The organism is Phormidium sp. FACHB-1136, from assembly GCF_014697375.1.
Lineage (GTDB): Bacteria > Cyanobacteriota > Cyanobacteriia > Phormidesmidales > Phormidesmidaceae > Nodosilinea.
On sequence record NZ_JACJRS010000009.1, the window covers coordinates 1 to 54,096 of the forward strand.

The 54,096-nt window shown below is 56.7% G+C and carries 64 protein-coding genes (1 of these 64 only partly in view); 25 read left to right on the plus strand and 39 right to left on the minus strand.

Annotation, left to right across the window (positions count from 1 at the left end):
- Positions 1-184 (plus strand): hypothetical protein (locus H6G62_RS04320; protein ID WP_190492888.1); only part of this gene is annotated, 184 nt, incomplete at its 5' end.
- A gap of 7 nt (positions 185-191) precedes the next feature.
- On the opposite strand, the gene H6G62_RS04325 is transcribed toward H6G62_RS04320, so the two are convergent.
- Together H6G62_RS04325 and H6G62_RS04330 are read right to left on the minus strand one after the other, a co-directional pair.
- A complete protein-coding gene (locus tag H6G62_RS04325) occupies positions 192-1,004 on the minus strand; it encodes a trypsin-like peptidase domain-containing protein (RefSeq protein ID WP_190492889.1) in 813 nt (270 codons plus the stop codon).
- A gap of 86 nt (positions 1,005-1,090) precedes the next feature.
- On the minus strand, positions 1,091-2,236 hold the full coding sequence (locus H6G62_RS04330; RefSeq protein ID WP_190492890.1) for a GTPase: 1,146 nt from the start codon (positions 2,234-2,236) through the stop codon (positions 1,091-1,093).
- 613 nt (positions 2,237-2,849) lie between these two features.
- On the opposite strand from H6G62_RS04330, the gene H6G62_RS04335 reads away from it, so the two are divergent.
- The gene (locus tag H6G62_RS04335) at positions 2,850-3,821 is read left to right on the plus strand and encodes an integron integrase (RefSeq protein WP_190492891.1); all 972 of its coding nucleotides are present in this window, start codon (positions 2,850-2,852) and stop codon (positions 3,819-3,821) included.
- Positions 3,822-3,841: 20 nt separating this feature from the next.
- Here the strand turns inward: H6G62_RS04335 and H6G62_RS04340 are convergent, their stop codons facing one another.
- The 5 genes from H6G62_RS04340 to H6G62_RS04360 all read right to left on the minus strand — a co-directional run bounded on the left by H6G62_RS04340 (position 3,842) and on the right by H6G62_RS04360 (position 7,875).
- Positions 3,842-4,924 (minus strand): plasmid pRiA4b ORF-3 family protein, encoded by a 1,083-nt coding sequence (locus tag H6G62_RS04340; protein WP_199324739.1) that lies wholly within the window; start codon positions 4,922-4,924, stop codon positions 3,842-3,844.
- A 440-nt stretch (positions 4,925-5,364) separates the two neighbouring features.
- Complete coding sequence (locus tag H6G62_RS27300) at positions 5,365-5,562, minus strand: hypothetical protein (RefSeq protein ID WP_199324740.1); 198 nt, start codon at positions 5,560-5,562, stop codon at positions 5,365-5,367.
- A gap of 28 nt (positions 5,563-5,590) precedes the next feature.
- Positions 5,591-5,749, minus strand: coding sequence for a hypothetical protein (locus H6G62_RS04350; protein WP_199324741.1), 159 nt, complete (start codon positions 5,747-5,749; stop codon positions 5,591-5,593).
- A 285-nt stretch (positions 5,750-6,034) separates the two neighbouring features.
- On the minus strand, positions 6,035-6,280 hold the full coding sequence (locus H6G62_RS04355; RefSeq protein ID WP_242051820.1) for a DUF1902 domain-containing protein: 246 nt from the start codon (positions 6,278-6,280) through the stop codon (positions 6,035-6,037).
- A 188-nt stretch (positions 6,281-6,468) separates the two neighbouring features.
- Positions 6,469-7,875, minus strand: a complete 1,407-nt coding sequence (locus H6G62_RS04360; protein WP_242051821.1) for a pentapeptide repeat-containing protein — start codon at positions 7,873-7,875, stop codon at positions 6,469-6,471.
- Positions 7,876-8,367: 492 nt separating this feature from the next.
- Between H6G62_RS04360 and H6G62_RS27675 the strand changes: the two genes are divergently transcribed.
- The 3 genes from H6G62_RS27675 to H6G62_RS04370 all read left to right on the plus strand — a co-directional run bounded on the left by H6G62_RS27675 (position 8,368) and on the right by H6G62_RS04370 (position 9,509).
- Positions 8,368-8,604, plus strand: a complete 237-nt coding sequence (locus tag H6G62_RS27675; RefSeq protein ID WP_242051822.1) for a hypothetical protein — start codon at positions 8,368-8,370, stop codon at positions 8,602-8,604.
- 171 nt (positions 8,605-8,775) lie between these two features.
- A complete protein-coding gene (locus H6G62_RS04365; RefSeq protein WP_190492893.1) occupies positions 8,776-9,057 on the plus strand; it encodes a hypothetical protein in 282 nt (93 codons plus the stop codon).
- Positions 9,057-9,509, plus strand: coding sequence for an HNH endonuclease signature motif containing protein (locus tag H6G62_RS04370; RefSeq protein ID WP_190492894.1), 453 nt, complete (start codon positions 9,057-9,059; stop codon positions 9,507-9,509). Before H6G62_RS04365 ends, H6G62_RS04370 begins: the two co-directional genes overlap by 1 nt.
- 157 nt (positions 9,510-9,666) lie before the next feature.
- Here H6G62_RS04370 and H6G62_RS04375 read toward each other — a convergent pair whose 3' ends face one another.
- The 8 genes from H6G62_RS04375 to H6G62_RS04410 form a co-directional block, all read right to left on the minus strand.
- Positions 9,667-10,248, minus strand: a complete 582-nt coding sequence (locus H6G62_RS04375) for a Uma2 family endonuclease (RefSeq protein ID WP_190492895.1) — start codon at positions 10,246-10,248, stop codon at positions 9,667-9,669.
- A 22-nt stretch (positions 10,249-10,270) separates the two neighbouring features.
- The gene (locus tag H6G62_RS04380) at positions 10,271-10,411 is read right to left on the minus strand and encodes a hypothetical protein (RefSeq protein ID WP_199324742.1); all 141 of its coding nucleotides are present in this window, start codon (positions 10,409-10,411) and stop codon (positions 10,271-10,273) included.
- Between the two features lie 133 nt (positions 10,412-10,544).
- Positions 10,545-10,952, minus strand: a complete 408-nt coding sequence (locus tag H6G62_RS04385; protein WP_190492896.1) for a HEPN domain-containing protein — start codon at positions 10,950-10,952, stop codon at positions 10,545-10,547.
- Positions 10,897-11,256, minus strand: a complete 360-nt coding sequence (locus H6G62_RS04390; protein ID WP_199324743.1) for a nucleotidyltransferase domain-containing protein — start codon at positions 11,254-11,256, stop codon at positions 10,897-10,899. The genes H6G62_RS04385 and H6G62_RS04390 overlap by 56 nt, the downstream gene beginning before the upstream one ends.
- Positions 11,257-11,510: 254 nt before the next feature.
- Positions 11,511-12,854, minus strand: a complete 1,344-nt coding sequence (locus H6G62_RS04395) for a TldD/PmbA family protein (protein ID WP_190492898.1) — start codon at positions 12,852-12,854, stop codon at positions 11,511-11,513.
- A 303-nt stretch (positions 12,855-13,157) separates the two neighbouring features.
- Entirely contained in the window at positions 13,158-14,642 is a 1,485-nt protein-coding gene (locus H6G62_RS04400; RefSeq protein WP_190492899.1) for a TldD/PmbA family protein, read from the minus strand.
- 186 nt (positions 14,643-14,828) lie between these two features.
- Positions 14,829-16,118 (minus strand): pitrilysin family protein, encoded by a 1,290-nt coding sequence (locus tag H6G62_RS04405; protein WP_347239291.1) that lies wholly within the window; start codon positions 16,116-16,118, stop codon positions 14,829-14,831.
- A gap of 52 nt (positions 16,119-16,170) precedes the next feature.
- Positions 16,171-17,424, minus strand: coding sequence for a pitrilysin family protein (locus H6G62_RS04410; protein ID WP_190492900.1), 1,254 nt, complete (start codon positions 17,422-17,424; stop codon positions 16,171-16,173).
- A 411-nt stretch (positions 17,425-17,835) separates the two neighbouring features.
- Between H6G62_RS04410 and msrB the strand changes: the two genes are divergently transcribed.
- Complete coding sequence (gene msrB / locus H6G62_RS04415) at positions 17,836-18,237, plus strand: peptide-methionine (R)-S-oxide reductase MsrB (RefSeq protein ID WP_190492901.1); 402 nt, start codon at positions 17,836-17,838, stop codon at positions 18,235-18,237.
- Positions 18,238-18,368: 131 nt separating this feature from the next.
- Positions 18,369-19,199, plus strand: coding sequence for an alpha/beta hydrolase (locus H6G62_RS04420; protein ID WP_347239292.1), 831 nt, complete (start codon positions 18,369-18,371; stop codon positions 19,197-19,199).
- 29 nt (positions 19,200-19,228) lie between these two features.
- On the opposite strand, the gene H6G62_RS04425 is transcribed toward H6G62_RS04420, so the two are convergent.
- The 5 genes from H6G62_RS04425 to carA all read right to left on the minus strand — a co-directional run bounded on the left by H6G62_RS04425 (position 19,229) and on the right by carA (position 23,599).
- Positions 19,229-19,522 carry a DUF1816 domain-containing protein gene (locus H6G62_RS04425; protein WP_190492902.1) on the minus strand — a complete coding sequence of 98 codons (294 nt, stop codon included), beginning with the start codon at positions 19,520-19,522 and terminating at the stop codon, positions 19,229-19,231.
- A gap of 69 nt (positions 19,523-19,591) precedes the next feature.
- Positions 19,592-21,064, minus strand: a complete 1,473-nt coding sequence (gene rlmB / locus H6G62_RS04430) for a 23S rRNA (guanosine(2251)-2'-O)-methyltransferase RlmB (protein ID WP_190492903.1) — start codon at positions 21,062-21,064, stop codon at positions 19,592-19,594.
- A gap of 213 nt (positions 21,065-21,277) precedes the next feature.
- The gene (locus tag H6G62_RS04435) at positions 21,278-21,877 is read right to left on the minus strand and encodes a ribonuclease III domain-containing protein (RefSeq protein ID WP_347239293.1); all 600 of its coding nucleotides are present in this window, start codon (positions 21,875-21,877) and stop codon (positions 21,278-21,280) included.
- A 23-nt stretch (positions 21,878-21,900) separates the two neighbouring features.
- Entirely contained in the window at positions 21,901-22,386 is a 486-nt protein-coding gene (locus H6G62_RS04440; protein ID WP_347239296.1) for an STAS domain-containing protein, read from the minus strand.
- A 52-nt stretch (positions 22,387-22,438) separates the two neighbouring features.
- On the minus strand, positions 22,439-23,599 hold the full coding sequence (gene carA, locus H6G62_RS04445; protein WP_190492904.1) for a glutamine-hydrolyzing carbamoyl-phosphate synthase small subunit: 1,161 nt from the start codon (positions 23,597-23,599) through the stop codon (positions 22,439-22,441).
- 150 nt (positions 23,600-23,749) lie between these two features.
- Here carA and H6G62_RS04450 point away from each other — a divergent pair, with 150 nt between their 5' ends.
- Positions 23,750-24,562 (plus strand): retropepsin-like aspartic protease, encoded by an 813-nt coding sequence (locus H6G62_RS04450; protein ID WP_190492905.1) that lies wholly within the window; start codon positions 23,750-23,752, stop codon positions 24,560-24,562.
- A 46-nt stretch (positions 24,563-24,608) separates the two neighbouring features.
- Positions 24,609-25,412 (plus strand): Uma2 family endonuclease, encoded by an 804-nt coding sequence (locus H6G62_RS04455; protein ID WP_190492906.1) that lies wholly within the window; start codon positions 24,609-24,611, stop codon positions 25,410-25,412.
- Between the two features lie 260 nt (positions 25,413-25,672).
- Here H6G62_RS04455 and H6G62_RS04460 read toward each other — a convergent pair whose 3' ends face one another.
- A complete protein-coding gene (locus H6G62_RS04460; protein ID WP_199324744.1) occupies positions 25,673-26,299 on the minus strand; it encodes a hypothetical protein in 627 nt (208 codons plus the stop codon).
- A 200-nt stretch (positions 26,300-26,499) separates the two neighbouring features.
- On the opposite strand from H6G62_RS04460, the gene H6G62_RS04465 reads away from it, so the two are divergent.
- The gene (locus H6G62_RS04465; RefSeq protein ID WP_190492908.1) at positions 26,500-27,435 is read left to right on the plus strand and encodes a glycosyltransferase family 2 protein; all 936 of its coding nucleotides are present in this window, start codon (positions 26,500-26,502) and stop codon (positions 27,433-27,435) included.
- Positions 27,436-27,481: 46 nt separating this feature from the next.
- The gene (locus H6G62_RS04470) at positions 27,482-28,402 is read left to right on the plus strand and encodes a glycosyltransferase family 2 protein (RefSeq protein ID WP_190492909.1); all 921 of its coding nucleotides are present in this window, start codon (positions 27,482-27,484) and stop codon (positions 28,400-28,402) included.
- A gap of 40 nt (positions 28,403-28,442) precedes the next feature.
- On the opposite strand, the gene H6G62_RS04475 is transcribed toward H6G62_RS04470, so the two are convergent.
- On the minus strand, positions 28,443-29,381 hold the full coding sequence (locus tag H6G62_RS04475; protein ID WP_190492910.1) for a nucleoside hydrolase: 939 nt from the start codon (positions 29,379-29,381) through the stop codon (positions 28,443-28,445).
- A 116-nt stretch (positions 29,382-29,497) separates the two neighbouring features.
- On the opposite strand from H6G62_RS04475, the gene H6G62_RS04480 reads away from it, so the two are divergent.
- The gene (locus H6G62_RS04480) at positions 29,498-30,586 is read left to right on the plus strand and encodes an S-layer homology domain-containing protein (protein ID WP_199324745.1); all 1,089 of its coding nucleotides are present in this window, start codon (positions 29,498-29,500) and stop codon (positions 30,584-30,586) included.
- 295 nt (positions 30,587-30,881) lie between these two features.
- Here the strand turns inward: H6G62_RS04480 and psaK are convergent, their stop codons facing one another.
- The gene (gene psaK / locus H6G62_RS04485; RefSeq protein WP_347239294.1) at positions 30,882-31,142 is read right to left on the minus strand and encodes a photosystem I reaction center subunit PsaK; all 261 of its coding nucleotides are present in this window, start codon (positions 31,140-31,142) and stop codon (positions 30,882-30,884) included.
- Between the two features lie 219 nt (positions 31,143-31,361).
- On the opposite strand from psaK, the gene H6G62_RS04490 reads away from it, so the two are divergent.
- The 4 genes from H6G62_RS04490 (at position 31,362) to thiD (ending at position 35,210) form a co-directional block, all read left to right on the plus strand.
- Complete coding sequence (locus H6G62_RS04490; RefSeq protein WP_190492912.1) at positions 31,362-31,790, plus strand: hypothetical protein; 429 nt, start codon at positions 31,362-31,364, stop codon at positions 31,788-31,790.
- Positions 31,791-31,817: 27 nt separating this feature from the next.
- Positions 31,818-32,678 (plus strand): FtsQ-type POTRA domain-containing protein, encoded by an 861-nt coding sequence (locus H6G62_RS04495; RefSeq protein WP_190492913.1) that lies wholly within the window; start codon positions 31,818-31,820, stop codon positions 32,676-32,678.
- Between the two features lie 527 nt (positions 32,679-33,205).
- On the plus strand, positions 33,206-34,333 hold the full coding sequence (gene ftsZ / locus H6G62_RS04500; protein ID WP_190492914.1) for a cell division protein FtsZ: 1,128 nt from the start codon (positions 33,206-33,208) through the stop codon (positions 34,331-34,333).
- A 52-nt stretch (positions 34,334-34,385) separates the two neighbouring features.
- Positions 34,386-35,210, plus strand: a complete 825-nt coding sequence (gene thiD, locus H6G62_RS04505) for a bifunctional hydroxymethylpyrimidine kinase/phosphomethylpyrimidine kinase (protein WP_190492915.1) — start codon at positions 34,386-34,388, stop codon at positions 35,208-35,210.
- A gap of 244 nt (positions 35,211-35,454) precedes the next feature.
- Here the strand turns inward: thiD and H6G62_RS04510 are convergent, their stop codons facing one another.
- Both H6G62_RS04510 and H6G62_RS04515 read right to left on the minus strand, forming a co-directional pair.
- Positions 35,455-36,105, minus strand: a complete 651-nt coding sequence (locus H6G62_RS04510) for a DUF3386 domain-containing protein (RefSeq protein ID WP_190492916.1) — start codon at positions 36,103-36,105, stop codon at positions 35,455-35,457.
- Between the two features lie 238 nt (positions 36,106-36,343).
- Positions 36,344-37,084 carry a WecB/TagA/CpsF family glycosyltransferase gene (locus tag H6G62_RS04515; RefSeq protein ID WP_190492917.1) on the minus strand — a complete coding sequence of 247 codons (741 nt, stop codon included), beginning with the start codon at positions 37,082-37,084 and terminating at the stop codon, positions 36,344-36,346.
- Positions 37,085-37,311: 227 nt separating this feature from the next.
- Here H6G62_RS04515 and H6G62_RS04520 point away from each other — a divergent pair, with 227 nt between their 5' ends.
- Positions 37,312-37,668, plus strand: coding sequence for a hypothetical protein (locus tag H6G62_RS04520; protein WP_190492918.1), 357 nt, complete (start codon positions 37,312-37,314; stop codon positions 37,666-37,668).
- Positions 37,669-37,832: 164 nt separating this feature from the next.
- Here the strand turns inward: H6G62_RS04520 and rpsN are convergent, their stop codons facing one another.
- Both rpsN and H6G62_RS04530 read right to left on the minus strand, forming a co-directional pair.
- Positions 37,833-38,135 (minus strand): 30S ribosomal protein S14, encoded by a 303-nt coding sequence (gene rpsN / locus H6G62_RS04525; RefSeq protein ID WP_190492919.1) that lies wholly within the window; start codon positions 38,133-38,135, stop codon positions 37,833-37,835.
- Between the two features lie 197 nt (positions 38,136-38,332).
- Complete coding sequence (locus H6G62_RS04530; RefSeq protein ID WP_190492920.1) at positions 38,333-39,817, minus strand: GAF domain-containing sensor histidine kinase; 1,485 nt, start codon at positions 39,815-39,817, stop codon at positions 38,333-38,335.
- 366 nt (positions 39,818-40,183) lie between these two features.
- On the opposite strand from H6G62_RS04530, the gene H6G62_RS04535 reads away from it, so the two are divergent.
- On the plus strand, positions 40,184-40,729 hold the full coding sequence (locus H6G62_RS04535; protein WP_242051823.1) for a M23 family metallopeptidase: 546 nt from the start codon (positions 40,184-40,186) through the stop codon (positions 40,727-40,729).
- Between the two features lie 145 nt (positions 40,730-40,874).
- A complete protein-coding gene (locus tag H6G62_RS04540) occupies positions 40,875-41,918 on the plus strand; it encodes a DUF3474 domain-containing protein (RefSeq protein ID WP_242051824.1) in 1,044 nt (347 codons plus the stop codon).
- A 110-nt stretch (positions 41,919-42,028) separates the two neighbouring features.
- On the opposite strand, the gene H6G62_RS04545 is transcribed toward H6G62_RS04540, so the two are convergent.
- From H6G62_RS04545 to ilvD, 3 genes are all read right to left on the minus strand, one after another.
- Positions 42,029-42,634 carry a carboxypeptidase-like regulatory domain-containing protein gene (locus H6G62_RS04545; RefSeq protein ID WP_190492923.1) on the minus strand — a complete coding sequence of 202 codons (606 nt, stop codon included), beginning with the start codon at positions 42,632-42,634 and terminating at the stop codon, positions 42,029-42,031.
- Between the two features lie 533 nt (positions 42,635-43,167).
- Positions 43,168-43,962 carry a DUF6816 family protein gene (locus H6G62_RS04550; RefSeq protein WP_242051825.1) on the minus strand — a complete coding sequence of 265 codons (795 nt, stop codon included), beginning with the start codon at positions 43,960-43,962 and terminating at the stop codon, positions 43,168-43,170.
- Between the two features lie 114 nt (positions 43,963-44,076).
- Complete coding sequence (ilvD, locus tag H6G62_RS04555; protein ID WP_190492924.1) at positions 44,077-45,762, minus strand: dihydroxy-acid dehydratase; 1,686 nt, start codon at positions 45,760-45,762, stop codon at positions 44,077-44,079.
- A gap of 145 nt (positions 45,763-45,907) precedes the next feature.
- Between ilvD and H6G62_RS04560 the strand changes: the two genes are divergently transcribed.
- Positions 45,908-46,792 carry a pentapeptide repeat-containing protein gene (locus H6G62_RS04560; protein ID WP_242051826.1) on the plus strand — a complete coding sequence of 295 codons (885 nt, stop codon included), beginning with the start codon at positions 45,908-45,910 and terminating at the stop codon, positions 46,790-46,792.
- A gap of 64 nt (positions 46,793-46,856) precedes the next feature.
- Here the strand turns inward: H6G62_RS04560 and H6G62_RS04565 are convergent, their stop codons facing one another.
- The 7 genes from H6G62_RS04565 to H6G62_RS04595 all read right to left on the minus strand — a co-directional run bounded on the left by H6G62_RS04565 (position 46,857) and on the right by H6G62_RS04595 (position 51,902).
- Positions 46,857-48,740 carry an alpha/beta hydrolase gene (locus tag H6G62_RS04565; protein ID WP_190492925.1) on the minus strand — a complete coding sequence of 628 codons (1,884 nt, stop codon included), beginning with the start codon at positions 48,738-48,740 and terminating at the stop codon, positions 46,857-46,859.
- Positions 48,741-48,986: 246 nt separating this feature from the next.
- Positions 48,987-50,180: a transposase gene (locus tag H6G62_RS04570; RefSeq protein ID WP_190492926.1), complete on the minus strand. Its 1,194-nt coding sequence runs from the start codon at positions 50,178-50,180 to the stop codon at positions 48,987-48,989.
- Between the two features lie 281 nt (positions 50,181-50,461).
- Entirely contained in the window at positions 50,462-51,004 is a 543-nt protein-coding gene (locus H6G62_RS04575; RefSeq protein ID WP_190492927.1) for a hypothetical protein, read from the minus strand.
- A complete protein-coding gene (locus H6G62_RS04580; protein ID WP_190492928.1) occupies positions 50,973-51,185 on the minus strand; it encodes a hypothetical protein in 213 nt (70 codons plus the stop codon). The genes H6G62_RS04575 and H6G62_RS04580 overlap by 32 nt, the downstream gene beginning before the upstream one ends.
- Positions 51,182-51,511: a hypothetical protein gene (locus H6G62_RS04585; RefSeq protein WP_190492929.1), complete on the minus strand. Its 330-nt coding sequence runs from the start codon at positions 51,509-51,511 to the stop codon at positions 51,182-51,184. The genes H6G62_RS04580 and H6G62_RS04585 overlap by 4 nt, the downstream gene beginning before the upstream one ends.
- Positions 51,508-51,702, minus strand: coding sequence for a hypothetical protein (locus H6G62_RS04590; RefSeq protein ID WP_190492930.1), 195 nt, complete (start codon positions 51,700-51,702; stop codon positions 51,508-51,510). The genes H6G62_RS04585 and H6G62_RS04590 overlap by 4 nt, the downstream gene beginning before the upstream one ends.
- The gene (locus H6G62_RS04595; RefSeq protein ID WP_190492931.1) at positions 51,699-51,902 is read right to left on the minus strand and encodes a hypothetical protein; all 204 of its coding nucleotides are present in this window, start codon (positions 51,900-51,902) and stop codon (positions 51,699-51,701) included. Before H6G62_RS04595 ends, H6G62_RS04590 begins: the two co-directional genes overlap by 4 nt.
- Before the next feature lie 279 nt (positions 51,903-52,181).
- On the opposite strand from H6G62_RS04595, the gene H6G62_RS04600 reads away from it, so the two are divergent.
- Entirely contained in the window at positions 52,182-52,517 is a 336-nt protein-coding gene (locus H6G62_RS04600) for a hypothetical protein (protein WP_190492932.1), read from the plus strand.
- Positions 52,518-52,578: 61 nt separating this feature from the next.
- On the opposite strand, the gene H6G62_RS04605 is transcribed toward H6G62_RS04600, so the two are convergent.
- Entirely contained in the window at positions 52,579-52,950 is a 372-nt protein-coding gene (locus H6G62_RS04605) for a hypothetical protein (protein WP_190492933.1), read from the minus strand.
- A 126-nt stretch (positions 52,951-53,076) separates the two neighbouring features.
- On the opposite strand from H6G62_RS04605, the gene H6G62_RS04610 reads away from it, so the two are divergent.
- From H6G62_RS04610 to H6G62_RS04620, 3 genes are read left to right on the plus strand one after another with little or no spacing between them, the layout of a single operon-like run.
- The gene (locus tag H6G62_RS04610) at positions 53,077-53,226 is read left to right on the plus strand and encodes a hypothetical protein (protein ID WP_190492934.1); all 150 of its coding nucleotides are present in this window, start codon (positions 53,077-53,079) and stop codon (positions 53,224-53,226) included.
- Between the two features lie 3 nt (positions 53,227-53,229).
- The gene (locus H6G62_RS04615) at positions 53,230-53,454 is read left to right on the plus strand and encodes a hypothetical protein (protein WP_190492935.1); all 225 of its coding nucleotides are present in this window, start codon (positions 53,230-53,232) and stop codon (positions 53,452-53,454) included.
- On the plus strand, positions 53,447-53,599 hold the full coding sequence (locus H6G62_RS04620) for a hypothetical protein (RefSeq protein WP_190492936.1): 153 nt from the start codon (positions 53,447-53,449) through the stop codon (positions 53,597-53,599). Before H6G62_RS04615 ends, H6G62_RS04620 begins: the two co-directional genes overlap by 8 nt.
- Here the strand turns inward: H6G62_RS04620 and H6G62_RS04625 are convergent.
- Entirely contained in the window at positions 53,596-53,805 is a 210-nt protein-coding gene (locus H6G62_RS04625) for a hypothetical protein (protein ID WP_190492937.1), read from the minus strand. The two genes, H6G62_RS04620 and H6G62_RS04625, sit on opposite strands and share 4 nt — an antisense overlap.
- A 154-nt stretch (positions 53,806-53,959) precedes the next feature.
- Between H6G62_RS04625 and H6G62_RS04630 the strand changes: the two genes are divergently transcribed.
- Positions 53,960-54,096: the beginning of a hypothetical protein gene (locus H6G62_RS04630; protein ID WP_190492938.1), read on the plus strand. 274 nt of this gene lie beyond the right edge of the window; only the first 137 of its 411 coding nucleotides appear in the window; the start codon lies at positions 53,960-53,962; its stop codon lies beyond the right edge, outside the window.

A 54,096-nucleotide genomic window follows, 5' to 3' on the forward strand; every position in this document is an offset into this window, starting at 1 on the left:
CCTCCGCTGGCTCAAGGGTGCCGTCAACAAAGGGCGTCCGTTGCTCCAACCCATCCCCCTGCTCACCGTTGACCCTGAACCCTGCTTTGCCTCTAAAAACGCCGAAGACCAGTACTATGACCGCATCTGGTTCTCTAGGATCCAGTCCATACGATGTCAATTGCCCCCCTGGGAGGCGGCATAAAGATGTGTCAGGCAGTCAGCCCGCAAGCTTTACATGTCACCAAAGTATCACTTTTCACACTCATCTTTAAGTCTTCCGCAAGGTCTGATTTGCTTAAGAAGTCATCTTCCTCACTAGAGTCCTTTGTGAGGGAAGTACCGCAGTTCTCACAGTACTTTTTGTCTATCGATGTGAAGCCACATACTGTACAGTAATGGGTAGAGCCTTTAACTTCTTCTTCAAGCCAAGTAGAATATCGTTTGACTACTTCATTAATTGGGATGGCGAAATTTAGATGTTCTGAATTGACGTAACCCATCGTATTGATACCAGCCAATTCTCCATAAGCTGTGTAAAGGGCACCGCCGCTATTCCCAGGATTAATAGAAACATCTATTTGAATAAATTTAGCAGCATTGATTGTACGTTCTATAGAGCTAATGATACCCTGAGTCAGAGTATAGTCGAGTCCCATTGGATGGCCAATGGCAAACACAGACTCTCCAACCTTAAGGTTTCGCTGGCAACAGGGATTGAAGTCTTTTCCGGAGAAAATCAGAGAAGAACTGAGAAGTGAAGACTTAGCAAGATCAAATTTGATGAAGGCCAAGTCAATATCTGAATAAGAACGAATAACCCTACCTATAAACTTATCACCATTTCTCAATCCAACCAAAGCTTTAGAATTGGTTTCAACTACATGCCTATTTGTAACAGCGATGCCGCTCTTGTGAATGACAACGCCACTACCAGAACCATCCTTAGTTCTTATGCTAATAACGGTATCTGCTACGATTTCAAATAAGTCTTGGGGTTGATATCGCTTAGGCATGATTTTCATTACTTTGTCCAAAAAAATACTGGTGGAATGATTTACTCAAATCATCAAATCCAGGGGAAGGTCTAATTAACTAAAAATGTCAACTATTAGTGACTACCAAGAAACTTATTTACAAGCTTTGTCCAACTAGGCAGATCTCGAACGTCAGTTAATGCTAGCTCTTTCAAAGTATCTTTTGCCTGTTGATGATATGTTCTAAATTTTGAGCGCAAAAGTTCTTCTTGCTCTAACTCCTCTCCATTAGAAAGTAGATAATTAACTGTTGCAAGCAACGCTAACGTAATAACAACTGCTACTCCAGCAGCAGCTACATCGACAACTCCTGTTGGAGGCAAGAAAGATTTTACAAATAGAAAAAGATTAGAGCCTGCCGTCTCAGCGATGAACTTAGGTAAAATGCTAAGAGTTGATTCAGCGGATAGAATTTGGCCCGTATAAAGATAAGACAGAGATGCAATTGCGGCTCCTTGCGTAGCTGTAATATAAACAGCACTGCCAGGTATAAAGGCCTCTCCAGCTACCGCAGTTAAAGCTACCGCAATAATTTTGACAGCATGAGACTGTTTCTGGGCCATGTGTCTAGCTAATAATAAGTCTTTACCCTTTTTTTCAAGAAAGCTCCCAATGTCATTACGAAGTTGTGAGACACCTCTGATATCCATCGTGGGGAGACGGCTTTTAGGATCGTAACCCTTTGCACAAGTCGGATATATTCTATCTACTCCCAGATCAGTCTCCCACTGTCGAGTAATGTCTTCTAAGACCGATGGATCTAAGTCATCCCACTCATCAATTTTATTCAGGACAACAAAAATAGCATCACAATGTTGACGTAAGTCATCTAGATTTTTCTTCTGTGAGGAATCTGAGGAACCAGTTACTACAAAGATGCCAATATCTATGTGCTTCAAAAATTTTCTGGTAAGCTCACTATTCTCAGCACGAACATCATCCAATCCAGGGGAATCGATTAGATGAACTTTTTCATCTAACTTGAGTATCATTAAGTCAGTAGTTATGCCCGATGTTGCACCTACTTTGGCAATTTCTAACGCTTGCTTCCGACTTAACTTGAGCAAAGCATTGATTAGAGAACTTTTTCCAGCACTGACCTTACCAATAACCGCAATATTAAGGGTTTGAGATAAATCAGGAACTTTCTTGATGAACTGAGCTTCAACACGATCAAAAAAACTCTCTTCGCTAAACCCTTCATAAGCTGAACTACTCATTCTCTAGTTACCCCATTCCAACGATAACTGATTAACACATAAGTCTAAGATGCCCCAAACCGCTATGAGTGTCCACAAGTAGATGCTTGCTGTGGTCTAACGGTTCGGGGCGGTTGTCGCCCAACGAATCAGCATCCTGCTACCCCAGCCCTCCGACGTTACACTACACCTCTGAGCCCCCCAACTGCCCCAACCTTCGCTGACCCAAGGTAACACTCCGGACAGTTTTTGACGGCCAACGGTAGAATGCGGGTTCAAGACATCTTTTGCAGTAGTCTGGTCAACGAGAAATCAAGGATTTTAGCGCTTATCCAGAAAGTGTCTGGACTATTGCTAAAGGTTGCCCCTCATCAATAGTCTTTCAGGAAGGACGGCCTTGAACCAACGACAGACAGCTAACTCTTTATTAGAGGGAAATTTTCCGCCTAATACCCTTATACGGGATCTTAGGTGGAAATCTGTCCGCCTAAATACCCCTAGAGGGATCTTAGGTGGAAAAATTTCAGCCTAAATGCCGAATATGGGATCTTAGGTGGAAAGTTTCAGTATAAACACCCGACGCCCTGGGAGCCTGGTAACTTAAGATTTCCTTAGAAATAGTACGGGCTTACCTATGGATGCATCGACTCCTCCACCCAAACGCCTGCTTGACCAAGTGCGGGATGCCATTCGCCTGAAGCACTACTCTTACCGCACAGAGCAGACCTACGTGCAATGGATTCGGCGGTATATCCTGTTTCACAACAAGCGCCACCCGAATCAAATGGGGGTGCCGGAGATAGAGGTGTTTCTGACCCATCTGGCGGTTCAGGAGCATGTCGCGGCCTCTACGCAGAATCAGGCGTTAAGCGCGTTGTTATTTTTGTATCGAGAAGTTCTGTTTCTGCCCTTGGATGCTCGGATTGATGCGGTGCGGGCCAAGCCATCGCGGAAACTGCCAACGGTTTTGACCAAGGATGAGGTGCGCTCGGTGATTCTGCATATGACTGGGGTGCATCGGCTGATTGTGCAGACGCTCTATGGTAGTGGGCTGCGCCTGCGAGAGGCGATGCAGCTACGGGTGAAGGATTTGGATTTTCCCCAGTATCAAATTGTGGTGCGGGACGCTAAGGGACATGACAGCCGTGTAACCATGCTTCCGGTCAGTTTGGTGGAGCCTTTACAGGAGCACCTTCAGGGGGTGCAGCGACTCCATCAGCAAGATTTGGAGCAGGGCTATGGGGCAACCGTTTTACCCTTTGCCTTGGCCCGAAAGTATCCTAATGCGAACCGCCAATGGCACTGGCAGTTTGTGTTTCCGGCTTCGACACGCTGCCAAGATCCGCGCAGTGGAACGGTGGTGCGCTACCACTTGCATGAAAGCGGATTGCAAAAGGCCGTGAAGCAAGCGGTGCGCTGTGCAGGAATTCAAAAGCGAGTGGGTTGTCACACCTTCCGCCATAGCTTTGCCACCCATCTGCTGCAAAACGGCTACGACATTCGCACGGTGCAGGAGTTGTTGGGGCACAAGGATGTGAAGACCACGATGATTTACACCCATGTGCTGAATCGGGGTGGGCGGGGGGTGAAAAGTCCGCTGGATTAAATTGTCTGCGTTTCCCGGCCTTAGAAATCAGCGTATTGAGGGGGGCTGGCTCCAACGCGGTTGGTAATGCGTGGGTATTTGACCTTGGCCTTGGGTTGGGTAATCTCCAACACATCAACTTGGTGCCACCAATCATCGCCGAAATCAAACCAGTAGCCAAAGGACTCCTCTGCAACCAAGCTCAACGTCCCGATGGGGGTCTTGGCCACATCTCCCGTCAACTCATCGGACATCGCCACCGTCAGCCCATAGCGTTTGGCGTTCGGATCGTTGGGGCCAGCCCCTTTCAACTGAAACTCATAGAGGTGTTCTTCTTCGCGGTTAAAGGCTTTGAAGATCACTCGATGCAGATCGGCGAGGGTCTGATCGCCCCGAATCTCAATGGTGCGGATGATGGACGGGTTTTTCCGCGCAAACGCCTCAGTAATGGGGCCGTCTATTATCGCGACCTCTAAGACATACAGCGCTTGTAGGGCATCAGCATCGGGGGGCGGGGGGGTAGCTTTGGCGGCTTGGGGTGGGCGGTCTGGGTCTAGGTCGGCTGGTGCGGCTCCCCCTCCAAGCAACGCCACAATGGTATCGCTATCCTCCTTGTGCCCTGGGATATAGGGGATCAGTCCCTTGGCATAGGCTTCTATCTGCGCCCCCAGCGGTGCCCGTCGGATATCCATGAGCAGCCCATTTACCGACAACATCCAAATCAGCGGATTATCCTCCATCCGGCTGGGCAAGCACCACGCGGGGTCGAGCTGCCGCATCTTTAGGGCGTCGCGCACCGTCTTGGACTTCCCTTGCCCAGTGCTTTCCGCCACCCCAAACCAGCCATAGAGGCTTTTGGCGCTGATATGGGGCGTTTGAGAACTGTCGAACAGAAAATTGACCATCCCCACCGCGTGAGCGATGCCACAGGCCCAGGATTTCGCCTGTCCTTTGTCGAGGGGAGAAGGCCGCTTTCGACAGAGGGCCGCCGTGGCTTGGCGCATCAGTTGGGCATACTCGTCATTGAGATGCTGCTGGGCAAATTGGTCGGTCAGTTCCACAATGCTATCGAACTTCGCTGCCATGGCCTTGGGGACGGTTTCGGAGGGCTGAGATTTTGCCATGGTTGTTAGCGTGGTGGTGGGGCGGATAGCAGACTTTTTGGCCAATGGGTTCGGAGCTAAAGGGCAACGAGTTAGCGAATGACCAAGGCTTCTGGGGCGACCTCGGTATCGCTCTAAGGGTAGACGATCCGCCACCGCAGGGCACAGTACCGGGGTTGTGATTAGCTTATCAAGCTCTAGGGCTGCAAGCTAGATGCCACCTAGTTTGCCAGGGTAAGCGCAAGAAAATCATCGAGAAAATGTGCTCCGTTGCCAGACCTGCGGCAAGGACAGTGAGCATGTAGTCAGGACTCATCGAGGCCCGCTTTGCCTTCTGCTTGAGACTTCGTTTCTTTGAGGTTTCCTGGTTCAGGACACTGATGGCCAACCGTCGTAGGAGCGCCATATTCTCGCCCCCGTGGCCCCGTCGAATCCGAGACTTGTCCTCCCCCCAGGTGACATCAAGCACCCAGTGGAGTTGATTTTCGATGCCCCCAATGGGTGCGAATGGCCCGACCCATGACGGCGGCATCACAGGGTAACGACGTGAGATAAACCATCGTTTCCTGAGTGATCTTGTTCCAGAGGTGTCGCACCCGCTTCACCATGACGATGGTGTTGAGTCCCGCCCATGGCTCGATGTGGTGCAGGTCTCCCATGATCGCGACCGGTTACCCCAGCGTTAAGTTACTGTTCTCCGGTAATGGAGAGAGAATCGACCCAAAGGCGGGGGCAAAGACCACCGGGGGTGATCTCAACCAGGGGTTCGACGTGGATAACCGCCTTCAGCAGGTCGCGAAAATCTCCGGCCACGGTGGCGGATTCCACGCTGACCCGTTCGCCCAAACCTGACCCACGGTAACGCAACCCCGTCCTAGCAGGTCGAGATCTGACCCTGGGACTACAATTCCAGATAATCTAACCTAATCTCTAAAATTGCTTGGGTAAACCAGCCTGCTTCAACACGGCATTCGCAGTATGGTGTGACTTGATGGCGCTATCCACAACAAATCGTCTTTGGGTGATTGGGCTATACCAAATGTCATGATCACCCTTTCCAGGTCTCTCAAAGTAGCAGCCTGACTCCATCCGAATCTTTTTCAATTTGGGCGTTAAGGATTTGGCCATGCCCTAGGCAACCTCAACGGTTTCTTGGGTATGGGTCACTAATTCAAAGGAAATCGGGCCTTTGTAGTCCCCTGCAATCACCTGATTGAGCACCAACAACTCTGGAATCAGATGACGAAGTTTGTGCTGTAACTCGTCGAAGGATGTGGCTTCAGTCGCCAGTCCAGGGACAGTCTCGCTGGTGGCAACCCAGACCGCTGTCTCGCTATCCCAAAACGCATTCACTTGAAAAGCGGCTTCTGGCATCATGGAAACCTCGCTTGTGCTAAGGATATGTCTCAGTTTAGTGGATAGGAGATTCTGGACAGCCATCGGCCAACACGGTATCCACCTCTGCTAAGCAGCAATTCGAGATCAAAGAAGCAAGGTCAAGATCTAGGCTGGGCGATGAGTTGGAGGTGTTGGAAGGCTTGGGCATCATCGACATGAAATGGGTACTAAATCAGCGCAAATAGGCTGAGGATGGTGGGCAGTAAGGTCTTACAGGCTTCCGCTAGTTTTGAGGCATCTGTGAGGCTTTCGGCCAAACCTTTGAGGGTATCGGTGGCGCGTTTTACGATGCCTTTGGCTTTGGCATCGGGGTTGGGTTCGGCCCCTGCGGTGGCAATGCGCCCGACCGCTTGCAGGGCTTCGGCTTTTTCCTCGTCGCTGAGTTCACCATCGGTTTCTACGGCGGTTTGCAACTGGGTAAGGATGTCTTTTAGGCTGGGTTGATCGGCAACGATAGGGGCTGGAATTTGGTTGATTTGGTTGCTTACTTGGCCGCTGATGGTGCCTAAATTTAGGGTGCTGCCCGTGAGGTTTACGTCACCTCCAGCATAGAAACTACCGTCGCCAGTGTTGATAGGGTTGTTCATGTTGTTGATTTGAAAGCTGGATAAAAATCGACTGAAACCAAGGGAAACTTCTTTAATATCATCCCCTCGACGCTTTTCGGCTTCGAGTTGGGCGGCAGCGGTGGCAGCGGCAAGGCGAGCTTCATAGACCTCATCCCAGGTGCGTTCAACGTCGGCTTTGTTGGTTCCTTCAGGGACTTTGAGGGTGAGTAGAATATCATCCCCTTGCCGCTCAAAGCTTTGGATGGAGTCGGTGGTAATTCCGGGATGGGCTTGGATGATACTCTGAAAGGCGGCTTTGAACGAATCGGGATTGATGCCGTTGCGAATTAACAATTGCACGGTGTCGATCATTTCTTTGAAGAGTTTTTCAAAGTCGCCCGGTTGAAAGTCTTTGTTGGGGTTGTGGGGTCGCCGTTCTCGGTCGCCCCGTGCGTCGGGCTTTTCGCGCAGAAAGACGTGTTGGCAATCGATGTTTTGCAAAGTGGTGGTGCTGTCGATGTTCCAGGCTTCTAGGCAAGCGCCTGTGAGGTGGGCAGCGGTGAAGTCGGCGGCGATGCAGTTGGCCTCCGTGAGGTTGGCTTTATGTAGGTTGGCCTCTTTCAGTAAAGCCCCGTTGAGGTTGACCCCTCGCAAATTGGCCTGCCCTAACTCGGCCCCGGCCAGGTTGGCTCCGCGCAGGTCGGCATTGGAGAAGTCTTGATCAATGCCATCTAGGGTTGTCAGCAGTTTTAGTACACGGGGATCTTGCAGGTTGGCCATACCCAAACGGGCGCGATCTAGCTGTTGGGCACCGTGCCAGCGCACACGGGACAAAATAGTAGAGTGCTGCCTAGAATCGGCAAAATTACTATTTTTTAGGGTGGCCTGGGCAAAGGTGGCCCCAGACAGGTTTGTGCCGCTAAAACTGGTGCCGCCCAGGGCCGCAAAGGCAAGACCAATGATGCGAAGATTCTCGAAATTCGGGTCTTTTCTATAGATTCTTTTTTTAATATAGATAGAAAGCAATAAGCTTACGACAGCGAAAGCGAAAGCGCCAGCGCCAGCGCCAGCGAAAGCGAAAGCGCCAGCGCCAGCGAAAGCGAAAGCGAAAGCGAAAGCGACAGCGACAGCGACAGCGAAAGCGAAAGCGAAAGCGAAAGCGAAAGCGAAAGCGAAAGCGCCAGCGAAAGCGCCAGCGACAGCGAAAGCGAAAGCGCCAGCGACAGCGAAAGCGCCAGCGACAGCGAAAGCGAAAGCGAAAGCGAAAGCGAAAGCGAAAGCGAAAGCGACGCTCCCTAGTGTTCTAATCGTAAAGCCTTGACGGGCGATGGCAGTAAAGGTAACCGCCACCAACGCTAAGCCGATAATCCCAGTGACTAAATCAGTGGTATTACCAGTGGTGAAGTAATAGGCTATCCACCAGCCTGTATACCCCTGCAAAAACCCGGCTAACCCTGCGATCAAAATAATCAACAGGAACTGTACTAAAACCCACCGCCGCTGCAATCCAGCTTTGGCATGGCTAAAGTTGGTATTTTTCAGGGTGGCATCTACAAATCGGGCGCTGCAAATATCGGCCCCGCTGAAATCGGCCCCGGAGAGGTTGGCTTTGTGAAAGGTGTTGCCGCGCAAAATAGCGCCCCGAAAGTCTCGCTCTCCGGCATCGTAGAGGCGGGTGACTTCCGTGGCGCTGAGGGGTTTGCCGTGGTACTTGCCTTGGCTCAAGGGGAGTGTTCTGGCGTGGGTTGTCCTTAATTTAAGCGCAGCTTACCCGAAAAGGCACTATCAGCAAGCGCACTTTCATCATGTTTCTTCTCATTGGGCTAAGATCCCAGGGTTCTTTGGCGTTTTGGCGATAAATTATCGGTCACAGCAGGGTAGAACCCTGGGATCTAGGCTAAAAAGGAAATCACTAGGAGAATAGCCATGACCATTCTGGTTCCACCATCCTTACAAAGTCTTCCGGCGTCCCTCTCCATCGAGGGGGCTGTCAGCATTGTGGTTGAAGAGGGAATCCCCATCTTTAGGGCATCCCAAACGATTCAGAATCGCATTGAAACCTTGCTGCAAAAACAAGCCGAAGAAACCCTCACCCCAGAGGAAATCACCGAGTTTGATCGCTACGAAGAAATTGACGACTATCTCGGATTCGTCAACCGCACCATTCGCAACCTGTATCTTGCCTCCCCTAGCGCCAAGTCTGAATAATGCCTGGACGCAAGTTCTCCCCCGAATTACAAGATCAAGTTCGTCAGAGAGCCAACTATCTCTGTGAATATTGCCACACCAGTGAAAAGTGGCAGTACGTTCAGTTCACTATCGATCACGTCATACCGATCAAGCAGGGCGGTTCAGAGAGTTTAGAAAATCTTGCACTGGCTTGCTTTCACTGCAATCGGTATAAATCCAATCGCCAAGCGGCTATTGATCCAGAAACTCAACAGATGACGGATCTTTTTAATCCTAGAAGTCAAGCTTGGGCTGATCATTTCATCTGGTCGGCAGATAAACTCACCATTCTGGGTCAATCTGCTACGGGTAGAGCCACGATTGACGTTCTCAAACTCAACCGAGAGCGCATTCAACTCATTCGTGAAGCCGATCTAGCTGTAAACCGTCATCCACCCAAGGACGATCCAGTAATTGACCGCATATCCTAAGGTAGCCAATCTGTATTGATCATATTGCCCCCATCCGCCACGGGCTAAGATCCCAGGGTTCTACCCCGCTGTGACCAATAATTGATCGCCAAACCGCCAAAGAAACCTGGGATCTGGGGGAGCACACTTTTATCGTGTTTCTCCTCAAAGGGTTGGCTTACTCGGTGAAAAAGTTAATGTTCTCGTATAGGTCGGCAATCTGGAGTTGTAGATCAAAGGTATCTAGAGACAGGGTGATAGATGGGTCGTCATATTCTGAAAAAAGCCATTGGTGGGCGGCAGTTTTAACGTGATGTTCCACATGAATTTGAGCTTGGTCAATTAGCAAATATTCTCGAAAGGTAGGAATACTACGATAGGCGACAAACTTCTCGCCGCGATCATAATTTTGCGTGGATTTTGACAGTACTTCCGCCACAAAACAGGGATTAATCACCGTATCTTTGCGACCTTCCTGGAGGGTTAGGGGTTTCGGTAAAACCATCACATCAGGGTAGGTGTAGAGGTTTTTATCTGGTATCCAAAGGCGCTGATCGGCATAAAACACTTCGTAGGCTTGCCCCTTCAAGCCCAAGCTGAGGGCAATATACAGGTTGCCGCTGATGCGGTTGTGCCCCGGCGTTCCCCCAGTCATTGGGATAACCTCTCCATTGCGGTATTCATGGCGTTCCGCTGACGCTAGCTCAAGGGCGAGGTACTCGTCAGCGGTGCACAGTTTGGCCTGTGGTTGAGCAATCATGGGAGGTTACCCCAGCGTTAAGTTACTGTTCTCCGGTGATGGAGAGAGAATCGACCCAAATGCGGGGGCAAAGACCGCCGGGAGTGATCTCAACGTGGGGTTCGACGTGGATGATCGCCTTCAGCAGGTCGCGGAAGTCTCCGGCCACGGTGGCAGATTCCACGCTGACCCGTTCGCCCAAACTTGGCCCACGGTAACGCAACCCCGTCCTAGCAGGTCGAGACCTACTCCTGGGGATAATCTAACCTGAGTTCGGGTTAAACTCAGCCGACCTCATTCTACCTGGATAATTCTTGTCATGGCCTCATCTCGATGGGCAGCACAGCAAGAACGAAGTCACATAGGCTCTCGGCTAGGGCCAATGCTTGTTCAAATTCTTGCTGACTCGGCACTTGAAGCAGCCCAGGGTATCGGTATATCTGGGCATAGGGAGTTAGTTCTGACCCCGTATCCGTCCATGGGAAGAAATCGGGATTGTAGGCCGTTGCTGCTTGCAGCAATAGCTCAATATCGTGGGTGCGAGGAATGTCGTGGTCACAAAAGGCTAAATATCCTTTGACGGCTTTTTCTGCGGCTTGTTGACAGTGGTAAATTGCTGTGTCTAACAGTGGTGGATGGGCTGTAGAAAGTACCCGCGCCGATACCAAATCATGCTGTGCCTTGGTTAGCCAACTCTGCACTAGTTGGGTCTTGGCGTCGGTCATACAGCACGTTTCCTTGGTGAGCCACTTTGTACTCTAGGGAGGCTGGGGCTTCTTTCCAGAAATCAAATTCTGCACGGGTTCTCACGATAATATCCTTGGCAATACCCAGCCCACTCAGGCAACGATGCCCCAAGACAGCACGCTGGTAGGGAGAAAGGTCGCTGTCGGACACCAGCACCATTAAGTCAATATCGCTATCTGGGGTGGGGGTTCCCCAGGCATGGGAGCCAAACAAAATTACCTGCTCTGGCTGAAAGGTCGCCACCAGTCGCCGAATGATGTCTTGGATTAGGTCTTCGCTCATGCGTCCTATGGTATCTCGCTGGGGGGAATGCAGCGATACCCATGCCTCCATCCGTTCCGTAGAGCCGTAGGGTGCATAACGTCAAGGCGAGGCTACCGCCAACGCGAAGCAATGCGAAGCAATGCACCAAGGCCATATACCGAGACATTCGCGACGGGTAAGCGGTGCATTGCAGCCAAGGGGCTGATCCAACATCAGCCGAGCAGGTTGAAGCCGCGAATGCACCCTACGCTACGCACCCCCATTAACCCGTCCTACTGTTCTCCGGTGATGGAGAGCGAATCCACCCAAATGCGGGGGCAAAGACCGCCGGGGGTGATCTCAACGTGGGGTTCCACATGGATGATCGCCTTCAGCAGGTCGCGGAAATCTCCGGCCACGGTGGCGGATTCCACACTGACCCGTTCGCCCTGGTTAATCAGCCAGCCATCGAAGGGTAGAGAGAAGGAGCCTTGTAGGGAATTGACCCCGGCATGGAGGGCTTGCAGGTCATCGATGAGGATGACGTTGCTGGCGTTGTCTAGGGAAAACTCGCCCTTCGCTTCTGTCCCCGGTAGGACGTGGTAGTAGCTGGGGCCAACGGAGACCTTCGCGCCAATGCTGGCGTGGCCCGTGGGGGATGCGCCCATGCGTTTGGCGGTGCCTGCGCTGTGGAGGAAGTGGGTGAGCACGCCCTTTTCGATGATGGGGACGCGACGGGTGGGGGTGCCTTCGCCATCGAAGGTTTCGGCACTGATGTTTTCGGGGTGGAGGGCATCGTCGTAGACCGAGAGCAGGTCGGAGGCCACCACGCTACCGAGGGAGTCCGGCGTGGACAGGCTGCGGTGATCCAAAATGCTCTGGGCGTTGTACATGTTGGAGAAAGCCCCCAACAAGCTCAAAAAGGCTTCCCCGGAAAACACCACCCGGTACTTGCCCGTGGCGATTTTGTCGTAGTTCAGGTGGCTGATGGTCTTATCAGCGGCTTCCTTCAGGCAGCCCTCCAAATCCAGCAGCGGCAGACCTCGGTTTACTCGCACCGCTCCGGCAGAGCGGGGTTTGCGGCCTTCCTGTTCGGTTTTGCTGTAGAGGTAGACCGAGGCGTAGGAGCGAGCTTCTTGGCGCAAGGCTCCGGCGCTGTTGAGGTAAAAGCGGTCGATGCTGCGCTGGGCAAGGCCGTTGTAGGGCACGCTGGCAATGGCGGGATGGGCCTCTAAGAGCTGCTTTTCTAGGGCCACCAGTTGTTGGATCAACTCGCCCACGGGGGCAGGGTCTACGGGGGGTAGATCGACCTCGGCGGTGGGGGCCGTGGCTTCGGGGCTGAAGTCGGGGATGTGGTCGGCGACGCCAAAGGCGCTGGCATCACGGGCGCTTTCGAGGGCCAAATCCATGCCCATGGGGTCTACGTCGCTGGTGGAGGTAACGCCCACTTTGCCCTGGTCGTTCCACACCCGCACAATGACGCTGGAACGGTTGGAGGCTTTCACCTGTTTGGGGTCGCCCTTATCCACTTGGACGCTGGTTTCGTCTACGGAAGACCCGTAAACGTCGTACTTGGTGATGCCCAGCTTTTGGGCGCTGGCTTCGGCGTAGGCGGCAATGTCTTGGATGGTCGGCATAGTTTATGAGTGAAGGTTGAAGGGAGTAGTGTGGGCACTGCCCACCGTTGATCTGGATTAAGCGTTCAGTAGAAGGAAATTAGGTGCCGTAGGATGCGGTTAGGCGAAGCACTCGTAAGACCTCACCCCCAACCCCTCTCCTACGAGGAGAGGGGAGCCGGAAGCTTTATTTCCTCAAAGTCCCTCGCCCCAAGGGAGAGGGATTTAGGGTGAGGTTTAGATCGCGGCAAAAGAGGCCATTTGTGATCTGACATTGGTGATCGACTGATCCTACGAATCACCAATAACCAACAACCAATCGCGCTAGCGGCCTCCGACGGTGATGGAGTCTACTTTGAGGTGGGGTTGGCCGACGGTGACGTAGACGCTGCCGCTGATGGAGCCGCAGAAGCCTGCCGCGAGGCCGAGGTCGTTGGAGCACATGGAGATTTTGTTCATGATCTCGGTGGCTTCGCCGATCAGGGTGGCTCCTTTGAGGGGTTTGGTGATTTTGCCGTTTTCGATCAGGTAGGCTTCATCCACGCCGAAGTTGAATTGGCCCGTGGCCCCAACGCTGCCGCCGCCCATCTTTTTGCAGTAGATGCCTTTGTCCACGGAGGCGAATAGCTCATCCAAGGAGTAGTCCCCAGGGGCGATGTAGGTGTTCCGCATCCGGGAGGCGGCGGCGTAGGTGTAGCCCTGGCGGCGACCGCTGCCCGTGCGGGGGTGGCCCGTCCGCATGGAGCCAGCTCGGTCGGAGAGGAAGTTCCGCAGAATGCCGTTTTCGATCAGCAGGGTGCGCTGGGCGGGCATCCCTTCGTCGTCCATGTCGATGGTGCCAAAGGCGTCGGGGGAAAGTCCCTCATCCCAGGCCGTGAGGTTTTCGTGGGCGATTTTCTCGCCTTTTTTGTCGATGAAGGGGGTGGTGCCCCGCTCGATCTGGGTGGTTTCGAGCAGGTGGCCGCAGGCTTCGTGGAAGATCACGCCCCCGAACTGGTTGGCCATAATCACCGGATAGCTGCCGGACTCGACATAGTCGGCGTAGAGCATCTTTCCAGCGGATTCGCCCACGGATTGGGCCACGGTTTCGTAGTCCCACTCGCGCAAAAAGGCGGGGTTGCTGGTGTCGCCCGCCCGCTGGCCAATGGAGGAACGGTGTTCGCCATCGGCACAGAGCAGGTTGTAACCGACGGACTGGGTGAGGCGAATGTCGCGGGCAAAGGTGCCATCGCTGGCGGCCACCAGGACTTCCTGCCAGTCGCGGAAGTAGACGGCGCGGCGCGACTGCACATGGCTGGCGTTTTTGGCCAGGGCGTCATTGGCGGCCAGCAGCACGTCACCCATTTCCTGCATAGAGCTACAGTTGCTCAGCCACTCATCCTTGGAGCGGGCGCTGGCGTAGTCGCGCAGCAGTTCGAGGTTAATTTCGGAAATATTCGCCGCTGGCCCCGGCAGGATTAGGCCCATGATGCCCAGGGCCTTATCTAGGGCGGACTTCAACCCCTGAAAACTCAGGTCATTGGTGCTGACGTAGCAATCGGCCTTACCCAAAAACACCCGCACCCCAGCCCCGGTGATGATGCGCGGCGAAATACTGGTAATCGCGTCGTCTTCGGCCTGACAGCTAATGTAGTTGCTGCGCTCTAGGAAAAACTCCACAAAATCGGCCCCCGCCGACCGTCCCAGGCCCAGCAGTGCCGCTAGGGTGGGTTCCCAGGAGAGGTCGAAGCGGTTTCGGGTGGCCCCGTATTCCCTAGAAAGCAGGTCGTTGGTCTTCAGCAGCGGGGTGAGTGAGGGTGCAACCGTCATGCCAATTTATCCTTACAGGCTAAGAAAAACGCCGGATGAGCAGCGATTTACTTAGTGTAACAAACCGTTTCAGTTCAGGTTTTGACCTCTCAGATTTTGACCCGCCAAGGTTTTGCCTCGTCAGGTTTTAACCCGCCAAGGTTTGATCAGGGGTGCCCCACCGCAGGGGATCACCCTATCTCCACCCTAGGAGGCCGTTTGGGCCTGGGCGAGGGGAGTGATGGCGGAATCTGGCCCCAGGAGAACCAGGGTAGGATCGCGGAAAAAGGCTTGGGCGACGGCTTCAATGTCGAGGGCGGTGACGGCATTCACGAGGTCGGGGAACTGGTGATCGAACTCCAGACCAAGGCCGAGGATTTCGTACCAGCCCAACAGTTGAGCCAGTTGGGCGTTGGTTTGCTTGCCCAGGGCGTATTGGCCGAGGAGTTTATTCTTCGCGGCTTGCAGTTCGTCGTCGGTGAGTAGGGTATCGCGCAGGCGTTCCACCTCAAACCGCAGCCCCTCTAGGGCGATGGCGGCATTGTCGGGGGCGGTGCCGATATAGGCCACAAACTGCGACTGGCCCAGGCGGGTGGGGTAGAAGGCCGAAACATCGTAGGCGAGACCTCGCTTTTCCCGCAGTTCCACAAACAGGCGGCTAGAGAGACCGTTGCCCAGGTAAGTATTAATCAGTTTCAGGGCGGCATAGGCGGGATGCTGCACGGGGGCACCGCCATAACCCACCATCACAATGGCCTGATTGGTGTCTTGGCAGATGGGGAAACAGTCGCTGACTGGGTTGACAGTGGGAAACTGTAGGGAGGGAGGCGAACTGGGGGGCTGGGGCCAATCGCCTAGGGTGCGCTCCACCTGGGCCACGGCGGCTTCGGGGCTGATGCGGCCTACCACTGTGACCACCACATTGTCGGGCCGAGCGTGCTGGTGATGGAAGTCGAGCAGTTGCGCCTGGGTGAAGGCGGTGACGCTGGTCTCGGTGCCAATGCTGGAGAGGGCGTAGGGATGATCGCCATACATCGCCTGCCGCAGTTCGTTGAAGGCGACGGTGAAGGGCTGCTCCTGCATGGATCGAATCTGCTGGAGGGTGAGCCGTTGCTCTAGGTCAATTTCCGCCGGGGGAAAGCTGGGGCGGCGCAGCAGATCGGTGGCCAGGGTAAAGATGTCCTCAAAGTCGGCGGCGACGGTTTTGAGGCTAATGACGCTGTAGTCGGCGGCGGAATCGGTGCTGAGGCTGGCCCCCACGGATTCCACCGCCTCCGCAATGGCCATGGAAGACAAGCGGTCGGTACCTTTGGTGATCAGCCCCATCAAAAAACTGACCAGGCCAGCGGTGGCTGGGGTTTCCAAGGCACTCCCAGCCCGAAGGAAGATTCGGGCTGAGATGATGTCCGCGACGGGGTTTTCTAGGGCTAACACCGTCAGCCCATTGGCCAAAACAGTGCGGTGGAGACGGGGCGCGTGTAAAAGAGAAGCTGTCACAGGCAGAGTTGGGGGGTAGGGGTCGGGTTAATAAAAGGGTGCCCTCAGGGGGCTAGGCGGGGCACAGAATGGTGGACACATAGCGCAGGGGGGTGAGGTACTGGCCCACAATCTGGCGTAGGTTGGCTTCGGTGTAGTGTTGCACCGTGGGCACATAGGTGAGGCAGCGGTCGGCAGCAGCAATGGTGCTGTAGTAGCCGTAGAGGCCAGCAATTTGGCCGGGAGCTTCGGTGGAAAAGGCGTAATCGTTGCAAAGGAGGCGTTTGGCCCTAGCCAGTTCGGTCTCTGGGATGGGTTTAGCGGCCAGTTCACTGAGGCGATCACAAATGGTCGCCTCCACCCGATCCACCTGATCCGCCTCTAGCCAAGCCTGGATGGTAAACAGGCTGCAATCCCGCTGGAGGGAAAAGCTAGCCGCCACATCCTGCACCAGTTGGCGCTCCTCTCGCAACTCTCGCACCAGTCGCGAACTCCGCCCCTGGGCCAACAGGGCCGAGATCAAGTCAAGCCCAAAGGCGGTGGTCAGGTCTTCAATGCCGGGGCCAATCCAGGCCATCGACAAACGGGCTTGCTCTAGGCGGGGCAGGGTGAGCCTGTCGCGGTGGACGCCCTGCAACTGGGGCAGCGGGGCCGTGGTGGCCGCCGGACAAGGGGGCGGACTAGGGAAGGCCCGAAAGGCGTGACGCACCATGTCCACCGTGGACTCTAGGGGTAACCCGCCCGTAATCACCACGGCCATGTTGTGGGGTTGGTAGTGGGCCTGGTGGAAACAGCGCATTTCCTCTGGGGATCGCCGCTGTAAAATATCTGCCGTGCCCAGCACCGGACGACCGTAGGGATGGCCCTGGTAAACCTGCTCTGCCATAGCCTGATACCCCAGCCAGTCGGGATCATCCTGGGCTTGGCGAATTTCCTCCAACACCACCTGCCGCTCCCGCACAAACTCATCGGCGGGGATGGCCGCATGGAGCAGCAGTTCCGCCAGGTAGGGCAGCGTGGTGGGCAGCATCTCGGCGGCGATGGTGATGAAAAAATGGGCGTAGTCGTGGCTGGTGGCGGCGTTGGTCATGCCGCCCTGGGTTTCGATGGTGTAGTCAAAAACTCCGGGGGGCAGATGGTCGGTGCCCTTAAAAATCATGTGTTCGAGGAAGTGCGCCATGCCCGCCCATTCCGCTGGTTCTGCCAAGGCTCCGGCCTTCACCCACACATCCGCTACCACCACTGGCGTTGCCGCAATCTCTTGGTGAATGAGCGTTAGCCCGTTCTCTAAATGAACGATGCTGGCGGGAAAATCAACCAATTTCAACGGGCCAACCCTTTCCAAACCAATGCCTTCCGAACAGGTATCTGCAAACCAGAGGCCAACCGAGCCTTCAACGCCGCCCAAGCACCCGATTTCCCCGCTATGGATGGCGGTGTCGGTTGAACCGATCCTTGGTGGCGTGTATCTAGTCTGTGTCGCCTATTTTAGCGCCTATGTCCCGCAATCCACGGCTGAAGTCCGCTCCACCACGATGCTCCGACGCAATCTCCATAAAATCTTCACCATTGCCCATGGCAGGGCACGGTTGCCCAGGACGCCAGGGCCACTCTAGGGACGAGGAATCATTGGATAGATGGGGGCACGGGGCGCGGGTTTGCGCCTTTCCCGTAACAGTCCTTTACGTTAGGATTCAGGCATCACTTCGTTATCAATGGCATAGGTGAAATTAAAGCTATGGTGCAGAAAATTCAAAAAACCGACGCAGAATGGCAGCAGCAGCTTACCCCTGAGCAGTATCAAGTAACCCGCAAGCATGGCACCGAACGCGCCTTTACTGGGGCTTACCACGACAATAAAGCCCCCGGCACCTACACCTGTGTCTGTTGTGGTACCGAGCTGTTTTCCTCGGAAACCAAGTACGACTCTGGCACGGGTTGGCCCAGCTTTTGGGCTCCGGTGAAGGAGGACAATGTGGCGACCAAACGGGATGTCAGCCTGTTTATGGTGCGTACCGAAGTCCTCTGTGCCGCCTGCGATGCCCATCTAGGCCACGTCTTCAACGATGGGCCAGCCCCCACCGGGCAGCGCTACTGCATGAACTCCGCCGCCCTCCAGTTCCACCCCAAGGAAGGCTAGGCCAAGGGGCTCATACCAAATCCGAGTGGGGAAAACCCGATTCCTAACCCAACATACCGTAGGGGCGAGGTCTCCTCGCCCGCTTATCTAGGGGGAAACAAGCCGGATCCCGTATCACTCAAAGGAAATCTGTGGATCTCTACTGCAATATCCGGGGTAACGGCGAGCCGATTCTGTGCCTCCATGGCCATCCGGGATCGGCTCGTACCATGGCCGTCTTTTCTGAACGGCTGTCGCGCCAGTACCAAACCCTGGCCCCGGATCTGCGCGGCTATGGGGCTAGTCGGGTGCGTCAACCATTCCATCTAGAGGAAAGTCTGGGGGATTTAGTGGCTCTGCTGGATCGTCAGGGGATCAACCAATGCTGGGTATTGGGCTGGTCATTGGGAGGCATTTTATCCCTGGAACTCGCTCTACGCCATCCTAAGCGAGTGCGGGGGCTGATCCTGATTGCCACCGCCGCCCGCCCAGTGGGCAACCATCCCCGTCCTTCCTGGCAAGAGGTGACGAATACGGGGCTGGCTTCGTTGATTAACCTCGTGATCCCCGGTCATCCTTGGGTGATCCGCCACCTCGGCCAGAATTCCCTCTATCGCTACTTGCTGCAACAGCACACCCCAGCGGCCTACCATCGGCTGGCCAAGGAAGGCTTTTGGGCCTTTGTCAACACCTCCCGCCATGCCCACCAAGCGCTGAATCAGTCCATGGCTAAGGGCTACAACCGTTTGCCAGCGGTCAACCAAATCACCGTGCCCTGTCTAGTCCTATGCGGCGAACAGGATCGCCATATTACGGCCCAGGCCAGCCTGGAAACGGCCCGACACCTTCCCCTGTCCGAAAGCCGCTGCTACGCTAACACTGCCCACCTGCTGCCCTGGGAAATTCCTGATCTGCTCTTAAACGACATCGAGGCATGGCTATCAAACCACGCCTCGGCGATGACGGTAACCCCAGATCAATGAGAGCCACCCGCACAACTTGTCCCTACTCTCTAGGGTTGGCCGCTAAACGCGGGCGAAGTAAAGCCCCCAAAGGGACTGTCCCACTCCTCGGTGATGGTGAGTTGAGCCGGATCGCTGCATCGCTGGATAGAGGTGCGGATGTTGGTAGCCCCCTCCTGCTCTAGGTCTTCGATGTATCCGCCCTTCAGGGACTCGGCCTCGTCTTCGCTGTCGAAGGGGCCAAAGTAGTAGGTACAGGTGGGCTGGTTGGTTTTAATTTCCAGCCACCAAGCCTTTCTAAACCCCAAAAAACCTTCTAAAAAACGCCCGAAAGAAGTTTTCATAGTTTCTGCCTATCTAGTCTGCCTATCTAGCCTGCCGACCACGTTGCCGACTAAGCGACCGCCGATTCATCATGCTTCAGAAGTCTCAGGGGATAGTGCTATCCCTTGTTTGTTTATACTGGGTTGCTTTTGATTTTGCAAAGAGGAAATTTGAATTTGCGCCGCCCATCGATGACGATAGACCTCATAGAGCGCCATGCCTGTAGCCACGGATGCATTTAGGCTAGGAACCGCCCCCTGGAGGGGAATAGAAATTAGCACATCGCAGCTCTGCTGTACGCTGAGGCTGAGGCCGTCGCCCTCAGATCCCACCACAATCACCGTGGGTCGATCAAAGGTGGTGCGGTGAACGGGCTGGCTGGCCTCGGAGGAGAGACCGTAGATCCAGAAGCCCCGTTCCTTGAGGGTATCGAGGGCGCGTTTGAGGTTCACTTCTCGCGCCACGGGCAGGTGCTCTAGGGCTCCAGCGGCTACCTTAGCCACGGTGGAGGTGACCCCCACGGCCCGACGCTGGGGGATCACCATACCCTGAGCACCCAACGCTTCGGCGGTACGAATAATGGCTCCAAGGTTATGGGGATCCGTGATCCCATCGGCAGCAACGATAACGGGCAGTTTGGTCTTGGCCAGGGCTGTTTCGATCAACTCATCCAAATCTTTGTAGTCGTAGGGGGCGGCTTGGGCCACGATCCCCTGGTGGTTAGCCCCTTCGGTAATTTGATTCAGGCGGCGGGTGTCTACTTCGTCGATCACCGCACCGCTGGCCTTGGCCTCGTCAATCAGGGACAAAAAGCGGGGATCGTAGCGCAGTCGGCTATTCACCCACACCCGATTGAGGGGGCGCTGATTTTCTAGGGCGGCGGCGACGGCATGGCGTCCGTAGATCAAATCAGCGGGGCCATCGTCCTGGGCTGAATCCGCTTCCGGGGTGCTGGCGGCAGCGTAGCGATCCGTCTGGGGTGGGCGATCCCTGTCCCTGGGAAAACGCCCCTCACTTTTGCCACGATAGCCACCGTCAGATTTGCCACGATAGCCATCTTCACTTTTACCGCGATAACCACCGTCAGGCTTGCCCCGGTAACCGCCCTCCCGATCCCCGTTTTTGCCCCGATATCCACCGCCATCAGACTTGCCCCGATAGCCACTATCCCGATCCCCATCCTTACCGTGATAGCCACCGCTGTCAGACTTGCCCCGGTAGCCACCGCTGTCAGACTTGCCCCGATAGCCACCGCTGTCAGATTTGCCCCGGTAGCCGCTATCCCGATCCCCATCCTTACCACGATAGCCACCGCCGTCAGATTTGCCCCGGTAGCCACCGCCATCAGACTTGCCGCGATAGCCGCCGTCGCGGGGCTGGTCGCTATAGCCACCAGATCGGCCCCCTCCGTTGGGGGTTCCCCCTGCTGATTTGAGGACGGGCTTTTGACTTCCTCCTGTGCCATCTCGGCGGGCGGGCTTGTCTCGGTGGGAGCTACCGTCGTAGTGGGAGGAGGAACCCTTGGAGGGACGAGACTCGTGGGAAAAGTTGTCAGACGGCATGATAACACCGAGGTAAAAGACCAGCACCGGGGTCAAACGGGCGGATGACTAGGCTAGCACGTCCCGCCAGGTGATGGGGGCTAGGACAAAGGACGGGTGCCGCTAGTCTTAGGGATGGATTTTGCCATTATGGTGGCAGCGACCAGTCCTCGGTGGATTATTCACAAAGACTATAGAAAACCTGACCAGTGGGTAGCCCAATTCGTGATGCATCTAGTGGCCAATGTTGAGGTAACCCAGGAGTTGGGCAAGGCGGTCAGGATCGGTGAGGTAAAGGTATCCGATCAGGGTTTCTAGGCCCGTGGCCTGTTGATAAATCGCTCCGTCTAGCCGCTTTGGCCCCCGCGAGGAGGCATTGCGCCCCCAGCGTAAGACATCCTGTTCGATGACTGTGAGGTGGGGGGCCAGTTGTTCGGCCCAGTGGGCTTGCTGCTCGGCCTTGACCTGATCCACCACGGCATTGTGGTAATCCTGGATGCGTTTTGGGGGCAGCAAAAACTGACTACGGACGTACAGTTCGTAGACGGCATCGCCCATGTAGGCCAAGGCCACGGGTGACAACCCCCTCGCCTGGGCCGCAGGCAGTCGATTATCTGAATTCCCTGGCTTGGCCATGGAGTTGAGCACCATTGATTGCAGGGCGATGGGATCGGCCAGCAGGTCATCCGCCATGGCCAGAGTAGCTGTGGGGAGGCTGCTCGCTAGCACAACATTGCGAAAGCGAAAGAGCCAGTCTACGCCGTTAGTGCCCCACAGACAGGTTTCTAGCCACTGCCCTAGGGATGAGGTATCGGGCGGTTCGACACTAGCCAAGGCCAAGGCTCCAGAGGGTTGATCTATTCACCAGCGGCGGCATCGAGGTTGGCAATGGCTTCTTCCACCGAGGGCTGAAGCGACAGAAACTTCTCTAGGCGCACCAGCTTCACGGTTTGGGTAACGCGAGGGTTGGTCACCAACTGCACCGTCCCTCCTTCGCCCGTGGCTTTTTTCACCAGTTGCACGAGGGCTCCTAATCCAGAACTATCCACAAAGTCAATAGCTCCGAGGTCGAGGATGATGTTGGCAGGGCCAGCTTCGACATATTTGGTCAACACCTTCCGAAACGCTGGTTCCGAGAAGGCGTCTAGCTGTCCAATGAGGCGAAATAGTTGATAGGTTCCCCTGACATCGCGGGTGCCTCGTAAACTGACGGTCAGGGTTAGCGATTCAGCGATGGCAGACCTCCTAGGGTGCTCCGATTCGACAGTTAAATATAGGCCAGGATAGCTCGCTCTGCAAGGGGCGGATTCCCTCCCTCCAGGACAAATAGGGATAATGGGGATCCAACGAGCCTAGGCTGGGGGGCGGCGACGGAGCCATCATCCCCAGAGAGCCCTAGGCGGGTTGGCGCTGTTGGCGGTAGTCGCGCATGGTTTGCACAAACTTGGCAAAGAGGTAGTCGGCATCGTGGGGGCCAGGGCTGGCTTCGGGGTGGTATTGCACCGAGAAAATCGGCAGGGTTTTGTGGGCCAAACCCGCCACGGTTTGGTCGTTGAGGTTGAGGTGGGTAACGGCGATCTGATCCTCGGCAATGGAGGCAGCATCGATGGCAAAGCCATGGTTTTGGCTGGTGATCTCCACCTGACGATCTAACCCACAGGGTTGATTCAGCCCCCGGTGGCCAAACTTGAGCTTGAAGGTGGAGGCTCCGAGGGACAGGCCCAGAATTTGGTGCCCCATGCAAATGCCGAAGGTGGGGAGTTGGTAGTTTAACAACGCCTGCACCAGTTCCGGGGCGTAGGTGACTGCCGCCGGATCGCCAGGGCCATTAGAGAGGAAAATGCCGTCGGGCTGGTAGCCCATGATCTGTTCGGGAGTGCTGGTGGCTGGGACGACCACCACGCGGCACCCATAGCTGGCCAGCCGTCGCAGAATGTTGCGCTTCACGCCAAAGTCTACCGCCACCACGGTTAACGGGTCTTGGTCAGCGATGGATTCCCCTTTGCTATATTCCCAGGCGGTGGGGGTGCCCTCCGTCCATTCGTAGACTTCGTGGGTGGTCACCTGATCCACCAGGTTCAACCCCGCCATGGAGGGGGCATCCTGCAACTGCCGCAGCAGTTCCTCCGGGTCTAGGATTTCTGTGGAAATCGCTCCGTTCATCGCTCCGGTGGTGCGTAGGCGGCGGGTGAGGGCTCGGGTATCGATGCCGAAAATGCCGGGGATGTGGTGCCCCTTGAGGTAGTCCGGTAGCGATTGGGTGGATCGCCAGTTGCTCGGAATCTCGCAGATATTGCGGGCGATGGCTCCTTTAATGTAAGGACGGGCGGATTCTTCGTCCTCCGGGTTCACCCCGGTATTGCCCAGTTCGGGGTAGGTGAAGGTGACGATCTGGCCGCAATAGCTCGGATCGGTCATCACTTCCTGATACCCTGTCATCCCCGTGTTGAAAACCACCTCCCCCATCACCGTGCCGCTGGCCCCAAAAGACCAACCCCGAAACACGGAGCCATCGGCTAAAACTAAAAGAGCAGGGGGAGCGTCGAGGAGAACCATGGCCGTCGGGTGAAGGATCGCAAAGCGCTACTATCCTAAGGCCAAACCATCGGTTTTAGATCATGGGCGATTGAGGGAGTCTTGACAGAAGGGGTAAACCCCAAACCTATCCAGGCCATGACCGGGGTAAAGATTGTTTGAGGTAATGCCATGAAACGGCAGACAATAGTGAGTCTAGCCCTACTGGGAGGGCTATCTGGATTGATGGGCTGTAGTGAAGCATTCAAAGGGTTGGCCGATCCACCCCGCAGCGCTCCATCCCCTGAGCCTACACCCAGCCCTGGTTTAGTTGAGATTGCCCCCCCAGAAGCAACTGCTGCGCCCCAAACCGATTACTTCCGTGAAGCGACCAACCGGGCTACCAGTGCGGTGGTGATTGGTCAGTCGGCCCAATCCCAGGCGGATTGGCAGTTGGCGGTGGGGCGCTGGCAGCAGGCGATAGCGTTGATGCAGCGGGTGCCTGCCGATAGCCCTAACTATGCCCAGGCCCAAACCAAGGTGAAGGAATATCAGCAAAGCCTTGTCGCCGCCCAGCAACGGGCCGAAGGTCAACCCGCGATGGCCGCTACCGACCCTACCCCGGCGGCCCCTAACGGATTAGTGGCCCAAATTCCCATTCAAGAGCGCCGGGGGGGAATTCCCGTGGTTGAAGTCACCTTTCAGGGGCCGCGAGGCCGTCACCGCTTTCCCATGATGTTTGATACCGGGGCATCGGGGACATTGATTACCGCCGAAATGGCTGAACAGATTGGCGTAGTGGTGGTGGGCCGCACCCAGGCCAAAGTTGCCGACGGCAGCACGGTGGAACTCCCCATCGGCTATGTGGATGAGCTTGAGGTGGGGGGGCTACGCAAAACTGCCATGCTCGTGGCCATTGGCGGCAGTGTTGGCCTCCTCGGCCAAGATGTCTACGGCAAATTTGGTATCGCTGTGGGTTCTACGATGATCAACCTACACCAGTAAAGCGGGCTAGAATCAGGCTAAGCATTCTCCCAGGAGCAACCGTCCCATGTCTCCTCGGCCCCTCTCTCCCTCGCCTATCCCAATTCCCCACAATCCCTACATTGCCCCGGCCAACCTCTCGCTGCCGAAGGAACGCTGGCCGACAATGTATGATTTGCCCAGTGAAGACCCGGAGGAGCCTGGGTTGCCAGACGTTCGCGATAGCGCGTCGAAAGACGTATTTCACGATTTTCAGCCCCAGTTGCTCAGCGCCACCTTTCGGCTAGCGGACGTGGCGGCGGATCGTATTTTCACCGCCGCTGACCTGAATCTCTACTACGACATCACCCACCCAAATTGGTACAAACGCCCCGATTGGTTTGCCGTCGTTGGCGTATCCCGCTTCTATAACGACCGAGAACTACGGCTGAGCTACGTCACCTGGCAAGAGCAGGTCAATCCCTACATTGTGGTGGAATTGCTCTCTCCCGGCACCGCTGACGAAGATCTGGGTCTAACCCAACCCACCTCTCCCAATGCCCCGCCGCCCAAATGGCAGGTTTACGAGCAGATCCTTCGTATTCCCTACTATGGGGTGTTCGACCGTTACACAGGAAACCTGCAAGCCTTTCGCCTCACGGATGACGGGTATCGGCCCATTGAAATTGCCAATGATCGCTTTATGATTCCAGAATTAGGCATCGGCCTAGGGCTTTGGCGGGGTGAGTTCCAAGGGTTTGAGCGAGACTGGCTACGTTTTTTGGATGGGGCTGGACGGTGGATTTTGACCCCGATGGAAATGGCGCAACAACGGGCCGAACGGTTAGCGGAACTCCTGAGAAGCCAGGGAATTGATCCCGACCAGGTTTAGGTTTAAGAGAGATTAGGAACTCAAAAGAACTCAAAAGCTTAGGAACTCAAAAGCTGCCGCTAAACCTCTGATTCGCCTTCACCAACTGATACCCAATCCGGCTGGCTTGCCCCTGGTACCAGCGGGCGAGGAGCGGGCGAGGAGACCTCGCCCCTACAGGTTGTTTGGCATTACCCCGCCATCCTGGGTCACCGCAGGAACCTCACGATGCGCTGTTTCGTGCAGACCCAGCGCACCGGAGGCATCCTTGGGAAACCAGCCTACAGGTCTTCGGCTACGGAGTTGAGGCCGACAATGTCCTCATAGGCGGCGGCTAAAACACAGGTGGACAGGGGAATGGTGACCAGTGCACCAATGCCAATCAGCAAAAAGCCCGACAGCACCAAAAGACTCATCAAAATCCCCAGCCCCAGGAAAGAGAACCAGCGTTTGGAGATGAGTTTACGGCTAGTTTCCATGGCTGACCAAAAGTTCATGTTCTTGTCGATGACAAGAAGCTGGGCAAACATGTATGAAACGGCTAAATAGATTCCAGGGATGATCAACACAACGAGTCCTATGGCAATCAGAATCGTTGAGACGAGGGAAGTCAGGAAGAGAGGCAAAAACTTCTTAAATCCGTTGAAGAAGTCGCTGAAGTTTTTAGGGCGACTCCGCGCAATTTGAAAGGAAACGAAGTAGAAACCAGCCCCCAGTGCCGGAGAAAGAATATTGAAAATCAAGTTGCCGCCGCCTGAGCCTTCGCCGATGGCTTTCATTCCTAGAGGGGATGGCAGTTGCGATAAAGCCCCCGCGATGATGCCTAGGACTAACGTAAAGAGAATGTAACCCCAGGCGAATTCCTTGAAGATGGCCCAGCCCCGACTGAAATAGGCACCAATATTCACCTCGTAGTCTCGATCCAGCAAATCTGAACTAAAACTGCTCATGGCAATTCTCCCAATTTTGTGAAGAAAGTGACCTTAAGCCTATCGGGTCTTTCTTAAGGGATGTCAAAGTATTGGGAAAAGTTTATCTTGTGGCCTGGTAGCCTGTCCTAATCTCCGGGTACGCTAGGCGCAGGTCTCTTCCCTCCATGGTTCTGGCGATGACTCAACCCATGATTTCCGCTATCATCTGCACCCACAACCGCGCAGACTACCTGGGAGCGGCCATTGATAGTCTGTTGAGGCAAACCTACGGATCCTATGAGGTCATTGTGGTAGACAATGCCTCCACCGATGGCACTAAGGGCGTGATCGATGAACGACTGCCTCACCCCAAACTCACCTACGTGTATGAAGGCACCCTGGGCCTTTCATCGGCTCGCAACCGGGGGGCGGCGGTGTCCCAGGGGGAAATTCTGGCCTACCTCGATGACGACGCTGAAGCTTCGCCCCAGTGGCTAGCGGCCTTAGCCAAGGTGTTTGTGGCCCATCCCCAGGTGGCCATTGCGGGGGGCTACGTCAGTCTGATTTGGCCTCCCGGTGAAACCGCTCCCCGCTGGTTGTCTCCGGCCCTAGCGGAATGTTTGGGTGCCTACGACCTCAGTGCCACGGTGCAGGCCATTACCCAAGCGGGACAAACCCCTAGAGGGCTAAACTATGCGGTCAGAAAAGATTTTCTGCAATCCGTGGGTGGCTTTGACCCCCAGCTCGGTCGGGTGGGTAAAAACCTGCTCTCCAACGAAGAACTGCATCTGACCCAGCAAGCCCTCCAGGCCGGGTTGGAGGTGCTCTACGTCCCCGATGCTAAGGTGGCTCACAATGTGTCTCCAGAACGCCTCCACCACCGTTGGTTTTTGCGTCGTAGTTGGTGGCAGGGCATCAGCGAATGCTACCGCGAACACCTCACAGACCAACTCAACGGGCAACGCCTACGGAATCGGTGCCTGAGTTTACTGCGGGGGCTAGGCAAATCCATTAAGTATTGGCGCGACCCCGCCCTCCGGTTTGATAATCTGGTCTACGCCTATGGCCAATTGGGCTATATTCTCAGCGGCCTGCGCTATCTCCTAGCTTCACCCCCAAACAGCGCCCCCTAGGTTCCCATCCGCTAGCTCCGAATCTCTAGTTCCGAATCTCTAATCCATGATCTCCTCCAAAATTCCCATCTCCGTCCTCATTCCTGCCAAGAATGAAGAGCAAAATCTTCCGGCCTGCCTCGCTAGCTTGGAACGCGCTGCCGAAATTTTTGTGGTCGATTCCCACAGCACCGACCAGAGCGAAGTCATTGCTACGGCTGCTGGGGCCAAGGTGGTGCAGTTTGAGTTTAATGGTCACTGGCCGAAAAAGAAAAACTGGGCCTTGGATAATCTGCCCTTTAGCCATGAATGGGTGCTGATTGTCGATTGCGATGAACGCATTCCTCCGGAACTGTGGGACGAAATTGAAACGGCGATTCAGAACCCTAACTTCGATGGCTATTACTTAAATCGACGGGTATTTTTTCTGGGCACCTGGATTCGCCATGGCGGCAAATATCCCGACTGGAACCTGCGCCTATTTCGCCATGCCAAGGGCCGCTACGAAAACCTACAAACCTCCGATATTCCCAATACCGGAGATAACGAAGTCCACGAACACGTCATGATTGACGGATCCGTGGGCTACCTCAAACAGGATATGCTCCATGAGGATTTTCGGGATTTGTATCACTGGCTGGCCCGCCACAACCGCTACTCTAACTGGGAGGCCAGGGTCTACTACAACCTGCTCACGGGCATGGGCGACAGCGGCACCATTGGCGCAAACCTGTTTGGGGATGCGGTGCAGCGTAAGCGCTTTTTGAAAAAAATTTGGGTGCGGTTGCCCTTCAAGCCAGCACTGCGTTTTTTGCTGTTTTACGTCATTCAACTGGGCTTCTTAGATGGGCGAGCAGGCTATATCTATGGCCGACTGCTGAGCCAGTATGAATACCAAATTGGGGTCAAGCTGTTTGAGCTGCGGCAATTTGGTGGTCAGCTTAACGTCTCACCCAAAACCGATGGCCAGCCCATCAGTCCCCCATAAAAGCCACCTCCCAACCATCCTAGACCCCACAGCCGCCCCATCAATCCCGATGGAGTCCGCCCAGACGCTCGGTTAGAAGTTGGTAGAACGCAGGGGCATTAACCGTTTCGAGGATCATGGCATTGGCGGATTTGTCCCCGTTGGGATCGGCAACGGTGCGGCCCAGGCAGAGGGGGCTGTCGGTTTCAATGGCCAGGTGCATGGGGCGACCAGAGAACAAATCGGGCTGAAGCAGGTAGGCGATCACGCAGGGATCATGGAGGGGCGCACCTGCGAGGCCGTAGCATTCCCCTTCCCGTTGGCCGTAGTAGCGCAATAACCCAGCGGCGGCTTGGCCCACGGAGTTACCCAAGTTTTCCAGGGCTGCAAGGCGTTCAGGGGTGGTGATCACCTGGTGGGTCACGTCTAGGGGAATTAGGGTCAGCTTCAGGCCCGCTTCCACCACGATCTGGGCCGCGTGGGGATCGGCATAGATATTGAACTCGGCGTTGGGGGTAACGTTGCCCCGGCCCAGGGCACCGCCCATAGTAACGACCTGGTCAATGGTATTGACGATCTCTGGAGCCTGGATCAGCGCCACCGCCAGATTGGTGAGGGGGCCAAGGGTGGCGAGGGTGATGGGAGTTTGGGCCGCTTTGCATTGGTCAATCAAAAAGGCAACGGCGTGGTGGGGTTGCAGGGGTTGGGTGGGTTGAGGCAGATCAGCCCCATCTAACCCCGTTTGGCCATGGACATGCTCGGCGGTAACGGGGGCACGCAGGACGGGCCGAGGGCATCCGGCATAGACCGGGATATCCAACCGTTGGGCGAGGTGGGTGATGCGACGAGCATTGTATTGGGTCAAATTCAGGGGCACGTTTCCGGCCACGGTGGTGATGCCCAGCAGGTTAAAGTCTTCAGGGCTGGCCAGGGCAAGGAGGAGGGCGATGGCATCATCTACCCCAGGGTCGCAGTCAATGATTAGGGGTCGCCGTACCATGGCCTCACTCCAGAGATCAATCGTTGCCCAGGCTGGATAGTCGGTCTTCCGCCCTCCGCAACCTTGCCGGACGGCTGCTACCGTAAGATTATCCTACGTTGTGTTGGGGTGTTGCCTTGGCCCGGTTTGCGTCTTCCCGTTCCGTCTGTCTTGGGTTGGCCAGTGCGCTGTTGGCCACGGGTTGCGCGGGCGGATCCTTGGGGGATTCTCTGCAAAGATCCCTAGAAGCTGACCCTCAACTGCAAGCGCAATTTCCCGCCAAAAACGAGGCGGCCCAGGCCGAATCGGATCCAACCTCGGACGATTCTCGCTCCCCCTTGGCCACCGAACCCGACGGGGCTGCGGATGGTGCCGGGGAAGATCGGTCAGCGACCCGCGAATCCGCGTCCGATGAGGATTCAGCCCAAGTTGGGGCAAAACCCGGTGATGCTACCTTCATCGGCCCCCTACCACCCACCCGTTGGCAGGATGCTGGCGGGAACGGATCCGGGGAGGGGGAGGAAGCGCAACCGCCCCAGACCACCGATGCCAGCACCCTCCTGGACGAGGTGCCCACCGATCTAAAGCCCTACGTGCAGGACTGGATTACCCTGGGGATCACCGCTGGGGGAGACTTTGTTAACATTCCCTTCCAGCCCAGCCGCCCCATCACCCGTGGAGACTATGCCCACTGGCTGTTTGCGGCGAATAACCAGTTCTTTAGCGACCAACCCGCCAAGCGCATTCGGCCCGGTTCGCCCAACAGCACCCCTGCGTTTCAGGATGTGCCCCCCAGCCATCCCGATTTCGCCGCTATCCAAGGGTTAGCCGAAGCTGGGATCATCCCCAGCGCCCTCAGTGGCAATGCCGTCGCGGTGACCTTTCGCCCCGACGACACCCTCACCCGCGAGAACCTGCTGCTGTGGAAAGTGCCCCTCGATACCCGCGCTGTCTTGCCCATGGCCACGGTGGAGGCGGTGCAGTCGGCCTGGGGGTTTCAGGATGCCGCCGAGATTGAACCCCTGGCCCTGCGGGCGGTGCTGGCGGATCGCCAAACCGGAGACTTTGCCAATATCCTGCGGGTTTTTGGCTTCACGACCCTGTTCCAACCCAAACGATCCGTTTCCCAAGCCGAAGCGGCGGCTGTACTCTGGCGCTTTGGCCACCAAACCGAAGGGGTATCCGTCCAGGATGTGATTCGCCGTGGGACGGCGGCAGGGAACTAAACCGGGCGGCTGTCGTCCGTAGGATAAGTGGCTTTAGTGGGTAGGCGGCGTCTCCCGCTACCGCCTGATCCCCCGTTGACTGACTGATGTCCTCTATATCTAGGGGAGAAAAGTGAGGTCTCAACGTGGGAACATTTGCGGCGATCTTCTCAATTCAATTCACCATTTAGGCTCCAAAAAAACAAACTTCTCTGACCTTAGGGAATACCTGATAGCGTCAGAAAAGTTCGTTTTAGTCGCCGTTTTTGGCGGCAAATCTGATGAATAGAAGGTCGCCCGTGGGGCACCTTAACGCCTACAGCGCACCGAGATTCGCCAAGCCCAAAATCACCCCAGCCCCCAGCAGATGACCAAAGCTGGTGGTGCCTAGCACAGCGCCCACACCAAAACCGCCAAACAGGTTGGAGGAGGGCATGGCTGGCCCAACGCTGGGATATTTAATCGTGAACTTACCGATGGCGATGGCCAGAATGTTGCAGATAATCATCACCGCTGCCACCTTAGGGCTCCAGGTGAGGGTAGCAGGAACAGCCGCGAGAATAGGGAGAAATGCCACAGGAATAACCTCCAAAACACAACCAAGTTGAGGGTGTGCCCCATCCCCTAGGGGGAGAAGGCCCATCGATCCAGGCCACCGTGCCCCAGCGTCTGAGACCGCTGGGGGGCGTCTGCTAGGCTTACTTTTCCATGGGGTTGTGGATTTCGGTGAAGGACTGTTGCAAGAATTTACAATCCGAGAACCTTTACAATCTGGAAACCTATCGACGGTAGACCTATGGAACATGCTTTAACCTGGTTTCCCTTGCTGGGGACGTTTATCTGGTTGGCCTGGGCGGGCTGGAATGAATATCAAAAGGTGCAAGCCTACGAAGTGTGGGCCACCGGGGCCGACCGCTGTAAGTACGACATTCGCGCCGTTCTCGTCCAGCGGGGTGCCACGCTGATGTGGGGCAAACCCACCCGCCAAGGCCCCATCGACCTAGACCGAGTGTCCCTGGAAGACGTCACCAACGTTGCCCTCCACGTCAATGGTGGGCCTGTGGCGGCGGGCAGCTATGTTAAACGAGGGCAGCGGATTGAATTGGTGTTGACCACGGCGGAGAATGGCGTCCACCGCATTCCGTTTATTGAGTTTCCCATGGCCCAACAGTGGAAAAAAGCCTTGCAGGAATCGCTACAGGCGCTAAAATCGGCATCATCTTAAAGGCTCTGAGGCGCTGCCGACGCTGCTATGTCCGACGTTTCTCCCATTTCCCACGACCAACTTCAGGCCCGCCGTAAAACCCTACGCCGCCGCCGCCGCCTATCCCTAGGGCAATCCCTCTGGCGCTGGGTGGCCATGGCAGGGCTCACCGGGGCTGTGTTTTGGGGGGTCACTCGGCCCGTATGGTTAATCCACAGCCCCCGCCAAATTCAGGTTAGCGGCAACGAACGGCTCAGCGATGAGGCGCTGCAAGCCCTCGTGCCCATCGACTATCCCCAATCCCTGCTAGAGGTAGAGCCAGAGACCCTCGCCTACCAGTTGCGGCAACGCGCCCCCCTAGTGGAGGCCAAGGTAAGTCGGCAAATCCTGCCGCCCCGCCTAAAGGTGCAGGTGCGCGAGCGCGTCCCGGTGGCCGTGGTGTTGCCCACTCGGAGCCGCGACGGGGACGCCGCCAAAACCTACCTACAAGCGGGCCTCATTGACGCCCAGGGATCCTGGATGCCCACGTCCAGTTTTGGGTTGCAGTCCGCCCAGGATGCCAATTTGCCAACCCTACGCCTGCGCGGCATTCAGCCTCAATATCAGCGCTACTGGCCGCAGATCTATGCCACCATCCGCACCAGCCCCGTTGCCATCCAAGAACTCGACTGGCAAGACCCCAGTAACCTCGTCCTCCATACCGACCTGGGCATTGTCTATCTAGGAGCCTATACCCCCGACCTAGAACGCCAGTTGGCCACCCTCGACCAAATGCGCAACCTGTCGGAACAGGTGGGAGACGACGACGTTGCCCATATTGATCTCAGCAATCCCGACCGCCCCGCCCTCGCCCTGACACCGCCTCAGCCCTCCGATGCCGAGGCCGCCCCCTCGACCGCCCAACCCTAGGGCAGCCGTTTTTTACACCGTCCTAGCAGCGTCCCCTAGGCCATCCCACCGCGTGGTCTAGGATGAGCCATCGTCAGTCCCGCTTCCAGGTGGCCAACGATCCATTCCCCTAGGGAAAAGCACCGCAAGGCTAAGGGGTATAAAAGTCAGATCTACCTGGAATTGCGAAAATCAAGGGTTCTATTTTAGATTTTCTTGAGAAACGAAGTAAGGCGCTTGTTTTTTAGATTTCGTTTGTTTTTTTTTACTGAAGTAATCTATAGTTGTCTAGAATCAGCCAGGGTTAGCCAACCTAGAACTCAGGGCGATTGTTCATACCCTGTATTCAGACCTCAAAATTGCCTATGATTTTTGAGCCCCCAAGTTCTGGCGATGTCCGCAGGCGTGAACCTCGTCCCCATGCCAATAACCACGTTGTCCCTAGCCCCGCCAACGATGGTGCATCGGTCGAGTCCTCCCCTGATGCTCATTTGCCGACCTTCCACCCCATTGGAAGCCAGCCTAGTCAACCCAATGATGCTACCGCTATGCCCGGAGATACGCTAAACCACAACACCGCATTGCCCAGTAGCGTTGCCCGCATCAAGGTGATTGGGGTGGGCGGCGGCGGCTGTAATGCCGTCAACCGCATGGTTCATAGCGGGCTCACCGGGATTGAATTCTGGTCGGTCAATACCGATGCCCAAGCCCTAGAGAACGCCGCCGTTACCAACACCCTACACATTGGCCAAAAGCTGACCCGTGGGCTTGGTGCAGGGGGGAACCCAGCCATTGGCCAAAAAGCCGCCGAGGAATCGCGGGAAGAAATTGCGGCGGCCCTCGAAGAATCCGACCTTGTCTTTATTACGGCGGGCATGGGGGGAGGAACCGGAACCGGGGCGGCTCCCATTGTGGCGGAAATTGCCAAGGAAGCGGGCGCACTCACCATTGGCGTGGTTACTCGGCCCTTTACCTTTGAAGGTCGCCGACGCATGTCCCAAGCCGATGAAGGGATTACCGCCCTGCAAAGCCGGGTGGATACCCTCATTGTGATCCCCAACGACAAACTGCTGTCGGTGATCTCCGAGCAAACCCCTGTCCAAGAAGCTTTTCGCACCGCCGACGACATCCTGCGCCAGGGGGTACAGGGCATTTCCGACATCATTACCATTCCCGGTCTTGTCAACGTAGACTTTGCCGACGTGCGGGCGGTAATGGCGGATGCGGGCACGGCGCTGATGGGCATTGGTGTGGGATCGGGCAAGTCACGGGCGCGGGAAGCCGCCATTGCGGCCATCTCCTCGCCCCTGCTGGAGGCCTCCATTGATGGGGCGTCCGGGGCTGTCTTCAACGTCACGGGCGGCACCGATCTCACCCTCCATGAGGTGAACGCGGCGGCGGAAATCATCTACGAAGGGGTGGATCCCAACGCCAACATTATCTTTGGGGCAGTCATCGACGAACGCCTGCAAGGGGAAGTGAGAATTACCGTCATCGCCACGGGCTTCAACACCCGACCGGGGGTGCAACCCGCCGCCGTGGAAGCCGAGCGGGTCACGCCCTTCAAGCGCAACCTCACGCCGCCGCCAACCCCGCCCAGTGGCGGTGGGGGTGGCTTGGGTACGGGCCTGGATATTCCAGAGTTTCTCCAGCGACGACGCCCCAACAATCGCTAGACCATCCGGTTAGCGTAGTCCTTCAACCTAGCGAATCCTCGACCGAAACACCATGAGCTTGCCCTCCGCTTGGCCGGTGGCCCTGACCATTGCTGGTTCCGACAGCGGCGGCGGGGCCGGGATTCAGGCCGATCTACGCACCTTTGCCTTCCATCGCGTTCACGGTACCAGTGTCCTTACCTGCGTTACCGCCCAAAACACCGTGGGCGTGACGCGGGTGGACGCGTTGCCCCCTGAGGCGGTGGTAGCCCAGATGCAGGCGGTGACGAGTGACATCACAGTGCAGGCCGTTAAGACCGGAATGCTGCTGAATCAGGCCATCATTGAGGCGGTTAGTGGCCTAGTCGCCCAACTCCCCCCGACGATATCGGTCGTGGTCGATCCTGTGATGGTGTCTCGCGCTGGGGCACAACTCATTGACGATGCTGCCGTGGCTATCCTAACGGATCGTCTGATCCCCCAAGCCACCATCGTGACCCCCAACCGCTACGAGGCCGAACTGCTGACCGGGATCACCCTGACCACCCTAGCCGATATGGAAGCCGCTGCCCGCCAAATCTATCACCTTGGCCCCAAAGCCGTGTTGGTGAAGGGAGGTGGCATGGCCGACGACCTCAAGGGCACCGATGTGTGGTTCGACGGGCAAACCCTAGAAGTCCTCACCACCGAAACCGTCTGCACTCCAAACACCCACGGCACCGGGTGCACCCTCTCCGCCGCTATCGCCGCCAACCTTGCCCTGGGGCAGGCTCCCCTTGCCGCGACACAATCCGCCAAACAATACGTCACCAACGCCCTGCACCACGCCCTCTCCATTGGCCAAGGTCAAGGTCCGGTGGGGCACTTCTATCCCCTGTTAGCCCTCGACCCAACCTGATCCCAACGGCGGTAAGTCACCCAAGCATGATCCCCGACTTCCGCTAGGACTCTACCCCCAAAAGTCGTGCCACGACGGTTTCAATGGCAGGGGCTAGGGCTTGCAGCATCGGGGACAGGATGACACCCGTACCCGCCGTAAGGAGTGGGTAGCGCTATCAAAGGCCCCGAAGTGTTCAACTAGCGGAGCCTTTGTGACCTGGGGAATATCCTTCAAAAGGGAAAGCTTTCGAACTCGTTTTTATCTAGGCTGTTTCGAGCAGGGCAATGTTGGAGAACATGAAATCCTGAACCTGGGGGCCATCCTGGGTTTCCGTTTCAATGTGGCGGTGGGAGAGGAGGTAGTAGCCACCGATGGCCTCGTAGTTGTCCTCAAAGGTGCTAAGTCCACCCTTTTGTTCCCCAGTCTGGGGATCGTGGTAGACGGAATCGTAGCGGTGGGAGAGGTAGCCTGCCCCGGTGTCGTGGCTGCTAAAGGTGTGGATAGTGACCACTACGCCATGGATGTGACGATGCACCATCGATACTTCATTGTTGCGAACATGGTACTTGTCGCCCTCGGCCTTGCCGCCCATGAGGATTTCCACGCCACCATCGGCCAGGGTTTCGCCATAGCGGAAGGTGTTGGCCCCGTGGCTGTCTTCAAAGCGGCGGCGGATGCGGTGAATAGCCACCTCAAACAACTGGCCATGGATGGCTTTCTGGGCGGCGTCATCCTCTACCCCGGTCACCTCCGGCTTCAGGTCAGCGCTGACCTTGGCCTTGCCCGTGTAGATTTTGCCGTTGTCGGTGTAGGTGACATCGGCGGTGTAGCCTGGGAAGCCTTGATCCCAGGTGTAGCGGTTTTCGTAGGCGGCGCGAAACAAATCCTGGGCCGCAATCTGGGTTCCAACCATGAATTCTCTCCGGTTAAGTTGTGGGGCCATCTAAATAGGAAAAATTCCTATTTAGATGGATCTATTTTCTTAGCATAGCGAGATTTGGCCTATCCTGCTGCCTTTGGAGAGGTTCAACATCTCCGTTCCCAACTTGCTGGGGCAAGGGCAGAAGGGGCACCAACGAGTCTACCGATGCTCAGCAGATCACAAAACCTCTGTCGTTTGCTGCGATCTACCAAGGCTCGCTGAACGGAGCTTAGCGGGAGGAGTAGGTGAGCGAGCGCCAAGCAAACTGCGGCAGAGCCAGCATTCGCCGCCAGCGCCAGGGCTCTTGGTAAAGGCGGTACAGCCATTCCAAATGGTGCTTACACATCCATTCTGGGGCGCGGTTTTTGACGCCCGCCCAAATATCGAAGCTACCACCGACGCCAATCCAGACGCTATGGGGGCAGAGATGGCGATGGTCGCGAATCCACATTTCCTGACGAGGCACGCCCAGCCCCACAAAGATCACGCTGGGTTGCAGAGTCGCTAGTCGTTGCAGGAAGGCGGACTGATCCTCTGGGCTGAGGAAGCCGTGCTGGGTGCCCACAATTTGAATACCCGGAACTTGCCGCCGCCAGTAGAGGGCGGCATGGTCGGTGATGCCCGGTGCCCCACCGTAGAAAAAGGCGGTTTCCTGGGGCGCGAGTCGTTGCAATACCTGGGCCGATAGTTCAATGCCGGGGGTGCGATCCACCCGCTGGCCCTTGGCCCGAAAATACAGCACGACCCCCGCCCCATCGGGAATCACCAAATCAGCCCCTGCAATAATCTGGCGCAGAAACGGGTTGTGATCCGCCTGCATGGCCATTTCGGCATTTAGGGTCACCACATGGGATCCGACCCCGGCCCGATACTGGGCCAGCAGCCAATCGGCGTAGTTCACCCCCACATGAACCGGAAGCCCCATGACCCGCAGGGTTTTGATCGCCTCTGATCGATTTGCCAACACCATGGCCGTTCTCCTCAAGCTGCCAATGTGATCGCCGCAGACGTTCCCCTAGAAGCGCCGGGGGCACCCTGGGCACAATGTCGCTTAACCATAGAGACCATACCCCGGAATCAACCCAATTTGTTGCATTTCTCAACCATTTTCTGAGAATTTCATTCTAGTGGTAGGACAGGGCGGGTTAGGATGAACTCAACTGGACTCAACGCATTACCAGGAGAGGTTTTTAGGCCATGACAGCCCCCCTTGATCCCATTACCCTACCCCTACCCGACGACGCCCAGCAGGAGGGTGAGTGGTTACGATCTGTGCTGCTGCGGTGGCTGAATGCGGAATATCTGCCAGAACCCGCTAACGAAGCCATTGCTGAACGGGTGGCCCAGGTGTTTACCCGTCAACGCATGGAAGGGGAAGAGGACTTGGGATCCCTAGTGATGGCTATTTTAACGGAACTGCAAGCCTTCGACTTTTCCCAGAGTTTCTATGGCGAGTTTACGGTCGCCAATGCGGTGGGAGACTTGATTTGTGATCGGCTTGGCATTGATCGCTGTTGCGGTCGTTCCAGCACCCTAAACGCAAAGGAGGTGTGAGCAAATCCCACACCCCCTGAGCTTGGATATTGATGTGCCTAGGCTCTACGCTACCTGAGGGGCTTGTCCCAGTCTTTTTCCCTAGGGCAAGGCCCAAGATCGCTGTTCTAAGGGATCGATATTCTAGGGAAACGCTGCCCGAAGCAACGCTGCACTGAAACCATCTACCAGCTAGACTTCACCACACCAGGAAGCAAGCCTTGGTGGGCCATCTCCCGGAGCTTGTTGCGACAAAGCCCAAAGTCGCGATAGTAACCACGGGGCCGACCCGTCATCCAGCAGCGGTTGTGGAGGCGGGTGGGGGCGCTGTTGCGAGGCAGTTGTTGAATTTTGCGGTGAATTTCAACCCGCTCTTGCTGAGACTGAGCGGTGTTAAATTCTTCAAGCAGGGCTTCCCGCTTTTTGGCGTACTTGGCCACCAGTTTCTCCCGCTTTTGCTCGCGGGCAATCATGCTTTTTTTCGCCATGGAGTTTCTTCGCCGTAGAACCTTACAGACACAGTCTTTTATCTTACTGGATGGGGGAGCCTTGTGTAAACTCTTCGCTCGCGAGATTTGGCGAAGCCTGATCCAATCTAGACGGCAGAACGTCGCCCCAGGATATCGCCCTGGGGTGTCACCAGGCCCTTAGCCCCGTTCCCCTAGGGCGAACGAAAACCAGGAGACTAGGGTGAGGAGGCACCATTGGCCTCACTGTTTTCACTGGGATCTGTGGGGGCTAGGGCAGCGGCTGCGTTGTCGATGCGGGGCGATTTGGTGCCGAGGGCGGGCAGGGTGATCACCAACCGATACCCAGCCTCAGCACTGCCCTGGAGACGCATGTGGCCCCCGTGGTGCTGGGCGAGATGGTGGCAGAGGATCATTCCCAGCCATTGCTTGGAGAGATCGGCTGGGGTGAGGCTATTGCCCCGCAACCCTTGGGCATGGAGGTCGGCCTCTAGGCGGTGGCAACCATCGCCCTGTTCTAGGGATTGGCACAGATGAACCATGCTGCTGGGTAGCCCTTCCCCCAGCCAGGGGTTGGACACCCACAGGGCCAGGGCAAGGGATTGCCCCTTGCGGGAACTGTGGATACGCAGAATGCTGTTTTCGCTGGCCATATGCATGAGGCTGAACACCCCGTGGTAGAAAACCTGTTTGACCGTGTGCTGGTCTAGAATCCACAGCCCTTGGGTGGGTTCCACGGTAAAGTCGAGGGTTTGGGAGAGGGTTTCGGCCAAGGGGGCCAGGGTCTCTAGCACCTGATGGCCAAGGCGGTGGATATCCACCGGAGCCGCGACCAGGTCGTTAGACTCTGGACTAATCAGACCCAAATCGAGAATTTCATCCACCTGGTTCATCAGGGTTTGGCTGCTGTTGCGCACGATATCCACATACTCCCGCTGTTTTTCGGTGAGGGGGCCGTAGATTTCTCGGCTAAGCATACTAGTCATCCCCAAAACGGCGGTGAGGGGGTTGCGCATATCCTGAATCAGGTGACCCATCAGGTGCAGCCGGATGGCATCCACTGCAAATGGATGGGTCTGCGTGGGCTGAGTTTGGCCGACAGCGGTCACCATCGCCCGTTGGCGCTCATATTCGCCCATGCCCCAGCGAGCCGCCATCGCTAAAAAGCTGATGTCCTGCGGGCTAAACTCACGGGGCTGGCGATCCATGATGGCGAGTACCCCAATGCACTGGTGCTGGCTGGTGGTGAGGGGCACTGCACCGTAGGCCATGAGGCCATAGGTGGCCATCATTGAGGTGGCGCTCAGGTTGTCCAGATGAGTGACATCATCGATGGCCCAGGGCTGCTGACGGTCTAGGACGTAGCCACTAAGGCTAGCGGCGAGGGGCAGTTTTCGTTCCTCTGCCAGGGGGTTGCCCAGGCCCAGGCTAGAGAGGCCATAGGTTGCCCTCAGATACTCAGTGCCCTCCAAGGCTACACTGATCCAACCCACGGGCATCCCAAAATGCTCCCGCACGAGTTGGATGGCTTCTTCAAAGGCGGGAATGCTGCGGTGTTCGTCGAGACCGAGGGTCATAATAGCGTCTAATCGGGCCTGGGCTTGGTCGGCATAGGAACTGGCGAGGATCCTATGGGGAGGCCAGCTTTGGGGCGCAACGTCAGAACGGGAAGCCCCATGGGCGGAGGAAGTCAGAGAACTCATGGCCAAAGATGGAGGAGGCTAGGGAATACCCCCTTATCATTCCCGGATTCAAACGAAGATGAGCATGGGATTCCTCTAAAACGTAAACTTTTATACGCTTACGGCGGGTTAGCCCCCATAGACCCCGGCCCCTACTCCGTCCGGTGGGAGGTGCTATCAGGATTTGGGGTGGCTGGTTATGGATCGGGCCGCATCCAAAGTAATTGCTTTGTACTATTTTTGATTCTGAGATATAGTTTATGTGTACTAATTTACAGGGATTCAGCCTATCCCCTCGCAGTGAAGGAGCGGTTCGGTATGGTGATGGGGGTTCGTAAAACGCGGGTTTGGCCTTGGATTGTCGTTTTCAGTGTGGGAGTTGGTTGGATGAGTGATCTACTTCCCCTGTCCTGGGAGCCGTTTAAGCCAGAGGCTTGGCTGGCGGCGGATGTTCCAGAGGCACCCCAAAATCCTTGGCAGAACGGGGCTTCCTTCCCAGTAGAGCAGTTTACGGCCTACACCTCGCCCTTTGGCTATCGTCAGCATCCCATGGGGGGGTATCGGTTCCACTATGGGTTGGATTTGGCGGCTCCCCTGGGCAGTTACATTCGCAACTGGTGGGATGGAACTGTCCTTCGGGTGGGCAGCGACAACGCCTGCGGCACCTATGTCACCGTGCAATCTGGGGATTGGACCCACGTCTACTGCCATATGCACGGGCATATTGTGGTGGAAAAAGAGGGCGGGCGGGTGATGGTGGATCGCCCTGGGGGGCTGGAAATTCGCCAGGGGCAGACCGTGAAGTCGGGGCAGCGCATTGGCCGGGTGGGTATGACGGGCCGCACCACAGGGCCACATTTACACTGGGGCATGAAATACCAGGGGCTCTGGGTGGATCCGGCGATTGTCTTAAAGGCGATGCAAGCTCAATAGACCCCATCAAGGCTATTTTCAGGATCGACAGAGGTTAAGATACGTAACAGCCTCGGTGTCGATCATGGCGCGGAGGTCGTTACTTTTTACGGTTAAACTCGGTACTTTCGTGCAAGTAGAGTCTCTTCATCTCCGACCAGAAGGGTTGTCTCAGGGAAATAGCGCCGCCGATTCGGGCCTCCCCTTCACCCTTCAAGACTTAAAAAATGCCATTCCAGACCAGTGTTTTCAACCCTCCCCTTGGCGATCCATCGCTTACTTCCTGCGGGATGTGGGCTTGGTGGTGGCCCTCTACGTCGCGGCCTATACCCTGGATGCCTGGTGGTTTTACCCGATCTTTTGGCTTTTGCAGGGCACCTTGTTTTGGGCTTTGTTTGTGGTCGGCCACGACTGCGGCCACGGGTCTTTCTCTAAACTCGGCTGGCTGAATAACCTCGTGGGTCATCTTTCCCACACCCCCATCCTGGTGCCCTACCACGGCTGGCGCATTAGCCACCGCACCCACCACGCCAACACGGGCAACATCGACACCGACGAAAGCTGGTATCCCCTCTCAGAAACCCAGTATCGCACCCTGCCCGCCGCCCAAAAATTTGTGCGGTTCTATGCCGCCCTGTTGGCCTATCCGCTGTACCTGTTCCTGCGATCCCCCGGTCGTAAGGGGTCTCACTTTTTGCCCAACAGCCCCCTATTTCGGCCCTCCGAACGGCGCGGCGTGGTGATTAGCACCCTCTGCTGTGCGGCCATGGTGGCACTACTGCTGGGGCTCACGGTGCAGTTTGGGGTGGGCTTTATCGTCAAGTTCTATGTGATGCCCTACCTGGTGTTTGTGGTCTGGCTGGATTTGGTCACCCTGTTGCACCACACCACCCCTGAACTACCCTGGTATCGAGGCGAAGACTGGAACTTCCTGAAAGGGGCCATCTCCACCATCGACCACGACTATGGTGTGTTCAACGACATCCACCACAACATTGGTACCCACGTTGCCCACCACATCTTTTTAGGCATTCCCCACTACCACCTGAAAACCGCCACCGAGGCCATCAAACCCGTCCTGGGAAGCTACTACCGCAAGTCTAGCGACTCCATTTGGACGAGCTTCTGGCGGGCCTTTTGGGAATGCCGCTATGTGCCCGATCAGGGTTCCCAGGTGTATTACCAACCCGATCCTCAAAACCGGGCCTAGGGTCTAGGCGCTAAATCTAAATCACCCATCGACCACAGAACGATACTCAGCCTTAACCCCTAGGGCTGAGTATCGCTGTTTAGGGGAGTTGATAGATTGATAGGGACGGGCTAGCTCCGACCACTCAAAGCCAACTGGGCTTGATGAAGGCTCGCGAAACTGGGCCAGGGCATGGGATCGCCTAGGGGAGAAACTGGCAGGGTTGGCGGATCCGTCGCCAGGGAAAGGGTGAGATCCAGCGCCGAGAACGCCAGCCATTGGTCAGAGGGGAGCACCCGCACTCGCCCTTGGGTAACCCCTTGGCAAACGTGGGGAATGGCTAGGGTGGCGGTGAGGCTATAGTCGCCGGGGGGGAGGTCAAAAAAGCAATAGTGGCCATCGCCCCCGGTCAGGGTTTGGTCGGGTCGGGGCGCGACTAACCTCTGGTTGTGCTCAAAGGTGTTAAAGAGGGACTGGGCTAGGCTAAGGGTTTCGACGGTGGGGGGGCGTCCATCCAGCCGCCGTTGGTAGTGGATCATCAGTTGGGGATGGTCGGCCAAGGCGTTTTCAAGGATGGTCAAAAAGCGCTGAATACAGTCAACGGGGGCCTGGGTGATCCGCACCACCACCTGGGGGAGTCCCTCCTGGGTGGCGGCGTTAATCACCGTGCCTGCAATGGCAACCCGCTGCGGTGCGGCGGCTTGATAGGCGGACGGGTGTACAGCAGTAGTCAGCATGTCCGGTTCTCCCTTATGGTATGGATACGGAACCCAGGCACCGTTTTAGGCCTGCACCGGGGTTCTCCACCTACCACGGTTCAAGGTTGCTAACGGCCCTGCTGCCCACGGAACGGTAGACCTCAAGATGGGGCAAATCGAGGGGCCAATGGAACGTAAGGGTGCTACGTCACTAACACGGGTTAAGCGCAAATCGGGCTTGTCTGTCCCCCGATATCAACGAACGGGGAGCCCCCGATCCTGCGGTTGACCCGATGGGGAATCGGGGTTCTCTCATTTGGATTTGGGATGGGCGATGGTCATCAATGATTTGAACGCGAGGCTGGGGAAAACGAGGCTTAAACCAGTGGGCACACTGGAGAGATAGGAAAACCTTGGCCGAATGGCTGACAACGGCCTCTAAAACCATCGTAAAGATAGCCTTAACCTAGGTTTATCCTACTGTGAATGGCCGGGTCATGGGCGGAACGTTACGCGAAGTTCGCATCCAGGCAAGTGTCACTGCAACAAATGTTGCCAACGGGTAAGCCGCCTTACTCTGGGGTATTGGCAAACCGGGGAAACAGGTGTAGACGATAGCGGTAGAGCGCGACAGGTTGCCCCAACGCGGCGAGGAAATTAGGATCCTGGGGGGCAAGATAAACGGCGGTAACCTGATCCGCTTCGATGTGATCGCCCAGGTTCCAGTAGTCTGTGGTGGTTTCAACTTCGTTGAGGTAGGGCACAGCGGTGCCGCGAAACACCTGTTGAAAGCGTTCCGCCGTAATGAAGCGATCCACCTGGGGAGACTCCGTAGCCCGTGCCGTGACGGTGGATTCTAGTTGTCGCCCTTGTGCTAGCAGGGTCAACTGCCGATTGGGATGATTGGGGTCTACCTTCACAGTTTTGACCGCCGCCGCCCCCAGATAAGCCTGGGCCATGTTCAACCCATTGAAGCTACGGTCAGCGATGATGTCGCGCTGAGGCATCACCCTGGGCCAAAATCCGCTGAGCAGATGGGGGGCTTCTACAAACCTCACCACACAGCTAATGGGCTGATCCACCATGGCTTGGTTGCTCTCAAAACCAGGGGTGACGATGTCTGGAGCTAGGGGGGCGGCTAAGTCCACTAGGGTACTGGTGAGTTCCCAGGTGCCCTCCAGCCAGTTGGGATAAATCAGATCGCCCTTGGCGGTGGGGAGGGGCAGCTTTTCCCAGCGGGGGAACTCCTGAAAACGCCCTGCCAGCGGTAACGCCAGGGCATCGCCGCTGCACAACAGCCACACCGTTAACAGCAACACCAGCCAGGACAAGCGGCGGCGAATCAAAATACGCAGGGTTCGAGGCATAGTAAGGGCCAAGGACAAGAGAGGGCAGGGCAGGCTCGGAAGCCATTCTACCCCGCCCCTTTTGTCCCTCGCCGGGATTTTCGTAGGGTAGGCACTGCCCACCCTACACAACGTCTAGAACAGGTTGAGGTCGGTGACGCCCCCCAGGCTGCTGGAGGACACCAGTTTGGCGTACTTAGCCAAGACCCCGCGCTTGTACCGAGGGGTGGGGGGTACCCAGGCGGCGCGGCGCTGGGCCAGTTCCTCCTCGGAGACGTTCAGTTGCAGCAGGTTGTGATCGGCGTCGATGGTGATGGTGTCACCTTCCTGAACCAGGGCAATGGTGCCACCCACAGCGGCTTCGGGGGCGACGTGGCCCACCACCATACCGTAGGTGCCGCCGGAAAAGCGTCCGTCGGTAATCAACCCTACGGAATCACCCAACCCTGCACCGATGATGGCAGAGGTGGGGGCCAGCATTTCCCGCATACCGGGGCCGCCCTTAGGGCCTTCGTAGCGCACCACGACGATGTCACCCGCCACGACTTTTTTGGCCAAAATGGCCTTCAGGCATTCTTCCTCAGACTCGAACACACGGGCGGGGCCAGTGATGTGGCGGTTTTTGACACCCGTGAGTTTGGCGACGGCCCCCTCGGTGGCCAGGTTGCCCTTGAGGATGCCCAGGTGGCCGATGGGGTACATGGGGTTGCTGAAGGGACGAATCACATCCTGGTCGGCGCGAGGTTCGGCGGGGATGTCGGCCAGTACTTCCTCAATGGTTTGTCCGGTGATGGTGAGGGCATCGCCGTGGAGCAGACCATTGACCAGCAGCATTTTCATCACCTGGGGGATGCCCCCCGCCCGGTGTAGGTCGATGGCGACATAGCGCCCGGAGGGCTTGAGGTCGCACAGCACGGGCACCCGCTGCCGAATGGCTTCAAAGTCATCGAGGGTTAACGCTACGCCGATGGTGTTGGCAATGGCCAACAGGTGCAGCACCGAGTTGGTGGATCCACCCACCGCCATAATCACGGAAATGGCGTTTTCAAAGGCTTTGCGAGTCAAAAGCTGGCTGGGCAGAATTTGGTTGCGGATGGCGTTCACCAGTGCCTCAGCGGATTTTTCGGTGCTGTCGGCCTTTTCTTCATCCTCAGCCGCCATGGTGGAGGAATAGATCAGGCTCATGCCCATGGCTTCAAAGGCGGAGGACATGGTGTTGGCGGTGTACATGCCGCCACAGGAACCCGCCCCCGGACAGGCGTTGCGCTCCACGCCCAGGAGGCGTTCTTCACCGATTTTGCCAGCACTGTATTCGCCCACCGCTTCAAAGGCGCTGACCACCGTCAGGTCTTCGCCCTCGTAGTGACCCGGTTTGATGGTGCCGCCGTAGACAAAAATGGCCGGAATGTTCATGCGGGCCATGGCAATCATGGCTCCGGGCATATTCTTATCACAGCCGCCAATGGCGAGCACGCCATCTAGGCTTTGGCCGTTGCACACGGTTTCAATGGAGTCGGCGATCACATCGCGGGACACCAGGGAGTACTTCATCCCCTCGGTGCCCATGGAAATACCATCGCTGATAGTGATGGTGCCGAACAGTTGGGGCATCCCTCCGGCGGCGCGAACCCCGGCCTCGGCGCGGCGGGCCAATCCGTCGAGGCCCATGTTGCAGGGGGTAATGGTGCTAAAGCCATTGGCGATTCCCACAATGGGCTTCGTAAAGTCGTTGTCACCAAACCCCACGGCCCGCAACATGGCGCGGTTGGGGGTGCGCTGAACGCCTTGGGTCACCACTTGGCTTCTGCGGTTGTCGGACATGATCAATCCTCTAGGTGCAATGCGTTAGAATTTCTATTCCACAGGGTTAGATTTTCCCTCAAAATTAAGACCATGGGAAAATCGCACTAGATTTATTTATTTGGCTTCTTCCCCGTTCCGCCCATCGTCGCTATTTGAGAGACCTTTGGATACTTCCTCTGCTGCCCTGCCGGTGCCTCCACCGCCGACGGAAATTACTGCTGAAGCTCTCCTAGAGCGCTACGCCCTCGGAGAAAGAGACTTCCGTAGTGTTCAACTGATTGGAGCTAACCTGTCTCGCCAAGATTTGGGAGGAGCCAATTTTCGGCAGGCCGTTCTGCGAGACTGCAATTTCTCTGGGGCCAAGCTGGTCGGGGTCAACTTCCGGGAAGCCAAGCTAGCAGAAACCAATTTTTACCAAGCTAACCTCACCCTCAGCAATTTTATTGGAGCCGATCTCACCGAAGCCTCCCTAGTGGAGGCCGACCTCACCGAGGCGGGGATGCGCAGTGTCAACCTGATTCGCACCAACCTCAGCCGCGCCATCCTGCGGGAGACCAACCTCAACGAGGCCACCTTTGACCACGCGGTTCTCCCCTATGCCGACCTAACGGAGGCCAGCCTGAGTCGCGCCAAAATGCTGGGCGTGGCCATGCCCCACGCTAACCTCACAAACGCCAACCTCACCAGCGCCCTGATGAACGGCATTGGCCTCGAAGAAGCCAGCCTAGTGGGTGCCCTGCTGAGTGGAGCCACCCTGGAAGGGGCCAATCTGCAAGGGGCCGACCTCAGCCGTGCCAAGATGACAGGGTCCCATTTGGTGAACGTCAACCTGGCCAAGGCCAATCTGCGGGGCACCAACCTAAGCTGGAGCACCCTGCGCGGATCCAACCTACGGGGGGCCACCCTCTACCGCACCAAGCTCTGCTGGACAAACCTGAGCGGGGCCGATCTCACCGATGCCGTCATGATCAACGCCAAGCTTGACTACGCCAACCTGCGCCACACCGATGTGCAGGGCACCGTCCTCCCAGATGGGTTCACGCGCTAGGGTGTTTTTTCCCCTTGCCCCTTCACCCCTTGGCCCTGGATGGGGGTCATTCTGAGCATGGAAGTTAAGGCACGGCTGGCTTGCCATCGGAGGTCTGGGCTTGCATGGGCCAGCGCTGGGGTGTGGTGGGCCAGGGGAGGGCCACCACGGTGGGCGGGGTGGTGCGCAGATAGGCGAGCATCTGACGCTGGAGCGTGTGGAACTGATTCTGCCACAACATCGACTGGAGCCGTAGTAGGGAGGATGGGTAGCTCAGGCGGCTGGCCCGCTGGTAATCGGTTTGGTGTTGCAACCTAGGCCAAGTGAGCAACTGATGCGGTAGGGTTTGGGTCAGGCCCAGGGCCAACTCTGGGGTAGAAAAGGCCTCGGCATAGCTGGGGGAAAGAAAGCCAACGTAGTCCTCGGCCTGATTGGTTTGCTGCAAAATAAAACTGAGGCTGAGGCCCTGCAAAAACACCCGGAGATTACTGGTTTTGGCATTGGGTAGGGCAGGCATGAAAGGGATGGCTTGCAGGTTGGGGTTCAGGTTTTCCGGGTCACCCACACTGAGGTGGGATCCTCCCAGGGCCGTAATTAGATACTTTGGCCCCGCCAATTGGGTGAAGGGGCCAAGCTGCTGTGCCGCCATCGGGGTCACACTGTCCTGGGTGCCTGCCAACATGAGGGTGGGGACGGTCACTTGGCTGAGGCCCCTTTCCCCAAACAATAGCCCGGTGAGGGGGTTAGTCAAAATCAACTGCTGAACCCGATCATCGCGCAGGTTGGCATACTTCACAGGCAGATCTAGGGCGGCACACTGAAACCAATCCGAGGGCGACAGACGCACGGGATCCACCTGTGCGCAGGCTTGATCCAGCAGCCGCAGATCCAGCGGTGCTCCCGCCAAGGCCAGCCCCGTATACCCTCCGAGGGAATGGCCGATCACGGTGACTTGGCTGGTGTTGAGGCGGCCCCGCAGGCTGTAGGAATAGCGATTTAGGCGCTCCAGCCGATCTAAAACGTAGCTAATGTCTCGCGGACGATCCAAAAATTCCGTGGCGGGCAACACACGGCTGCCCGGACTCTTAGCCGATTGGTCTGCCTTAGGCAACGACAACAGCGCCGCTACATTGCTGCCCGGATGCTCCACCGACACCACCGTGAGCCCATGGGAAGCCAAATGTTCGGCTAGGTAGGCCATAAAGCGGCGGTCGGCCCCAAACCCGTGGGACAAGACCACCAGCGGGCCGTGGGTGTCTCGACTCCAGTAAATATCCACCGGAATGCGGCGATTGCGCTCTCGATCCCGCAGTAGCATTTCCCAATGCTCCACTGCCGAAGACCCGGTCGAGAAGGGATTCACCGTGCTAGGTGGCCCAACCTCGTTGACGGGGGGGGACATTTCCCGCCGCAAAATGTGCCCCAGTAGGGTGCTTTCCCGCTGGGAGAGATAAAACTGGGATGCCCAGGCCACCCAAGCCCCCACATCCACCTCCAGGCTGTCTTGGGGCAACTGCCGCAGCACCGCCATCACCGTAGGAGGCATCTCTAGGGTCGAGACCTGCTCTAGCGCCTGCTGGAGATCCGTCGGATTCAGGTTCGGCACGAGGGCTTGCAGGGTGGCTAGCAGGGGAGTGCCGCCGGGAGTATGCAAAATCTCATCGACAATCACCTGGCCCACCGCCGGGTCTACGGCCAGTTCGCTGTTAAGGGTGGCCTGCATCTGGGCATTGAGGAGGGGCCGATAAAGGCTGAGTTCTTTGGGGATCTGCCCCGTTGCCGCAAAGGTTTCCAGATCCGCCACGCGCAGGGTCTTAGATAGCGGCCCCCAGCGTAGGGTAAGGAACTCCGTCGCCGCTGCCCCTTGCCCCCAACTCACCCCCGCCACCACTAGGGCCACCCCAAGGGCCGCCCGCCACCAACCTTTGCCCAGTTGGCGGTGGAAACGTAGGCAGGGGGATTGAATCACAGTCACCACACCAGCAGAACTATCGTTTAGGGGCAAGTATCGTTTAGGGGACGGTAACCAGGGCCAGAAGGTTGCACCGCCAATTTTCTCTAACGATTAGCTTAATCCTTCCGTTCGTGCAGCACTGCGATCATTAACCCCACTTAATGATCGCAGTGCTGCACGAACGGAAGGATTAAGCTAGCGCGGCGCAAAAAAGCCCCCGACGGTGCGGGGGCATACCTGATATTTTTTGAGCGATCCGGACTACAGGGTAGCCAGCAAGTCTCGATAGAGGTCTTTAACGATTCGGGATGCCACCTTCATCACGGCCTGATTGTGGGGCATCTCTCCAAGCTGGTGATAGTAGTCGTAATGCTGTCGGAGTCTGGGCGGCTGGGCCAGTCGCCCCCCAATGATCACGATCTTGGTTTTGACGTGCAGATATAGTGCCGTGCGCCCCAGCTTCGAGCCAGCGGCCCGCTGTTCGCTAATTTGGCCGGACTGATAGAGTCGAGTCCCATTCCCTAGGGCCAGCCGGAAAGCCCCTAGGCTCTTGTCTCGGCGGTGGTAGCGCCCTTCGACTTTGGCACTGGGGAGGCGAATTTTGATGGGCTTGCCATCCTCAAGGAACTGGCTAAACGGGTGGATGCGGCTCAGCAGAACGGCCCGCGTCATGGGGCCAAAGCCAAACTTATCAAACACGGCTTGATAGGCGGCAAACTCTGGGGCGGAGACCAGGGCGTCGATCCTCTCCTCCATGGGGAACTGCTGGCGCTCGAGGTCGCAGACCTGGGTAGCGAGGGCAACGCTAAGACCTGACAGGCCAGACCCGATAGTTTCGTCTAGACTGGCCTGTCGCTGGGTGGCTCCTCGGACTTTCTCCCCTGCTAGGAAGCGCCACAGCGCCGGGGGTGACGCCTGGAGCCATTCCCTATTCTGTTGGGGCTTCGTGCCGGATTTGGTGCGGCAAGCCTCCGGCCATTCGTAGCTCAGTAGTTGCCATAGGCGATTTTGTTGGGCATTGATCGCCCTAGAAAGGGTCTGATGCTGCAAGGTGAGGTTCCTAAGTTCCTCGGCGTACTCACTCAGAAATGCCGAAGGATCGCCCTGGTTCATGGCCCCGTAGATGGCGAGAAAGGCCGCGTCGTAGCGGTCGCTCTTGGAGGCGATACCAGCGTACTCCTTCAGGGCGCGAACTCGCTTGGGATTGACTCTCAACACGGTTTTACCGTTGGCCTTGAGGGTGTCTACCCAGATTCGAGAATAGTCCCCGGTTGGTTCGATGATGTAGCAGTCTCCTAGGTCTAGGAGCTTGCGGACGCCGTCGCTATTGGACAGCAGTGGAACGGGGGTATAGCTTCTAGCGAATGCTCCCAGGTCGGAGGGAACACTATCGCCGTCAAGCTTGCAGCAGAGAATAGAAGCCTTAGCGACTTCAACACCGATGATGGTTGGCATAAATCAAACTACCTGTATCGCAATCCGTTTTAGCTCCGGGGCTGTGAGCCACCGTTTAGCACGTCGTTCTCAGATCGGTGAGTCGATTACCGCCTAGTGGGTGGCTCCGGGCTGTTTGGCAACATCTAAAGAGCGTGAAGACGCGGATTAAGCTCAGCCCCAGCCCGGAGGCAAAGAGACTTAGGGCTCCGGGGTTGGAATCCGGGGCCGTGCAAGCCTCCCGCGACACTCCCCACGGTGGGGAATGTTTCGGCCCTTGGCAGGGGCCATCATCAGGCGGGTTAATAGGGGAGATCGGGTTCTTCCTGGGGGCGAACCTCGATAGGGATTCCGTCTTCTGGCACAAAGAAGACTCGGCGATCATCGCCCTGGAGGTCTAGGGGCTCACGCTCAATCACTAGGGACTGAATGAGCTGGGTTAAGCGGTCAATGATGGTGATTCGGGGGTCGTCTTCGTGAGAGATGAACTGCTCGTCGTTGAGCAGGGCGGCGATGTCTACCAGTTCTCTCAGGGCGTTCATGGCCCAGGGTTCGATGGTGGGGTTATTGGTCATCGGGGTTTCCTCTAGGAGTTCACAATCGAAGATTGAGAGCCAGCGGCGTAGGTTGGCTAGATACTCGCTGCGGGGCATCTCTAGCAGGTGACATTCGGCAACGTGGTTCAGGGAGCGCATCAGACTGTCTGGGTCTCGCCCCTGGTGCTCAGTGCTGCCACTGGCAAGTTCATCGGCCAGATAGGATGCCGTGAATCCCGCCTTGGCCAGGGCGAGGGCGATCCGTTCAGGAACTTGGTTATTCGGCGTGGGATTCGGGGGTGTTGTCATAGGTGTAGAGGGGATAGCGGGCATGAAGGGCGGCTTGTTGCTCTAGGCGGGCCTTGTTGAGTAGTTGGGCCTGATCTCGCAGGTAGGCGAGGTCTGGCAAGGACATGGAGCGCATCTCCTTGAGAATTTCACTCATAGCGCGGTCTTTGGGGGTGATGTATTCGGCGTGTCCGGTGTTCATTGCCAGGTTTCCTCCATGCGAAATTTCATTTTGATGGCCTCTGCCGATCCGTTGGCTTGGCACATTGCCCGCCAAAACAGGCCCGCGTAGACGATGGACGAAAACCGCCCAATCTCTTTTCTAGTGGCACAGTCCACCACTCGATAAACTTTCTGAGGCAGGGGCGGGGGCATCTTGGTTTCTAGGCGCTGAGCTAGCTTTTCCGCCAGTTCACGTTTGCGCAGGTGCTTGCCAACCCCATGAACGTTTGCCCATTTGATGCCGTGACGGTCGGCGATCTCTTGTAGGCGGGGTAGGCGTAGGGTCATCAATTCTTCTTGGGTCATAGGGTCTCCTTCTGCTGTAGTTCGCCTATCTCGCTCTCCAGGTCTGCCACACGCCGCCGAAGCTGACTGATATTGACGGCTCGACGGCGGTTGACTTCAGCCAGGTCGTTTATGCGGTCTTGTTGACCGAGAACCATTAGCTCAATTTTGGTGATTCGCCGAGCCATGGCCTCTAGGGCGTCTTCGGTCATAGGTGCGCCTCCTCCAGGTCGTCAATCCGGCCTTTGGCGGCTTCTAATTCGATGTTGTGCTGTACCAGGGTCATGCGGTAGCACTCAAGCTTCTGCTCTAGGGCGGCGATGTCTAGCAGGGCTTTGACTAGCAGATCCTCTACCGCGCCTAGTCGGGCTTCATCTTCGGTCATGGGCCAGGTGCCTGTTTTTTCAGTCATCGGCCTGATCCTCTTCCGTTGTCCATGGTTGCTCCTTAGAAAATCCGGGGGGCGTCCCCCGGTCGCTACGCTTGACGCTCTCTTTGGCCTGGAGGGAATTACACCCCCTGTGCGAACGCCCACACACCCCTAGGGCCAGCCAGGAAAGCCGGGAGTGATGTCCGGCTGTGGAGTTGGTTATCCATGCGCACATTATACGCATAAATTGAGCTACAATACGCATAGAATACGCATCAATAAGTTATGCGTATAAGAGGCGTACAATCATGGAGAAGATCTATGGAGAAGGTTGGGTATGGCGCAGAAACCGCGACTGAACTTAACAGTGAGCAACGAGGCCAGGGACTTCATGGAGAAGGTGAAGCAGGAGGTAGGGGCCAAGTCCTTTTCGGAGCTCCTGGAGACTATGAAGGACTGGTACAAGCCATCATCAGCAGGGTCTCCCAAGACTCAGCCAGACGTCTTGGGAAAATCGTTGACCAGCTAATCAAGCAAGAGCAAGAGAAGCTGGCAGAAGCGGAGGAATGTGTGCGCTGGTATGAACGCGAGGTCGAAAAGCACACGACCTCATTAAAGGAACTGGAGGATCTGAAGTCTCAGTTAGGCAACGAATAGTCCACACAACAAAGCCCCAGAGGTGCGAGCGCATCTCTGGGGCTTTGTTGTGTGGTGGTGGTTAGTAGTGAACCTGCCTGTCTAGCTGAATCATGCCCTGATAGGCCTGGGTGCAATTATTCGGGGGCTTGATGTAGCCGACCCAGATCACGACATTACTCATTGTGACCAGGGCATCCAGGTATTTAGCCTCTGGGTCTGATTTCATCCAGTGCTCAGCAATCTCAATGTTCATGTTCAGGATGGCTTCTTTGTCCTCAGTACAAGCCTGATCCAGTCGCTCTAGGGTTTCGGTGTAGCGATCAACGTGCTCGATATTGCCGTCCTTTACGGCCAGTCGCTGCACTGGGTCAACGGAATAGAGCAATCGAGGCCCAACAGAAACGGCAACTACCACTCCCACCAGCCACCAGATCGGATGAACACGCCGCATAACCAGTAACCAAACTCAGCACTTTTAGGATTCCCAATCATGCAGAAATCTAACCTTCACCTAGTCCCCGTGTCGTGCGCCCAGAGACAAGCAGTCCTCTGGATCAATCCGGCGTTCATCGCGTCGATGACCTTGCAGCCCCACGACTACCAGGGAGAGAAGCTCTATCACGCCATCGTTCGCACGGTGGATCAGTGTGCCTTCTATGTTTCCGAGGATGATTACCTGCTGCTGTTGTCGGTGGCCACCCTGACCGCCAAGCAGGGGCGGGGATAGGTCATGCAACTCAACCTCTTAGACCTGATCGCCGAGGCAGAAGCCCAGGCGCGAGACGCGGCGGACGACGCCGTTCTCGCAGAGATCGAAGCCCGTGGGCTGAGCGTGGGCCAGGGGCTGGTTGCGAGGGCACACGCACGGAATGCATTAGCCAAGGCCCGGTGTATGCCACGGGGCGCACAAGAGTATTTTTTGTCCTTAATTGTGGAAGGTTTAACCAATGATTGACCTACTCAACCTCAGTAGCAGCTACGTTATGACCGCTGACGAGCGGTGGTTCTGGGAGATTCGCGACTACTGCTGCTCCGTGACGCGGTTTCCATCCCTCCAGCAGTGTCAGGAAGACTTCAGGGAGTGGATAGGGGATTTTTAGCGGATTCCTAGAGGGTAGCCCAGTGGGGGCAGGGGCACATAGGTGTCGCAGCCCGTGCCATAACAGCAAACCTCAACCTCAGGGAATGGGGCATCCGTCACCACCGCCCAGCCCACCGCCACAAACACCAGTAGCAGGAAGATGCAGGCCACGCAGCCCACAGTCCAGGCCAGCGCCACCACTACAGAATCCATCAGGTCAATCATGTCTACATGTCCACATCTTTTCCCCAGCCTAGACCACCCCAGTGGTTACTATTGCCGCCTGAGTTGCGGGGGCGAGTGCTTCAACGCAAAACCACTGTCACAACCCCTAAAAGGTGAACTCACTGGCGCGAATTTCAAGGGCGACGACAAAAACGTGTCCGACAGCTTGGAACGTCGCGGTTCTAGCTCTGTCATCGATGGGGCGGAAACCCAAGATTTTCCTTTGGGAAACGTGTCCGACAGCTTGAAACCTCGTGCCATCGATGACGCTGATCCAGGAGAGGAGGACGA

Coding starts and splice junctions, on each gene's coding strand:
- H6G62_RS04325 (WP_190492889.1), bottom strand. CDS start 1,004: ATGAAAATCATGCCTAAGCGATATCAACCCCAAGACTTATTTGAAATC.
- H6G62_RS04330 (WP_190492890.1), bottom strand. CDS start 2,236: ATGAGTAGTTCAGCTTATGAAGGGTTTAGCGAAGAGAGTTTTTTTGAT.
- H6G62_RS04335 (WP_190492891.1), top strand. CDS start 2,850: ATGGATGCATCGACTCCTCCACCCAAACGCCTGCTTGACCAAGTGCGG.
- H6G62_RS04340 (WP_199324739.1), bottom strand. CDS start 4,924: ATGGCAAAATCTCAGCCCTCCGAAACCGTCCCCAAGGCCATGGCAGCG.
- H6G62_RS27300 (WP_199324740.1), bottom strand. CDS start 5,562: ATGGGAGACCTGCACCACATCGAGCCATGGGCGGGACTCAACACCATC.
- H6G62_RS04355 (WP_242051820.1), bottom strand. CDS start 6,280: ATGATGCCAGAAGCCGCTTTTCAAGTGAATGCGTTTTGGGATAGCGAG.
- H6G62_RS27675 (WP_242051822.1), top strand. CDS start 8,368: ATGGCTAAAGTTGGTATTTTTCAGGGTGGCATCTACAAATCGGGCGCT.
- H6G62_RS04365 (WP_190492893.1), top strand. CDS start 8,776: ATGACCATTCTGGTTCCACCATCCTTACAAAGTCTTCCGGCGTCCCTC.
- H6G62_RS04370 (WP_190492894.1), top strand. CDS start 9,057: ATGCCTGGACGCAAGTTCTCCCCCGAATTACAAGATCAAGTTCGTCAG.
- H6G62_RS04375 (WP_190492895.1), bottom strand. CDS start 10,248: ATGATTGCTCAACCACAGGCCAAACTGTGCACCGCTGACGAGTACCTC.
- H6G62_RS04385 (WP_190492896.1), bottom strand. CDS start 10,952: ATGACCGACGCCAAGACCCAACTAGTGCAGAGTTGGCTAACCAAGGCA.
- H6G62_RS04390 (WP_199324743.1), bottom strand. CDS start 11,256: ATGAGCGAAGACCTAATCCAAGACATCATTCGGCGACTGGTGGCGACC.
- H6G62_RS04395 (WP_190492898.1), bottom strand. CDS start 12,854: ATGCCGACCATCCAAGACATTGCCGCCTACGCCGAAGCCAGCGCCCAA.
- H6G62_RS04400 (WP_190492899.1), bottom strand. CDS start 14,642: ATGACGGTTGCACCCTCACTCACCCCGCTGCTGAAGACCAACGACCTG.
- msrB (WP_190492901.1), top strand. CDS start 17,836: ATGGTGCAGAAAATTCAAAAAACCGACGCAGAATGGCAGCAGCAGCTT.
- H6G62_RS04425 (WP_190492902.1), bottom strand. CDS start 19,522: ATGAAAACTTCTTTCGGGCGTTTTTTAGAAGGTTTTTTGGGGTTTAGA.
- rlmB (WP_190492903.1), bottom strand. CDS start 21,064: ATGCCGTCTGACAACTTTTCCCACGAGTCTCGTCCCTCCAAGGGTTCC.
- carA (WP_190492904.1), bottom strand. CDS start 23,599: ATGGTTCTCCTCGACGCTCCCCCTGCTCTTTTAGTTTTAGCCGATGGC.
- H6G62_RS04450 (WP_190492905.1), top strand. CDS start 23,750: ATGAAACGGCAGACAATAGTGAGTCTAGCCCTACTGGGAGGGCTATCT.
- H6G62_RS04455 (WP_190492906.1), top strand. CDS start 24,609: ATGTCTCCTCGGCCCCTCTCTCCCTCGCCTATCCCAATTCCCCACAAT.
- H6G62_RS04465 (WP_190492908.1), top strand. CDS start 26,500: ATGACTCAACCCATGATTTCCGCTATCATCTGCACCCACAACCGCGCA.
- H6G62_RS04470 (WP_190492909.1), top strand. CDS start 27,482: ATGATCTCCTCCAAAATTCCCATCTCCGTCCTCATTCCTGCCAAGAAT.
- H6G62_RS04475 (WP_190492910.1), bottom strand. CDS start 29,381: ATGGTACGGCGACCCCTAATCATTGACTGCGACCCTGGGGTAGATGAT.
- H6G62_RS04490 (WP_190492912.1), top strand. CDS start 31,362: ATGGAACATGCTTTAACCTGGTTTCCCTTGCTGGGGACGTTTATCTGG.
- H6G62_RS04495 (WP_190492913.1), top strand. CDS start 31,818: ATGTCCGACGTTTCTCCCATTTCCCACGACCAACTTCAGGCCCGCCGT.
- ftsZ (WP_190492914.1), top strand. CDS start 33,206: ATGCCCGGAGATACGCTAAACCACAACACCGCATTGCCCAGTAGCGTT.
- thiD (WP_190492915.1), top strand. CDS start 34,386: ATGAGCTTGCCCTCCGCTTGGCCGGTGGCCCTGACCATTGCTGGTTCC.
- H6G62_RS04510 (WP_190492916.1), bottom strand. CDS start 36,105: ATGGTTGGAACCCAGATTGCGGCCCAGGATTTGTTTCGCGCCGCCTAC.
- H6G62_RS04515 (WP_190492917.1), bottom strand. CDS start 37,084: ATGGTGTTGGCAAATCGATCAGAGGCGATCAAAACCCTGCGGGTCATG.
- H6G62_RS04520 (WP_190492918.1), top strand. CDS start 37,312: ATGACAGCCCCCCTTGATCCCATTACCCTACCCCTACCCGACGACGCC.
- rpsN (WP_190492919.1), bottom strand. CDS start 38,135: ATGGCGAAAAAAAGCATGATTGCCCGCGAGCAAAAGCGGGAGAAACTG.
- H6G62_RS04530 (WP_190492920.1), bottom strand. CDS start 39,817: ATGAGTTCTCTGACTTCCTCCGCCCATGGGGCTTCCCGTTCTGACGTT.
- H6G62_RS04535 (WP_242051823.1), top strand. CDS start 40,184: ATGAGTGATCTACTTCCCCTGTCCTGGGAGCCGTTTAAGCCAGAGGCT.
- H6G62_RS04545 (WP_190492923.1), bottom strand. CDS start 42,634: ATGCTGACTACTGCTGTACACCCGTCCGCCTATCAAGCCGCCGCACCG.
- H6G62_RS04550 (WP_242051825.1), bottom strand. CDS start 43,962: ATGCCTCGAACCCTGCGTATTTTGATTCGCCGCCGCTTGTCCTGGCTG.
- ilvD (WP_190492924.1), bottom strand. CDS start 45,762: ATGTCCGACAACCGCAGAAGCCAAGTGGTGACCCAAGGCGTTCAGCGC.
- H6G62_RS04570 (WP_190492926.1), bottom strand. CDS start 50,180: ATGCCAACCATCATCGGTGTTGAAGTCGCTAAGGCTTCTATTCTCTGC.
- H6G62_RS04575 (WP_190492927.1), bottom strand. CDS start 51,004: ATGACAACACCCCCGAATCCCACGCCGAATAACCAAGTTCCTGAACGG.
- H6G62_RS04580 (WP_190492928.1), bottom strand. CDS start 51,185: ATGAACACCGGACACGCCGAATACATCACCCCCAAAGACCGCGCTATG.
- H6G62_RS04585 (WP_190492929.1), bottom strand. CDS start 51,511: ATGACCCAAGAAGAATTGATGACCCTACGCCTACCCCGCCTACAAGAG.
- H6G62_RS04590 (WP_190492930.1), bottom strand. CDS start 51,702: ATGACCGAAGACGCCCTAGAGGCCATGGCTCGGCGAATCACCAAAATT.
- H6G62_RS04595 (WP_190492931.1), bottom strand. CDS start 51,902: ATGACTGAAAAAACAGGCACCTGGCCCATGACCGAAGATGAAGCCCGA.
- H6G62_RS04600 (WP_190492932.1), top strand. CDS start 52,182: ATGGAGAAGGTTGGGTATGGCGCAGAAACCGCGACTGAACTTAACAGT.
- H6G62_RS04605 (WP_190492933.1), bottom strand. CDS start 52,950: ATGCGGCGTGTTCATCCGATCTGGTGGCTGGTGGGAGTGGTAGTTGCC.
- H6G62_RS04610 (WP_190492934.1), top strand. CDS start 53,077: ATGACCTTGCAGCCCCACGACTACCAGGGAGAGAAGCTCTATCACGCC.
- H6G62_RS04615 (WP_190492935.1), top strand. CDS start 53,230: ATGCAACTCAACCTCTTAGACCTGATCGCCGAGGCAGAAGCCCAGGCG.
- H6G62_RS04620 (WP_190492936.1), top strand. CDS start 53,447: ATGATTGACCTACTCAACCTCAGTAGCAGCTACGTTATGACCGCTGAC.
- H6G62_RS04625 (WP_190492937.1), bottom strand. CDS start 53,805: ATGATTGACCTGATGGATTCTGTAGTGGTGGCGCTGGCCTGGACTGTG.